Source organism: Micromonospora sp. DT229 (assembly GCF_049844505.1).
Classification (GTDB): domain Bacteria; phylum Actinomycetota; class Actinomycetes; order Mycobacteriales; family Micromonosporaceae; genus Micromonospora.
Map to the genome: position 1 here is coordinate 1 of NZ_JBNCLD010000008.1, position 55,915 is coordinate 55,915.

A 55,915-nucleotide genomic window follows, 5' to 3' on the forward strand; every position below is an offset into this window, starting at 1 on the left:
CTGCGCATTCGTCACCCTCGCCGCCGCCCTGACCTGCCACAAGCGCTACCTCAAACTCACCACCTGAGACACGCTCTAAGAGTGAATAGGGAATTGCGGTGAGTGTAGTTGGTGAGCCTTGCTGCGTCTGTTGGCGCGCCCCGGCCTTCGCCTGAAGGGCGAGGCGATCGCTGATGATTACGCAGGCATGTGCGATCGATACTGTCTGTAGTTTAAGAGTTGTCGGTGACTGGCTGCTCCGTGCAGCCCGGTGCACGGTGCTGTACGAGAAGCCGCACTTGACGGTTGACTGTGACTACGTCGGGTGCCGCAGCGACCTGTGGATCGAGTTCCCCTGGTCGGGCGAGCCAGCGGGTACCGTAGCGCCGCCATACCTCGCGTCTACTCGTCCGCCGTTGGCGGTGGGCGTAGGAACGCCGCCCCGACGATCAGGGAAGCGGCGGCACCGAGGAGGCCCGGCAGGAACCACAGACTCCCGTACGACGCTTCCGTGCGCTGCCCCCCGGCGGACGCAGTGAAGATGGCCAGCGAGATGGCCAGCACCGCGGTCGTCAAGGGGACGGCTGTCCACCGAGCAACGATTTCCCACCTCCGGCCGGGTGCCGCGCCAATGTCGACGAGCGTGCGCCTGGTTAACGTGTGCGCGACGACCAACGCGACGCCGCCCAGTAGCAGGATCAACATGGCCGTGGTCGCGCCCAGGAAACTGGCGGTGTTGGCGACAGAACGCAGCCGGTCGTAGGCCGTCGGGTCGGTTCCGCTGGCCATCTGCGCGCTTGGAGCGAGACGGATAGCCGCCGCTCGGACGAGGAACTGCTCGCGCGGCGACAATCGGGCGAAGTCCGGGAGAAGCACCTCGCTGGTGCCGTTCGCGATGAGCCCGAACCTCTTAGCCACGGCGCTATCCGGGGCGACCACCAGGCCGGGCAAGTTGCCGCCGAGCAGCGGGTCGGCTTCCGCCCGGGTGTCGGCGAGGGAAGTTGCCGTCCCGTCCCCGCTGGCGAACATCAGCAGCCCGACTTTCCCGTTGTCCAGCAAGTGTGGATCGGCTCGTGGTGCCGATCCCGGTTCGCCGAGCATGACCCGGTTGAGCGGCGCCGCCGACTCCCGGGGGAAGCAGTCCGTCACCTCGCTGGGATTGAGAGTGCGTTGGCTGGACATGCACGCAAGGACCTTCGGCGCTGTCACCCGCAGCTGGGCTTTGGACTCGTCGGGGATCGCGTATCGAACGATTTGCCGCCCACCGTGCGATCGGTAGAACGCCTCCAACGCCTGGATCGCGCTGTCAGGCATCTCGCTGACGACGAAGGAACCGGCCGGTTCGAGCGGACTCGACAGGGCTTCGCCGACGTTGGCGTCGTAGGTGTTCTGCGCCGACCAGTATCCGCTGAGCACGATGACGACCGCGCCGGTGGCAGCGACCGGCCGCAGCCCCGCATGCAGGTGCCGCATGAGCGTTCTGGTAGCCGCGGGCAGGCCCCAGCAGAGGATCGGTGCGACGACCGACGGCAGTGCGAACGCGACGACACCGGCCGCCAACGGCACAAGCGCAGCCACGCGGCCTCCGTGCGACCCCAGGGACACCCGCGTCAGGACCACAAGTGTGGCAAGACCAAGACCCACGCCCAGCGCTCCCGCCAGGGTCGCCCAGCGACCCTGCGAGGGCCGCGGGGGACGGCGTTGCGCCCACCGCGTGACGAGGCGCGTCAACGGCACGGCCGACAGCGCCAACAGGATGGTCAGACCCAGAAGGGCCACGGGCTCCTGCCACGGGATCGCGATCCCCACCCATTGCTGCCCGACCCACGCGGACACCGGGTCGCGCGAGAGGAACAGGACCGCGGACGCGGCGCAGCCGCCGAGGACCTCGCCGGCCAGCACCGTCCCGCAGACGACCGACAGCAACCTCCGCCATGCCAGGGCGGGCGGCATCCCCACTGCGATCAGCGCGTCGGCGTCGAGCCGCCACCGACGGGACAGCACCACACCCGCCGCGACGAGCAGGATGCCCATCAGAAGGCCACAGCCGGCCGGGACGAACCGCATGGCGCTGAGGAACTGGGGCCGGTTTCCCGCGGATGCCTCGAGAACGGTGTCAACGGACTGGTAGGTCGCCCTGCGCTGATCGAGGACGGGCCGCAGCGCCGCCACGGTGTAGAAGTCCGTGTCACTCAACCAGATGGTGGGCCGGAACTCCGCCGACTCCGCCACGAGCTGCACCAACGTGCTCGTCGTCCGGTTGGCCGGGTCCACTGACAGACCCACGACCCGCCCCGGCCGCTGGCCATTCCCAGTCCGTACCCGGACGGTGTCGCCGATCGCGATGCCCAGGGCCTGCGCGGTCGACTCCGACAGCAGAAGCTCGCCCGCAACTCGGGGCCGGAGGCCCCGAGTGACGATCCCCAACTCCAACGACGACTTGGTGTAGTCGCGAACCAGTACGGGTGCGGAGAGGTCACCCGCGAGCACGTCACCCATCTGATCCTGCACCGGCATGGCGTCCGGAACGATCGAAATGGCTCTGCTCGCAGCGGGATCACCGGTCTGGAGCGCGTAGCGACTTCCCCCGATGTCGGCGCGAACCGAGTCCTGGATCGCCCGCTCGGCGCTGCTGCGCGCCACGGCCAGGCCGACGACGGTGCCGCCCAGCATGAAGCCCAGCAGCGTGAGCACAACCACCTGCGCCACGCGGTGGCGCATGAAGGCCACGGTCAGCGCCGTGCCACCGACGCGAGAGCTCATGCCAACTGCACCAGCTTGCCCCGGGACAGCTCGAAGCGACGGTCCAGCCGCCGCGCAACGTCCGGGTCGTGGGTAGCGACCACGACCACCAGTCGTTCCCGATGTCCGAGATCGACAAGGATGTCCGTGACCCGCTCGGTATTGTCCACGTCCAACGCCCCGGTCGGCTCATCCGCGAGGATGACCGAGGTCCCCGCCATCAGGGCACGCGCGATCGCCACCCGCTGTTGCTGCCCGCCCGACAACTTCGCCGGCAGGCGGTCTCGCATCGACAAAGGCAGCGCAACACGGCCGAGCATCGAGCCGACGTCCGCCCGCGAACGGCTGACGCCCCTCAGCTCAGCGGCCAGCAACATGTTCTGCTCGACCGTCAGAAAAGGCACCAGACGGTAATCCTGGTGAATGAAGGACACTCGGGCATCGCCCGCCGAACGCCACGACGCCGTGACCACGGCGGTGCCGTCGATGCTGACCACGCCGGATGTGGGCGCTTGTATTCCAGCGATGAGGCGCAACAGGGTGCTCTTGCCGCTGCCGCTCGGACCCATGACCCCAGTCGTACCGGGCGCCAGGGTGAGGTCGAGGCCATCGAGCGGTGTGACTTCCGAATACTTGACGGTCACCTGCTCAAGCGTGATCATGACGCTCCTGGCGGACCCACGTGATGGGCCGAAGGTGCGGGGCCCATCACGTGATCCTGCCATGAGTCAGACGTGCGTGATCTCATACGCCCCGCTGCATCCGGAGTAGCAGGTATACCAGTCGGTGTACCTCCACACATTGAGCGCCGTGAAGTAGTCACCGTAGTAGTCCGGCCCCAGGTCCCGGATGAGCTTGGGCCGAGCCCTCGAATCGGCCTGCAATGACGTGCAGAGTGCGCCGCCCCGGTTGTTCAGCCCGCTCGTCTCCTTCTTCGCGGTGCAGTCGCCGCCAACCGCGAAAGCGGGCGCCGGACCCATGATTGTCATGGTCGATAGGGCACATGTCGTCAGGATACCCGCTGCCATGCTCTTTCGGAATCCATTGATCAATGGATCCACCCCCTGAGCTCTGAAAGTGAATTGCTTACGGAACCCTGCTCGTACCTGCTCATACTGATGGCGTAAGCAGGCTGATGTAAAGCCCTACATTCATGATTGTTTATTGGTTTGACGCCTGTCGGTGGCAGCAGGTCGTGGATCTTTCACGGTGGTGCAGCGCCTGCCGCGACTCGCCAGGCCGGATTCCCGGTGCCGAGGTAGGCCGCGATCGGCGCGGAGGCTCGTTAGAAGGGGCGCGACGTCGGAACAGGTGGGCGCGGAGTTGTCCGCGCCCCTCTGCCGGTTGGAGAGAGCGGATGCCAGTAGAGATCGATGAACGCAACGCGGTAGCGGTGCGGGCCAGCGGGATCAGGATGGTGGCGCGCTGCACGTTCGCAAGCTGCCGCAGCCACAGGTCACGATCCACTCGCAGCTGATACTGCGCCTTCCGGGGGCGGGTTGTTTCTATCGACTTCGATCTCTAGAGTGCCAGGGCTCATCAAGGTGCAGAAGCCGACAGGGTGAAGGGGCGGGACCATGTCGTTGACCGACAGCATCCGTGATGACCTGCAGACGATGGCCGAAGGCGTGGCGACCGCGCAGCAGGGTGCTGCCGCGGTCGACCACGCCGTCGAGCAGATCGCGGCACGGGCCGTCGGGGCGGGCTTCGCGGGCATCGCGGTGGGGCTGACTCGCGTACGCGAGCAGGTGGGGCAGGTCCGCGCACGGCTGAGCACGATCGGCGGGATCCTGGGCGAGGCGTCGCGCTCAGTGTCCGCGGTACCGCAACAGCCGTCGCCCCAAGAAGCCATCACCGCGCTCACGCCGCTGGTCGCCGCCCTCGCCGCTGCCGACGGGGCGGTCGAGACGGCGGCAGCGGGCATCGAGGAAGCACGGCGACTCGTCGCCGCGGCGCTGCAGGGTGGGCAACCCGGACCGACACTGGCCCGCCTGCAGCAGGTCGGACAGGGACTTGCGGCGGTCAGGGCCCGAGGAGGCGAGGCACGCCATCACGTCGATGCGGCACTCGCGCAGGCCCGACAGGTCGGTGACCTGGGAAACTGACCACGGGCGGCGGCGTCAGCCGACCGCCCGGCACGAGCGACACCTCCGCGGGCCCAACCCAGGTGCAGGCCGAAACGGATCGGTTGCCCGGCTGGTTGACGGAGGCCGCCCGCGACCTGCCCGGACGGCGAGCGAAAGACCCCACGTCCGGTGTGGCGCTGATCAACGGCGAACGAGTGCCCATGAAGTCGGGCCGCGATCCCGCCGCCGCCGTGGACCTCAAACCGGCCTACAAGCTCATCGCCACCACGACCGACCACCTGGAGGCCAAGCTCGCCGCCCGGATGCGCCGCGAACAGGCAACGCACGCGGTCGTGCTGACCAACAACCCGCCGTGCGACTACGAGCCCTACGGCTGCGAGAGGATCCTCTCCCGGCTCCTGCCGTCCGGTGCGCAGCTGACTGTGTACGTACGCGACGATGACGGGCAGGTACGTCTGTGGCGTACCTACACCGGCAACGGAAAGGCCATCGCATGAAGGTGACGTGGGCATACGACCGGGGCGACCACCGCGACAACCATGAGGTCGATCTGAGCGACCCCGCCGCCCTGAGCGCTGTACTGCACGAGATCCACCAGGGCGGGGAGCCCGTCGCGGTCACCATCTTCAGCCAAGCGACCGACGACCCGGATGAACTGCCACCCGGCCTGCAGATCGGCCTGGGCCACCCCACCCACAGCTTCGCCGTGCACATCGCCGACGACGGCGCATACCTCAACGACCCGACAGTCGTGACCCCGACCGCCGGACTCAGCTTCGACCTCGGCGGAGTACCCACCGAGTACCCCGCCGAGCATCTACGGATCCGGCCCGACACGGCCATCCAGATCGCGACCGCCTTCCTCGAAACCGGCGGCGAGCCTCCCCGTCTACCCGCCGTCGCCGAGTAGCACTGGTGGTGTCTGCCGGCAGCGAGCATACGCACGGTTTACTCGGGGCCGGTTGAACGCGGAGCAGGAAGTGGCTCACTTGCGTGCGGTCGGCATACGGCTGCCAGGACACGCCGACCGAGGTCCTGAGGCTGCTCGTCGATACCACCGAGGTCGGGTATATGGCCGCCCTGAACGATATCCGCAGCGGCGACCTCGACTGCGGAATCAGGATGTGGTGCCCGGACCTGGCTGAGCAGTATCCTCAGGCGGGCCCCGTCCTGCCGGCGATAGGTGGTCGCGGTGATGGTCGGGATCACGGGCGGTGCAGGACGCAGACGACCTTGCCGAGGATCGTCGCGTGATCGCCGGGCAGTACCGGGTAGCGCGGGTTGCGGGGGACGAGTTCGACGCGGCCGTCGCGGGTTCGGTACTGCTTGACGGTGGCTTCCCCGTCGAGCATGGCGGCGACGAGGTCGCCGTTGTCGGCGACCGCCTGCTGCCGGACCACGATGATGTCGCCGTCGGCGATGTCCGCTTCGATCATGGAGTCGCCTCGTACCCGCAGCGCGAACAGCGTGCCCCGGCCGACCAGCTCGGCGGGCAGGGACAGCATCTCCTCCACCAGTTCCTCGGCGAGGATCGGCGTGCCGGCGGCGATGGCTCCCAACAGAGGCACGGCGGTTCCGCGCGGGGCTTCCGACTTCACCGGCGGGTCGTGGCCGAGCATGGGGCGGGCGTCGACCGCTCGCGGCCCGCCAGGAGCCCGCCGGATCAGGCCGTGGTGAGTGAGGGTCTTCAGGTGATGCGCCACCGACGAAGGAGAACCGAGCCCGACGGCCGCCCCGATCTCCCGCACCGTCGGCGGGTAGCCGTGCCGCTGCACCCAGCCACGGATCACGTCGAGGATCTGCCGCTGCCGGTCAGTCAACGACACCGGATCGGGCGCGTCAGGAACGGTCACCCCAGGACGATACCGCGAACTTAGAACAAATGTACTAACTAGGTGTGGGTGGCGTGGTCTGCGTGTGTTCTCGAGAAGTGGCCGGCGCCTGGCGCATCCCGGACGGATAGGTTGGGCAGGGTGGCCACGGGGGAGCCGCCCTGCCCAACGATGCCGTCACGGTAGACCTAGCCATCGACGTAGGACAACCCCAGGGCAGCCCGACATGCCGGCTCCTGTGCAATCCGGACCAACCCCATCGGGTGCTCCCCGGCACTGGCCGTCCAGCGCCCGGGGCGAAGCCGGCGGCCCGCCGGCACTCCGCGTTGACGAGCGCGCGGCAGAGCGCGTGGTTCGGGTGCGGCGACCGATCTCATAGCAAGGGCACCGATCCGGTGTCGCGAAACCGGTCGGTGGCATCGGTCCTCGCATCGCTTGAGGACCGCGAGTGGTGATGCACCTGGCGTGTTTTACGCAGGCAGAAGGATGCTCAGGCCGACGTCCGACGTCCGAGGTCGCGGCCGGGCCCGGCGGACCTGGTGCAGCGGCGGCGGTGAAGGTTGGGGATCGCCGTCGCTGTACCAGGTCGGGGCAGCCGGTGTCAGGCGATGCCGGCGTAGTGGCGACGTCGCCGGGACCACGAGTTGGCAGGGGCTGCGAGGCGCCTATTCGTCGAAGTTGTCTTCGGTGATGTCGTCGTCGGCCTCTCCGCCGGGGTCGTGGTCTCCGTAGTCGGGGTGGTCGCGGTCGGCGGTGTGGCCGAGGTGGAGCGGTGCCGGGCGGGAGGTCCGACTGTCCCAGACCAGCGCTTGGTCGCAGAGGCGGGCGATGAGGGCTGCCACGGAGCCGGCGGGCAGACCGCCCGGCTCGGGGACGGTGATCTCCACCCGGCTTGTCGCGTGCATGTCCTTGCTCATGCGGCTCGCCGCGATCTCGTCGAAGTCCTCGCGGGACCTCTGGGTGCCGATCCGCATGGGGGACCGGGCGCCCTGGTGCTGGTGGGAGTCCTGGGTGAGAAGCCAGACGGGCTCGCTGTTCTGGTCGTTGAGGAACAGGACCCGCTTGTGGTACGAGGGTTGCATCGTGTCGAGGTTGTCGGCGTCGCGGAAGGCCGTGGCGGGGCGAGGGGCGTGGCTTCCGAGTGCGACACGGGCGATGGTGACGGCGATTCCGTCCTCTGCCAGTTGGCGACCGGGGATGGGGGATGCGACCGACGGGTTGTCTCCGATGACCGGGTAGATGCTCTGCGCTTCCTCCTTGTCCAGGGTGATGATGACGCGGTTCGTGTCCGGAGGTAGGACGATGCGGTTCATCGCCTCCTCGATGTGGTGGCGGACTGCCTGGGCCCCGCCGCTGTCGCGTCCCCAGTGTTCGTTGCCGATCTCGTTGGCGTGGAACGCGGTGAGTCCTTCGGCGTAGCGCAGCCACTCGCCGGCCGCGAACATCTCCATGCGGGGGGCTGAGTCGGGGTCGGCGTCGAGGTGTATCGCGGTGAGGGTTGCGACGAGTTTCGGTGGCTTGACCGACCTGCCGCGGATCTTCTTGTACACGTGGCGTCGGAAGTGGATGCCGACGAGGGTGACCGGTTCGGTGAGGGGTGCTTCCTTGCGGACGTCCGGGGTGGCGCAGACCGCGTACGGGAGGCGGTTGTCGGTGATGCCGCAGGACTTCAGAAGGTCACGCAGCGCGCCGGTGGTGGGGTAGTCGGCCGCTGCTTCGTCGTCCGGGATGTCCTTGACGTCGAGGAACTGGCTGACGATCCGCTGCGTGGCGAGGTCCCTGCGGGTCGGGTTCTTGCCGTCGTTGGCAATCTTCCTGCCACCCCACTCTGTCTCGCAGAGGACGGCGACGAGGTCGTCGGGGCCTGCGGGTTTGAGGCTGGGGATCTGTTGGATGACCGGCAGCCGGTTGTGGGTGCCGTGCATGGTGATCTCGGGGGCCTGGCACATGACGACGCTGATGCCCGGGACGACGTCGATCGCGGCGCCGTCGTAGACGGCGTCGCCGCGGTCGAGGTCGGGTGGGATGGGCACGTCGTAGTCGGCGCGCAGGGAGTTGATGACGCGGCGGGGTGTGCTGTCGTGGGCGTAGAGCACGACGATGCGCAGGCTCTTCCAACCCGACGCGGCGAGGCCTGCGGGGAGTTTCCCGATTGGGATGGGGCCGCTGGTGATGCTGTTGCCGGGGATGTTGTACCGGGTGGCCTCGTAGATGAGGGGCTCTTTATCGAGGACTCGTCGGATGTGTCGGGCCATGCGGAGGGTGAAGTAGGCTCCCGGGCCCTTGCCGATCATGTGCTTGCCCTTGTTGCGGAAGACGGGCCGGACGGTGGTGATGTCCCCGTCGGCCTTGTCGGGGAGGGTGATCGGGGGCAGGTCGCATGCCTCGACGATGTGGGCGGTGTGGCCGCGGAACGTGGTCTTCCAGACGAGGTCGCCGTCGTCGGTCTTGATGTCCTTGCCGTTGGCGTCGCGTTGCGGAAGGGACCTGACGGGGACGCGGAGCAGGGTGGGGAACTGCGGGTGCTTGAGGTGGACCGTCTTGACGTTGTTCCAGTAGGGGGCCACGCGGGTGACATGGCAGTCGACACGGACGATGGGGTCTTTGCTGCCGCGGCGGGTTTCTCCCCGGATGGACACGTATCCCATCGCGTATCCGCGGCGTTCGTTGCTCTTGCCCTTGTGGGTGACGCGGATCCAGGGGTAGTCCCAGGCTACGAGCGTTCCGCCGGTGGTCAGGGTGAGCTTGATCTTCTTCTTGTGAGGTCGGGCCTTGTCGGCGACCTCGTGGGGGGCCAGGCGCTGGGCGACCGACCATCCGACGGCCTTCTTCCACCACCAAGGGCCGGTGATGTATCCGGCCTCGTCGCGTTCCAGCACCTCGCTGAGGGGGCGGACCGAAACGTTGGCGAAGTCGATGTAGGCGCTGAGGCGCTCGCCGCCGGGGCCGAAGTGCCGTTCCTGCCAGGTGTCGAAGCACAGGCGGGTGAGTTTCGGATCCAGCGCGCCGTCGCTGACGATGAGGCTGCGCCCGGACAGGGGGCTGTCCGCGATCTCGTCTGCCCGGACGGTGAACACGATCATGCGTCCGGTGACGGCGCTGAGCGCGACGCTCAACGACCCGTGCGGTGTCTTGAATCCCTGCTTGCGGTCCCACCGGCGGGCCAGGTCCTGCCAGAGCCTGGCGAAGTCCGGGGTGAACGTGTGGATGTGCACGTCCCCCATCTCCTGCGCGGAGATCGGAAAGTCGAGGGTGTAGAGACGCAGCGCGGCCATCAGTGGGTGTGCCCTTCGTCGGCGAATGCAAAGATCGCTCGGAGTGTGTTGCCGTAGATGCTGCTGAGCAGGTCGAGCTGGCCGGCTTCCTGCCACTGCTGGCGCAGGTCCCTGATGAGGCGGGGCAGGTCGCTGCTGGTCGTCGAGTCATGGAAGGCGTAGTCGGCCAGGTACAGCAGCCCCTGGTCGCCGCCGCGGCGGACCCGGCCGCCTAGCTGGATGATGCCGATCAGCATCTCGGCGACGATGGACAGCCGGACCCGGGTGGGCAGGGACTGGAAGTAGTGGTGGGTGCGGAACAGCTCCTCGTACACGCCGGTGGACGTCCAGCCCAGGGACTTGAGCATCCCGGCGGGGTCGTCGGTGGGCTGCGACGTGCTGTACGCCTGGCTGGAGATCAGGGCGAGCAGTTGAGCGGGCTCGTCCATCAGCGGAATCGGGCGGACGGCGAGGACGACCTGGCCGACCAGCGAGCGGCCCTGGTGGTCGACCATGTTCAGGCCTCGCTCGGCGATGGCCAGGGGTGCGATGAGGACCTTGGCGCTCGGGTGTTCGGGGAACCGTTCCAGGGACCCGGAGGGGATCTCGGCCCAGAGGGGCTTGCGGCGGTAGTGCTCGGGCATCGCGGCGTCCTCGGCCCGGACCGCCACCGCGATCATCTCCGGGTCGGCGCCCGCGGACACCATGCCCTCGGCCAGCTGCGCCGCGCCCAGGTACGAGGTGCAGGCGACCAGGATCCGCGCACGGTGCGCGGTGGCGGGGCGGCTCGCTAGCTTCTTCAGGTGCTGCGTGATGTGGCTCCACAGGGCTCGGCCCATCGTCTGGTGCGCCATGTCCCGCCGGATGTCCGAGCTGCCGGAGATGCGGACGGGCTCGTTCTTGTCGTCATAGAGGATCAGCGACCGCAGGCTGAGCGAGCCGGTGATGTCGTCGGGCACGTACCAGGTGGGCGGCACGATGAGGTGGTGCATGGTGCCGCCCGGCATGTGGGCGGTCGCCGACAGGCCGACGACGATGCGTCGGGTGCCGCACAGGGACAGCGCCGTGGTGTCCCCGAGCATGGCTGTGTAGGCGTGCGGGTCGCCGGTGAACGAGGTCAGGGCGAGCTCGGAGCGGTACTTGTCCTCCACGTCGTGGGCGGCGGTGAAACCGAAGACCGGCTCGCCGAGCGGCCCGTACGGAGCGAAGCGCCACTGCTTGTTGTCGTCGAGCATCTCGACGAGTTCGTTGGCGGCGGTGATGCCCGAGGCCTGCAGCGAGGTGCCGGAGCGGGTCATGTACACGACCTGCGCGCGGACCTGCTCCAGGTAGGCGCGCCGGACCATCAGGTCGATCAGCAGCGTCTGGTCCGCCGCGGTCGTGGTCTTCTCGGACAGCAGCGGACTGAGCGCGGCGGCGATTGCCTTGTGCGCGCCGGCGAAGATCGGGTCCTCGCCGTCCTTCAGCACCGTGACGGCCAGCAGGGCCTGCCGCAGGTTCTCCAGCTTCCGCCGGCTGTCGGCCACGTCGGGGATCTCGGGCACGCGTTCCTGCTTGCTGATCGACGCCTCGGCCCGCGGGTTGAACAGCGCCCGGAACGTGTCGACCTGCTCCCGGTCCGGTGTTTCCCCCTCCGGGACGCGCCACAGGTGCCCGGTGCACCACGCGTCCCAACGCCGGGGCAGGATCAGCCGGCGCCGGCTCAACTGCTGCCGGTTGCGGTCCTGCGGCCCGCCCTGGGCGATCCGGCCGTGGGCTGCGTTGCTGACGTAGCTCTCTGACAGGAACCGCGCCTGGGTGATCTTCGGATGGATGTAGCGCTCCAACTCGTACATGAGCTGGCCCTCGCGCAGGCGGAACTGCTCGTCGAGTTCCTGCAGCGCGGTCTGGCGGCGCCCGCCGTAGCGGGCGAGGGCGACGTGGTGGGCGCTTTTGGAGAAACCGGTCGCCTGGAACGCGTCGGTCTCGTCGATCAGCACCAGGTGGCTGAGGTGGAGGATCGCCTCCTCCACCGTCATGGAGTTGCGCACCCGCGAGTCCGCCAGTACCGGAATGTGGATCCGGCCGGACATCAGGTTGATGTGGCTGGTCACGATGATGTTCGCGTCGGCCAGGGCGGTCTGCTGCCGGTGCTTGCCGCAGTGGCCGTGCCACGGGCAGCGGTACCGCCTGGCGGAGCCGGTCTCGGGGTCAGTGCCCTGGAGGCTCGTGCACGGCTCTTCACCGGGCTGCCACAACTCGACGTCCTGCGTGTTCGTGGACTTGGCCTGCAGGGGGCACCCATAGGCGAACTCGCCGAAGACTTCGGCCGCCTCCTTGCCGCGTCCGGCTTCGGTGTGGCTGCTGGCTCCCTTCTCCGCCTCCTTCTGCATGCTGTTCGGCGAGATCAGGGGCACGACGTTCCCGACATAGCCGAGGGTGGCGAGGTCTTTCCGTAGCCGAACGGTGAAGGACATGACGCTGTCGTTGCGGGGCACCACGATGCTGGTGACCCGGCCCCGCTTCACACCCCACAGCGCCAGCAGCGTCGCCAGGACGCTCTTGCCCGAACCCGTACAGGCGCTGAGGACCTGGATCACGCCGGCCGTGAGGACCAGAACCCCGCCGCTCAGCGGCTGGCCGTCCGCGGTGCGCAGGTGCTGCATCAACCGGTCGAGGCTGGTCCGCCGGTAGGTCTGGGTGTAGGCCTTGTCGAGGGTGTCGGCGATCGTTTCGAGCTCTTCGATCGGCACCGGGATCTCATCGAGCTCGGCGGGCTTGCCGAAGTCCGGCAGCGGGGCTCCCGCCGGGGTGTCGACGAGGTCGAGGACGTAGTGGGCCTGGACGACACCGTTGCCGGGCCTCGTCGGATCCGGGATCTGGGTCGCGACGCGGAAGTGTCCCTCCCGCGCCGTCTCCGTGCCCCGCTGGGAGTCGGCTTCCTCGCGTCGCGAGTCCAGAGTCCGGACGATCCGGTCGACCAGTTCGCCGAGCTCCTGCCGTGCCTCCTCCGTGACAAGGAACAGGTCCGGGCCGAGCAGCGCGAAGCCGTCCGGCCTCGTGCGGGCGGTGAGCAGGTCGGTGACCGTGTTGCGGAACGTCGGCAGAATCGCCAGGCGGCCGGGCCTGTGCAACAGCAGACCGCTGATCCTGCGGACATCCTCGGTGCTCAGCTTTGGGTACTGCCGCCACAGGTGCAGATGGCCCGACAGAAGGAAGTGGGCGTCGCGTACCGAGCCGGCGAAGCGGAAGCTCTCCTCCGAGCGGTTGTCGAACAACTGGGCGGCCAGCGCCAACGCGCCCAACGCGACCAGCCTGCGATTGCTCAGACGCGCCAGTGTCTTCGTGTTCACCGTGACTCCCCGAGTGCCTTCTTGACCCATGCCTTGAGCGTGCGGACCGTGCACGGCGTGTAGCGCTCCCTGGGCAGGGTCCGCTTCAGCTGGGCGATCTGCCACGCCCGGTAGTCCGGAACCACGACGTACCGAACGTGCGGGGGCTTCGCCGCGAGCTGCGACGGATAACGGACATCCTTGAGATCGATCTCGAAGACCGTGTCGCCGACTCGCGCGGTGATGTCCCAGCGGTCCTTGTGCGGCCACCGGTCCACCTCGACCCCCCGGTGCTTCGCCAGCCACCGCATCAGCCCGACCTCTGTGGTGCCCGGGATCGTGATGTACCGCCAGACCGCGTGGTGCAGCGACACGACCTCCGCCGCGTCGAGAGCCTCGGCCGGAACGGGACCGGTCACCACCGGCAGTGTGCCCGGGGCGTCGGAGAACGTGACCTCGAACCTGCCCGGATGCTGCGGGTAGCGGCAGGTCAGGAGTGCGCCACGCACGTGCATCGGCCACCGACACTCGGGGCACGGTACATACCACGCCGAGCCGCTGCTGGTGAACTGCTGGTCTGGCGGGAGGGGAACGTACGCCTCCGTTCGCAACGCACCACGCGCGTTGATCTCGTCCCGCACGACGGACCGGGGGGCAGCGGGCACCTCCACGAGCAACTGCCGGGTCGCCACGTACTCCTCTTGGCCTGCGGAGACCAGCACCGTGTACACCGACCGCTCGACCTTCTCGAACGTCTGTGTGGCCCACCGCGGGATCCATCCGGTGTCCACCTCGTGGTTCTCGAACAACGCCTCGGTGTAGTCGGACCCGTACTCCACCGCCTCGCCTGTCAGCTCGTCGTCGCCGCCGAGGATCGGAAACGCACCTAGTTCCTCCGGCAACGAGTCCCAGGGCAACGACACCCAGTCCCGCATCGGTCTCCGGAGGTTCTCGATCATTTGGACCGGGGTTGCGGGGCCTTCGCCCGGTGGTAGGAAGCTCAGGAGCACCCCGTGCATGCGGGAAATCTCGCGCCAGGCATGAGGCTCGCTCTCACGCAGGCTCCACGCCCGCGCCGCCCGCAGAGCCGTAGTGTTGATGGCACGGACGGTCACGAGCGAGCGCGGCTCGTCGCCGTTATCGGTCACTTCACTGCCTTCGAACAGGCTCCACAGGAGCGCCAACAATTTGAGAAGCGACGCGAGCGCAAGCGGTGATCACCGATTTTGCGCAACATCCCGATCAAGCTCGTGCCGCGCAAAAAACTAGACCCAAGATGACGCAATGTCGCTGCGACACGCCGGTAGCGAAGATGGCGGCTAGGGGCATGTCCTCTTTGTTGGCAATTGCGCAGACCGCCGCCAGGGCCGTGGCCGATGACGCCGATCTCGTGCGGGTGACCCGCTGTCGGGGTGTCGGCTGGTTCGCGTTGGGCTGGGCGGAGGTGAGGTAGGCGAGAGTGCCATCCTCGGTGGCCTCCTCCGCGAGGTGAGCCGGACGAGGCTGGTGTCGAGTGCGTTGGCACGGTCGCGTTCGAACAGCATCGACCGGTCAGGCTGCCTGGTCTGCGCGTCGCCCCGCCGGCCCTGGCCAAAGTGGTAGGGCACCGGCTGTTGAGCTCCGGGCGCTGCTGTTACGAGGTTCGCGCCCTTGTCAACCACCACCGACGTCACCAATCAAAGTTCCCGGATCGTCGGTCTCGCCCCGCTCGTGTGCGGCACGGAGCCACCCTGCCAGCCCACCGACAACCCTGCCGAGTTGCTGCCGCAGGGCCTGCGCCACCACCTCGGCGTCGGCGGTCGTCCGCGGGCAGTACAGCCCATCCATTGCCTCGGCGATCACTTGGGCGCCGCAGGAGAAACACGGCCGCCTGGCAACTACTCGTCTTTGTCAACCAGACACGTGTCTGACGGCGCGTCGGCGTTGACTATGAGTAGTGGGGTGTGGCGGGCGGCCACGGGTCGGCGCTGCTCCTGGGTGCTCCATGGGTGCTCGGACGTCGGGGGACTGATGCGGACGTGCCGGGACCCGCCGGGATCTCCTACCTCGATGGACCCCTAGGCATCCATCGCCGTATCTCAATTAATTCCCAGACCTGCGGGGACCCGGCCGGACTGATTGGGACGGGGTGGGGGCGGTGCCGCATTATTCACTCTCCGTAATGGCATCGGACTACGGATCAGAAGGTTAGGGGTTCGAGTCCCTTCGGGCGCGCAAGACGGAAAGGCCGCGACCTGCGAGAGCAGAGGTCGCGGCCTTTTTCTTGTGCCAACCCGGCCCGGCGCGCACTCCGGATCATCCCAACGGTCGCCGTCGGGTGCCGCTGCCCAGCCGTCTTGGCTCAGCCGCTGTTCGAAGAGTCAGCCATCGTGCAACATCTTGGGACCGGGCCGTGTAGTCATAGTGTGAAAGTGTCACCATTCCCGCCGGACGACTCCGGGTTCGATGCGTTCGTACGACAGAGCGCCCCCGGGCTCCTGCGCTTGGGCAACATCCTGACGCTGGACCGGAGCGCTGCGGAAGACCTCGCTCAGGAAACCCTGATCCGCGTCGGGTTGGCCTGGCCGAGGTTGCGCGCGGACGGGAATCCCGTCGGCTATGCCCAGCGCACCATGACCAACCTCTTCCTGAACGAGCGACGACGTCGTAGGCCGACGCCGACCGACAAGATCCCGGAAACCGCGGGTGAGGACACTGCCCTGGCCGCAGTGGATTCGGCAGCTGCCGTCCGGCAGATCCTCGCGGGCCTGCCGCCGAAGCAGCGGGCGGTTATCGCACTGCGATATCTGGCCGACCTGCCAGACGACGAGATCGGTCGCCTACTGGACTGCACTCCAGCGACAGTGCGTTCACAGCTTTCCCGAGGCTTGTCCAGCCTCCGCATGACCATGACAGCAGAAGGGTGACTCTGGTGGCCGAGAACCACGCCGACGAACTGACCATCCTCGACAAGGAGGACTTCGCTCTTCCGGTCACCGAAGGCTTCATCACCGGAGTCCATCGAGGCGTACGCAGGCGACGGGTGCTACGGACCGTAGCGGCGGGCGGCGCAGTGGCTGCGACAGCCGTTGCCGCCACGTTCGTGGTCGCGCTGACCCGGCCCGCCGATGTCGTCGCCCCTGCTGCCGCGCCGCCTGCCCCGATAGCGGCCGGCTCAACGACCGCGCCTGGGGATCCGCTCCACGAGCCACTGGATGGTTACCGCGTCACGTTCGTACCTGACGGGCTCCGGATCGATGTTGCTGGGCACGGGTCCATTAGCTACCCGGTGTCGAAGGACCAGTTGCACAACGACGGCTCGGTGCCGGCGTCCGAACATCCGACCGCCGCGACGACGCTTCGTACCTATGTTCTGCCCAATGGGAGTAATTGGCTGGACGTCTCGGTGTTGCGCCCGGAGCGGACGACAGCCAAAGTTGATCAGGCAAAGATCGCCGAATGGTTGATCGGATGGGCAATTAAGGGCACTGAGGTAGTCGATGAATATGAGGTCCCGGCTGGTCGGGCCAAGCTGACCAAATTCGCGGGATCCGAGATTACCGCCCACCAGGTGGTGATCACGACCCCGGACGGCGTGGTAATCGTCGTAGGCGGGAATGGGAAATTGCCGGTTGTGGACCTGAAGGCAGTGGCCGCAGGGATTCTGCCGCAGTAATCGAAGGTGTCGAGCGGGAACGCGGTCGGCCCCTCCGCCGGGCCAGCCAACGCACCTCGCCGCCCAGAACAGCCCGTTGAGGACTGCCGCCAGCGTGAGCAGCGCGTGGGGTAACCCAGGTGCTGGACCCTGGACGGGGTCGGCCGGTCTGCTCTGGGCGGCGCGGTGCATCGACACCGACGGCCGACCGACGTCGCCGAGCGCCGGCGGGCTGCCCGTCGCTGTGTCGACGGCACGCTGGAGTTGCCTCGACAATTGGGGCGCTAACCGACGCATGGGTATGACGCACTAGATTGTTCGCCATTCGGCAGACAATGCTGTTCGTGGCATCGGAAGCGACCTAACGTGTCCTACTTGGACGCAAGCGTCCAGGGTGCCGACTTCGAGGTTGACATGGGGTTTCGCTGATATAAGATCCACCGTGGAGAGATCAACAGCGATTTCGCGGGGGCTCATTAAATCGGGTCGTTTGGCGCGCGCGCAATAGCGAACGGGCGCAGTCTTTGCGTGTCCATATCCGGCAGATTCCGCCCCTTGCGAAATGCGCGAGCAAGGAGGACTTATGGCATATTCCACAGTCGTCCGTACGATCGACAGCTCTCTTGTCGAGCTTGAGGTCGACGACTCCTTCAAGAATCGGCTGAGCCCGTGGTTGGGGCACATCCGGTACATGCCGAAGTACGGAGGCCGCGAGACGACAGCTGAGATGTGGGCGTTCGAGTTGGCGCCCATCTCCTCCCTGGGGTCCGGCGTGTTCGCGGTGGGCGGACGCGAGCGTGAGCGCTTCAAGCTCAACGGTGGCGAAGTGATCGTCTACGACTCCAGCAAGCTCCCGGACGCGCGATGGGCGGCCTGGATGGGCCCGTGGCACATGGCGCACGCCATGTTCTACGCCCCTGCTTGGCAGTCGTCCGACATCGCCGAGTTCTTCAACCGAGTGAAGTTCACCGACACTCCGGAAGGGCTGACGGCGGACACCGCTGGCCGCTTCGAGCTGCAACTGACGGCCTACACCCAGCACATCGCGGGTGTCGGCAGCATGCAGGTCGAGCCGAAGGCGTCGAGCCCCAATCGCATTCCGTCCTGGCGCGGCCTCCAGGGCCGGACCGGCGAGATCTGGCGGCTCGCCCAGGAGTCTGCGGGTGCTGCCACGCCGCTGCTGATGGCGACGCAGACCGCCGTGGCGACGTTGAACCCGTGGGATGTCCCCCGTGCGTCCCAGCCCGGCATTCCGGTCCGGGCGGCCGGGGTTCGGGCCGAAGAGTCGGCGGCGAGTTTCCTGACCACCATCCACCGCCTGGACTGGAGGGCGTGAGGTGGATCCGCTGACCGCCGGCGTCATCGTGCTTGCACTGGTGGTGGTGCTGCTGTTCGCCGCCTGTGCGGGGCTCTACCGACGGTTGCGTGACCTCGAAATGGCCGTATACAACGGCGTGGGTCTCCGCTTCGGCGGGGAGCAGGCTCAGCAGAGCCTGTCCGGCTTCGACCTGAACGGCACCACGTTCCTCCTGAAGATCAACAGGCAGTGCCCGGTCTGCGACGAACTGGTCCTGGCGGTCGGCAGGCTAGCGCCCACGCTCCCCGCCGGTCACTCCTTCGCACTACTTTCCGACGACCCGCACTTCAACAAGCCGGTCCCGGACGGGGTGAAGGTGATCAAGGATCCGAAGCTCTGGCGCTCGGTCCCGGTGCCGTATGCCCCTGCCCTTCTCGTCGTCGACGAGCAAGGACTCATCGCCTTCACCACGCCCATCGGCTCCGGTGAGGCATTGGACGATTTTGTCGGACGAGCAACAGCGAAAGAAATGGAGATGCAGAAGTGAGCGCACCCAGCGCCCCGAGTGCACCCAGCGAGACGCCCATCTTCGACATGATCCCCAGCGCGGAGGAGGCCCCTCCGGGAGCTCTTCCGTCCCTCGTTGCGGTCCGCGACAGCCAGTGGAGCCGCAGGAAGATCGTCGGCATGGCGTTCGGTGCGGTGACGGCGACAGCCCTGGCCGCCCTGGACCTGTTTCCAGGATCTCGACCGCGGAGCGCGTCGGCGAAGGTGTACCAGACCATCTGGTCGGACTGCAGGGGCTTTGTGAACGCAAGCACTGTCTGTGTACCCAGCAGTGCGTACTACGGATCGGACAACTGCACCAGCACCTGGCACCGGGACGACGGCGCCTCGGGAACCTGCTACTCCATCAACTACACGTCGCTGGCCAGTAGCTGCGACGGCCGGAACGCCTGGCGGTGGACCGGCGGCTCTACCACCTCGACGAGGCGGAAGTGCTCTGACGGCAGGCGGTACGCCGCATCGTGCGGGAGCAGCCCGATCGACCAGTTCTCCATCTGCCGGACAGCCATCTGACAATGATGAAGTCGGCAACCCTGCGTGTGCTGGCACCGGGCTTAGCGCTGATCATCCTGGCCGAGGCGGCCGTGCTGGCGGCGTGGACCTTCGGTGCCGGCCCCAGTGGCTTCGCGTGGATGGTCGCGGCGCTGGTAGCGGGCTTTTCGTTGTCGGGATCCGTTTGAAGCCTGAACAGCGCCTGGGTGCTGTCCTCGTCGGTCCGACGGGGTTCCGATATCACCGGCTTCATTGTCGGATTGTTCTTGGGTGCCGTGGCCACAGCGCTCGGCTTGGTGCTGGCCGGATCACTGATCCGGGCTCCACTCACGCCGCTGGTCGCCTCGGTCATCGTCGCGGTGGCAGCCTTTGTGCTGCTGCTCCGTGAATTCGGTGTCGTCTCGTTCCGGCTCATCCAGAATGCCCGCCTGGTGCCGCAGTTCGTCACGACGATCCCCTTCTGGGGGCCGATGCAGTTCGGTATGGAGATGGGCACGGGTATGCGGACGTACTCGCCTACCGGCCTTCCGCACATCATGGCGGTTGCCATCGTGTTTCTGGCCTCCTGGCCCGAGGCGCTGGCGGCCGGTGCCGGCTTTGCGCTGGCACGGGCGGTGATGATGCTCTCCTTCACCGCCACCCGTGAGAAAGCCGAGGCGGACAGCGCCTTCTACACCGACCTGCCCCGGCTGACACAAGTGTTCGCGGTTCTCTTCGTTCCACTGTTCGTGTTGCTGGTGGTCGCATGATTGTCGTGCGCTACGCCCTCGGCGTGGTTCTTGCCGTAGCTGTTGTCGGGAAGCTCCGCGCGTTCGTGCCGTTCCGTGCGAGCCTTGCCGACTTCGGCCTGGTCGGGCGGGCGGCAGGGATGGCCGCTGTGGCGATCGTCGCCGTGGAGGGTCTGGTCGCCGCCGCGGCACTGGGGCCCGTGTCCGGTGTGGCGGTCGCGGTAGCGGGCGTCCTGCTGGGTCTGGCGTTCACCGCCGCGCAGACCTACCTGCTGGTCATGGGCAGGCCGGCCACATGTCAGTGCTTCGGCAAGCGGGAACAGGTTTCCGTACGGACCTGGGGGCGGGCTGCGGCTGTACTGGTCATGGGACTGGTTCTGCTCCTCGGGTCAGGATGAGACCTGCCGAGGTAGGGGGTCCGGGCTGCGGAAAGCAGCCCGGACCTCTTGCTTTCTCCGCTGTGGACCAGGGTGGGACCAGGCCAGTAGAACGGTGGCGACGACGATGACACCTGGCAGGGCGAGCAGTTGTGGTGCTTGGGCGGTGACGGGGTGCGGATCGAGGAGCCTTGTCTGGGGACGGTCGAGGTCTATTCGACGGCGGATCGGAGGTCGTCGGCCCGGTCGGTGCGTTCCCAGGTCAGGTCCGGTAGGTCCCGGCCGAAGTGACCGTAGGCGGCGGTCTGCCGGTAGATCGGGCGGAGCAGGTCCAGATCGCGGATGATCGCCGCCGGGCGGAGGTCGAAGACCTGGTCGATGGCCTTCTCGATCCGCTCCACGGCGACCTTCTCGGTGCCGAAGGTCTCCACGAACAGGCTGACCGGGTGGGCCCGGCCGATGGCGTACGCGACCTGCACCTCGCACCGCTCGGCCAGCCCGGCGGCCACCACGTTCTTGGCCACCCAACGGGTTGCGTAGGCCGCCGATCGGTCCACCTTGGACGGATCCTTGCCGGAGAAGGCGCCGCCGCCGTGCCGGGCGTACCCGCCGTAGGTGTCGACGATGATTTTCCGCCCGGTCAGGCCGGCGTCACCCATCGGCCCGCCGATCTCGAAGCGGCCGGTCGGGTTCACCAGTAGGCGGTACCCGTCCGTGGCCAGTCCGAGTGCGGCCAGCTCCGGCTCCACCACCTGTGCCTGCACGTCCGGGGTGAGCAGGGACTCCAGCGAGATGTCGCCGGCGTGCTGGCTGGACACCACGACGGTGTCCAGCCGGACCGGGCGCAGTCCGTCGTACTCGACGGTGACCTGGGTCTTGCCGTCCGGGCGCAGGTACGGCACGGCACCGTTCTTGCGTACCTCGGTCAGCCGGCGGGCCAGCCGGTGCGCCAGGGCGATCGGCAGTGGCATCAGCTCCGGGGTCTCCGAGCAGGCGAAGCCGAACATCATGCCCTGGTCACCGGCGCCCTGCGCGTCCAGGGCGCTCTCCGCCGTGCCGCTGCGCTGCTCGATCGCGCTGTCCACTCCCTGGGCGATGTCGGGCGACTGGGCGCCGATGGAGACGCTGACGCCGCAGGAGGCGCCGTCGAAGCCCTTCTTCGAGGAGTCGTACCCGATGTCCAGGACGGTCTGGCGGACGATGGCCGGGATGTCCGCGTACGCCTTGGTGGTGACCTCGCCCGCGACATGCACCTGCCCGGTGGTGATCAGGGTTTCCACCGCCACCCGGCTGCGCGGGTCCTGCGCCAGCAACGCGTCGAGGATCCCGTCGCTGATCTGGTCGGCGATCTTGTCCGGGTGGCCTTCGGTGACCGACTCGGAAGTGAACAAGCGTCGCAAAGTTTCGCCTTTCGCTACGGTGTCGGGTACGGCTAGCGCCAGCTCACCGGGCTGCGGTAGTCACCGGCCGGGCCCAGCCGGCGCCACCGGGTCCGGGTCCGGCGCTGGCGGCGGCCGGGATGGTGCGGGTCCTGCCCGAGGCGCCGGCCGGCGGCGGTACGGGCCATCAGCACCAGGGTCAGGGCGGCTAGTTCCTCCGGCGCGAGTTCACCGGCGACGATCCGGTAGAGGGGGTCCATCGATGCCTCCTCGGTGTTACTGGGGTGGGTTGCCGTGCTTGCGGGCCGGCAGTTCCGCGTGCTTCGTCTGGAGCATCCGCAGGGCCCGGATCAGCACCGTCCGGGTCTCCGCCGGGTCGATCACGTCGTCGATCAGGCCCCGCTCGGCCGCGTAGTAGGGGTGCATCAGTTCCTCTTTGTACTGACTCACCAGCTTGGCGTAGGTGGCGTCCGGGTCCTCAGCGGCGGCGATCTGCCGCCGGAAGATGATGTTCGCCGCCCCCTCGGCCCCCATCACCGCGATCTCGTTCGAGGGCCAGGCGTACGACAGGTCCGCCCCGACGCTGCGCGAGTCCATCACGATGTACGCCCCGCCGTACGCCTTGCGCAGCACCAGCGAGATACGCGGCACGGTCGCGTTGCAGTACGCGTACAGCAGCTTGGCGCCGTGCCGGATGATCCCGCCGTGTTCCTGGTCGACCCCGGGCAGGAAACCGGGCACGTCCAACAGGGTGATCAGCGGGATGTTGAACGCGTCGCAGAACTGCACGAACCGGGCCGCCTTCTCGCTGGCCCGGATGTCCAGCACCCCGGCCAGGGCCTGCGGCTGGTTCGCCACGAACCCGACCACATGCCCGTCCAACCGACCCAGGGCCACCACCACGTTGGTCGCCCAGTTCTCGTGCACCTCCAGGTAGTGCCCGTGGTCGCTGAGTTCCTCGATCACCTTGCGCATGTCGTACGGGCGGGCCCCGTCGACCGGCACCAGCTCCACCAGCCGCTCGCAGCGGCGGTCCGCCGGGTCGTCGGTCGCCTCGGCCGGGGGTGTCTCCCGGTTGTTCAGCGGCAGCAGGGACAGCAGGAAACGCACGTCCTCCAGGCAGGCCCGCTCGTCGTCGTGCACGAAGTGCGCCACCCCGGACACCTCGCCGTGCACGTCCGCGCCACCGAGACCGTTCTGGGTGACCTTCTCGCCGGTCACCGCGGCCACCACGTCCGGACCGGTGATGAACATCTGCGCGGTCTCCCGCACCATGAACACGAAGTCGGTGAGGGCGGGTGAGTACGCCGCGCCTCCGGCGCAGGGGCCGAGCATCACGCTGATCTGGGGGATGACCCCGGAGGCCCGGGTGTTGCGTTGGAAGATGCCGCCGTAGCCGGCCAGGGCGACCACACCCTCCTGGATCCGGGCCCCGGCGCCGTCGTTGAGGGAGACCAGCGGGGTCCCGGCGGCGATCGCCATGTCCATGATCTTGTGGATCTTCTGCGCGTGCGCCTCGCCCAACGCTCCGCCGAAGATGCGGAAGTCGTGGGCGTAGACGAACACCGTCCGGCCGTACACCGTGCCCCAACCGGTGATCACCCCATCGGTGTACGGCCGGCGGTGCTCCAGCCCGAAACCGCTGGCCCGGTGCCGACGCAGCGGCTCCACCTCGGCGAAGGAATCCTTGTCCAGCAGCAGTTCGATCCGCTCCCGGGCGGTCAGTTTGCCCTTGTCGTGCTGCCGTTGGGTCGCCGCCGGATCCGGGCCGGCGTGTACGAGCTGCTTGACCTCCTTCAGCTCGGCTAGACGATCCTGCACGTCGGCGAGACGGTCCACCTCATATCCCCTTCGCAGCGATCAGTTCCTCGGCGAATCCGATGACCCGCAGGTGATAGGAGCGGGCCGTCCAGCCGAGGCTGATGTTGTGGCCCGCGTGCAACTGCCGTTCGGTCCTGACCTGGGGTGCCGCCGTCAGGCGGGACCGCAGGTCGGCGAGGGTGTCCAGGTCATGCCGCCACCACGGCTCGTACTCGGCGAAGGTGAACCGCACCGGCACCCGGACCCCCGGCGCGAGTTGCCGGAACATCTCCGGCCAGCGCCTGACCTCGTGGGCCTCCCGGGCCGGCAACGGCGCCACCAGCTCCCGGCTGGACCGGAAGGTGGTCGGCGGATACAGCCGCAGCGGGCCCCAACTCGTCACCCGGGGCCGGTCCGCACCGACCCCGGACAGGTCCGGGTCGGTCACCGCGTACCGGTGACCGCAGCCGGAGATGTCCAGCCCGAGCAGGTCGGGCACCGAGCCGCCGGCAGCCAGGGAGAGCGCCACCTTCCCGCCGAAGGAGTGGGCCAGCACCACCACACCCGCGCCGGTCGGGTGCCGGGTGGCGAAATCCCGCATCGCCGCCGCCACCGCGCTCGCCTGGTCGGCCAGGTACTGACCCTCCGGCAGCCGGTCGGCCGACAGCCGGTACCCGGGCCGGTCGACCGCCAGCACGGTCATCCCCAGTTGCGCACCGAGGCGCAGCAGGGAGGCGCCCGGGTCGGCCGACCCGTGGAAGTACCCGGCGCTCATCCCCGCTCCGTGCAGGGCCAGGATCGTCCCGCGGGGTGCCTGTTGCGGGATGCCGACCAGGGCGGAGAGGCTGATCCCGTTAGCGTCGAGGGTGATCGGCCGGACCTCGACCCCGGCGGCGACGGCCGTGGTCATCTCACGACTCGACGTCCGCCGGGTTGCCGAACCAACGCCGCAGCGCCACGTCCAGCTCCTTCGGTTCGTTGCCGGCCCAGGCCACGTACCCGTCCGGGCGGATCAGCAGAGGGGAGGCACCCAACGAGGAGGTGTCGCTCTCGACTGCGGTCACCGTGGTCACCCGGTCCGGCCAGCCTGCGGCGACCGCCCGGATGCCGGGGTCGTCGGTCAGGTCCAGCAACACCCCCCGACCGGAGTGCAGCAGCTCGGGGATGCTCGTCGTGCCGCCGTCGGTGGCCAGCTTGCGGGGCGGGACCCGGCGGCCGAGCAGGCTGTGGTCGCCCTCGCCGAGGTCGTACCGGATGTCCAGGCCGCTGACGATGCCGGCCAGGTGACGCTTGGTGTCGTCGTTGGCGATCAGCTCGGTGAACAGTTCCCGCAGCGGGTCCGCCTCCTCGCCACCAAGGAAGATCATGCCCTGGGCCCGGGTGTTCATCAGCAGCCGTGCGCCGGCCGGGTGCCGCTCCCCGTGGTACGTGTCCAGCAGGTCCTCCGGGGCCCAGCCGCGCACGGTGGCGGCCAGCTTCCAGCCCAGGTTCACCGCGTCCAGCACCCCGGTGCTCAGCCCCTGCCCACCGGCGGGCAGGTGGATGTGCGCGGCGTCGCCGGCCAGCAGCACCCGGCCGCGCCGGTACTCGGCGGCCTGCCGGGTGGCGTCGGTGAACGAACTGACCCAGTCGGCGCTGCCGTGATGGATCGACTCACCGGTGATCCGCTGCCAGGCGTCGGCGACCTCGGCGAAGGTGGTCTCCTCGGAGCGGTCCGCGGCCGGGGTGCCGTGCTCGCAGACGATGATCCGGTCCACGCCCGGTCCGAGCGGTGCGGCCATCACCATGCCGTTGGCCAGCTTCTCACCGAGGAAGCGGGGCTTGAGCCCGCAGCCGGTCACATCCGCCAGGTACATGCCCCGGGTGGCCGAGGTGCCGGGGAACTCGATCCCGGTCAGCTTGCGGACCAGGCTCTGGCCGCCGTCGCAGCCGACCAGGTACGCCGCCCGCAGCTCCTGCTCACCCTCCGGGGTGTTGAAGGTGGCCCGGACGCTGTCCCCCTCGTCGACCAGGTCCAGCAGCTCCCAGCTGCGACGCAGCTCGGCCCCCAGGCCGGTGGCCCAGCGTTCCAGCACCTCCTCGGTCTGCGACTGCGGGATGCCCCGGGCGCCGAAGTGCCCGTCCTCCAGCACGCTGTAGTCGAACTGGACTCCGCCGAAGTGGCCCAGCGGGCTGGTCTCCAGGGGACCGAACAGGGGCAGAATGCCCCGCTGGTCGAAGGTCTCCATGGTGCGGGCGGTGAAACCCAGACCACGGGACTGACCGGTGGGCTGCGCCAGCTTCTCGACCACGGTGACCTGGACGCCGCCGAGACGCAGTTCGCCGGCGAGCATCAGGCCGGTGGGTCCGGCGCCGACGATGATGACCTCGGTGTTCATGGGGGCTCCCCTCCTGGGGTTGTCGTTATGCCGAAATCTCGGCGGGCGGGCCGAACCAGCGGTTCAGGGCGGAGCGGGCGTGCTGCGGTGCCGAACCGGCCCAGGCGATGTGGCCGTCGGGGCGGACCAGCACGGCGTCCGCGTCCGTGCAGGGCAGCGGCCCTGGCACGGTGTGGACCCGGTCCCGCCACGGCCGGGCCAGCGCTACGAAGTCGCTGCCGGGTACCGCCAGCAGTAGGCCCCGGCCGTCGCGCTGGTCCAGGTCCGGCACCCGGTCACCGACCGCGGGATGGTCCTGCGGACCGGCCGGGTAGCGCACATCCAGGCCGGAGACCATGCCGGCGAGCAGCGCCCGGTTCGACTCCGCCGCCATCAGCTCGGCCAGCAGGGTCCGGACCGGTTCGACCGTGGGGTCGCCGAGCAGCAACCCCGCCTGGGTACGGATGTTCGCCAGCACCCGTCGGCCGAGGGCGTGCCGCTCCTCGTGGTAGGTGTCCAACAGGCCCTCCGGCGGTGCCGGGCGGACCTGCGCGGCCAGCTTCCAACCCAGGTTGACGGCGTCCTGTAGGCCCAGGTTCAGGGCCTGCCCGCCGATCGGCATCTGCACGTGGGCGGCGTCACCGGCGAACAGCACCCGGCCGTGCCGGTATCGGGTGAGCTGCCGGTTGGTGTCGTCGAAGGCGTTCACCCACAGGGGTACGCCGGTGCTGATGTCCTCCCCGGTGACCCGCTTCCACACGTCGGTGAACTCGGTGAAGTCGGGTTCGGTCCCGGCCCCGGGGTCCCGGCCGTACTCGTGCACCATCACCCGGGTGATCCCCTGCGGGTTGCGCGCGGCCACCGCCATGCCCCGGTCCAGCCGCTGGAACCGGCGGTTCGGTACCTCGATGCCGGCCACGTCGGCACGCAGCAGTCGCCGGGTGGCGGACCAGCCCGGAAACTCCACCCCGAGCAGTTTGCGTACGGTGCTGTCCTGCCCGTCGCAGGCGACCAGGTATGCCGCCCGCAGGGTGCGTACCCCGGTCGGGGTGTCCGCCTCGACGGTGACCTGCCCTTCGTCGGCGGCCACCGCCCGCACCGTCCAGCCTCGACGCACCTGGGCCCCCAGGCAGGCGGCCCACCGGCCGAGCAGTTCCTCGGTCCGGGTCTGGGGCACCTTCCACATCCCGGGGAACCGGCTGGGCAGGGTCAGGTCCATCGGGATGCCGCCGAAGTGACCGCGCGGCTCCTGCGGCAGCGGGCCGAACAGGTCGAGCAGGCCGCGGGACTGGAGGATCTCCATGGTGCGGGCGTGCAGGGTGGAGGCCCGGGACTCGGTGGTCGGCCGCAGCCGCGCTTCCAGTACGACCACCTCGGCGCCGCCGAGGCGCAGCTCACCGGCGAGCATGAGCCCGACGGGTCCGGCCCCGACGACGACGATCTGGGTGTCCACCGTGGGCCTCAGCGGTTCCGCTCGGCGTAGGCGCGGGCGTAGTCCAGGGTGGCCCGGCTGTTGGTGCTCAGGGCGTTGCGGACGTAGTTGCGGGCCTCCTCGACACCGGCGTCCGGGCCGAGGATGCGGGTGATGTTGTCCGGGTTGAGCACCACGGTGTGCTGGGAGGAGGCGGCCACCCCCTCGTCGTTCTCGGCGAAGGTCCAGATCCCGGTGTGCACCGTCATCAACGCCGGCAGGGTGACCTGCTTGTACACGATCCGCTGGTGCGGGAAGGTGACCCGGTAGGACTTGGTGCGGTGGGTCGATCCGTCCCGCGCCCGGGTGTCCATCTCAAGGGTCTGCAGGCCCGGGGTCTCCTCGGTGAGTTCCACCGTGGCCACGTGCGGCAGCCGTTCGGCCCACAGGTGGGCGTCGTTGATGAAGTCGTACACGTCCTTGGCCGAACCGTTGATCTGCACCGTGTCGGTGAACTCGAAGGTCAACTCGGCCGTCCTGGCGGCGGTCTCCACGATCCGCTTGAGGGCCTCCAACTCGGACCGGGAGTTGCGGTCGACGGCCTCGTCGATCCAGGCCAGGTGCTCCGGGTCGTCGTCGACCGCCCGGTAGTCGTGGAACAGCCGCACCTTGGTCTCGGTCTCCGACAGGGCCTCGAACCACCAGGCACCGCCCATCGCCGCTACCGGGTGGGTGGAGACCTCCTGCCGGAAGGTGATGCCCAGGGCCTCGGGGTCCAGTTCGCGGCGGGAGGTCCAGTTCTTCGCCTCGCCCTTGGCGGTGGCCCAGATCCGGATCCGCTCGCTGCGCTCGCCGCGTTCCACATGGTCGACGAAGATGGTCGGCGGGAACACCCGGGGCCACTTCTCCACCTCGGCGATCAGCCGGTACACCTCCTTCGCCGGGGCGGCGACGGTGATCTGGTGCTCGACCTCGCGGGTGGTCGGCTGGGACATGTCAGGCTCCTCTTTCTGCGGGATCAGAAGTTGCCGAGACCGCCGCAGACGTTCAGCGCCTGCGAGGTGATGGATGCGGCCGAGTCGGAGGTCAGGTAGCCGACCAGGCCGGCGACCTCCTCCGGGGTGGAGTACCGGCCGAGCGGGATCTTCGCCTGGAACTTGGTGAGGATGGCGTCCTCGGTGGTGTCGTACGCGGCGGCGTACCCCTGCCGGACCCGCTGCGCCATCGGCGTCTCCACGTACCCGGGGCAGACCGCGTTGACCGTGATCCCGGTCGGGGCCAGCTCGTTGCCGAGGGCCTTGGTGAAGCCGACCACCCCGTGCTTCGAGGCCGAGTACGGTGCCCCCAGGATCACCCCCTGCTTACCGGCGGTGGAGGCGATGTTGATGATCCGGCCGCGCTCCTTGTGCCGCATTCCGCCCGTGTTGAGGACCTCGTGGGTGACCCGGAAGACGCTGTTCAGGTTGGTCTCGACGACATCGAGCCACAGTTCCTCCGCGATGTCCGCGGTCACCCCGCCGCCGCTGCGGCCGGCGTTGTTGACCAGGACGTCGATGGTGCCGAACCGGGCCACGGCCGCGGTGACGAAGGCCTTGACCTCGGCGGTCGACCGCACGTCGACCGGGGCTCCGTCAACCTCCAGGCCGTCCTCCCGCAACTGCTTGACCGTCGAGGCCACCGACTCCGGGGTACGGGCCCCGATGAACACCTGGTGGTTCTGGCCGGCCAACAGCCGCGCCACCGCCAGCCCGATACCGCTGGTGGCGCCGGTGACCAGGGCTACCCGCTTGTCCTGTGCCGTCATGGTGGGTTCCTCTCCTCAGGCCGGGGTCAGGCTGGCGTTGACCACATCGAGCAGGGCCCGGGGGGTGGTCGCGTCGGTCACGGTCGAGTCGTCCAGCCGGACGGCGTACTCGCGTTCGATCCGGCTGCCCGCCTCCAGCAGGGCCAGGGAGTCGTACCCGAGGTCTTCGAAGGTGGTGTCGAGGATGTCGGCCTCCAGGTCGACTCCCTCGTCTGCGCCGGCGACCTCCCGCAGGATCTGCTTGAGGTCGGTCAGGGTCAGCTGTTCGGCCATCTGCGTCTCTCCTTGCCTCTACTGGGTCACTGCTGCACGGGCCGGGTGGCCGTGCCCGGGTCGGAACGCACCACCATGGCCGAGTTGAAGCCGCCGTGGCCCCGGGCCACGACCAGTGCGGTACGCAGCTCGGCCGGTCGGGGTGCGGCCACGACCAGGTCGAGTTCGTAGTCGGGGACCGGGTCGACATTCACCGTCGGCGGGATCAGGCCCTCCTCCATGGCCAGGAAGGCCGCCGCCAGGTCCAGCGGGGCGGCCCCGGAGTAGAGCCGGCCGGTCATCGTCTTCGGCGCGGTGACCGGCACCCCGTGCGGCCCGAAGACCGCGACCAGGGCCTGCGCCTCGATGTGATCCAGGTGCGCCTCACCCGCCGCGTCGGCGAAGACCACATCCACCTCGGAGGCGGACACCCCGGCGTCGGTCAGCGCCAGCTCGATCGCCGCCCGCAGGGCCGGCTCCCGGCCGGAGCCGGGTCGCGGGTCGAAGGTGGCACCGTAGCCGGCGATCTCGCCGTACACCCGGGCCCCCCGGTCGGCTGCCGTCCGGGCCGACTCCAGGATCAGGATGGCGCCACCCTCACCGGGTACGTGTCCCCGCGCGCCCTCGTCGAAGGGCCGGTAGGCGAGGGTGGGCTCCTCGCTGGTGCTGAGCCGGCCACTGGTGTGCAGGGCCACCCAGCCCCAGGGGCAGATGGTGGCGTCGACAGCGCCGGAGACGATCACCGCGGTGCCCTTGCGGATCTGCCGTCGGGCCTGTGCCACCGCGTCCAGGCCGCCCGCCTGATCGGCGACCACCACCCCGCTGGGGCCCTTCATGCCGTTGCGGATCGAGATCTGGCCGCTGTTCACCGCGTAGAACCAGGCGAACGACTGGTACGCGCTGACGTACTGGCTGCCCTTGTCCCACAGGTTCGCCAGCTCGCCCTGGCCGAACTCGAAGCCACCGGAGAAGCTGGCGGTGATCACTCCCATGTCGAAGGCGGGCAGGTCCTGGGGTCGGATGCCCGCGTCCGCCAACGCCCAGTCGGCGGCGGCCAGGGCCAGTTGGGTCATCCGGTCGGTCTGCGGCAGCAGCCGGCTGGGCAGATGGTTCTCGGCGACGAACCCGGGGACCTCGCCGGCCAGTCGGGCCGGGTACTGGTCCGGGTCGAACCGGGTGATCCGGCCGATCCCGCTCTTGCCGGCGCGGGTGGCGGCCCAGTAGGCGCGGGTACCCAGGCCGTTGGGGGCGGCCACCCCCAGGCCGGTCACCACCACGGCGGCGGTCATGCGCTTCTCCTGTCGGTACGGGCGAGCACCATGGCGCTCTGGAAGCCCCCGAACCCGCTTCCTACGGTCAGGACCGCGTCGGTGATGTGGTCGCGGGCATGCAGCGGCACGTAGTCGAGGTCGCATTCCGGATCCGGCGTGTGCAGGTTGGCGGTGGGCGGGACCACGTTGTGCTTCATCGCGAGGATCGACGCGCCGATCTCGATCGAGCCGATCGCACCGAGCGAGTGCCCGACCATGGACTTGATCGAGCTGATCGGGGTCCGGTAGGCGTGGTCGCCGAGGCTGTGCTTGAAGGCGGCGGTCTCGTGCCGGTCGTTCTGTTTGGTGCCGGAGCCGTGCGCGTTGATGTAGTCGATCTCATCGCCGTTCATCCGGGCCTCGTCGAGCGCCACCCGGATGGCCTCGGCCATCTCCAGGCCGTCCGGCCGCAGCCCGGTCATGTGGTAGGCGTTGCTGCGGGTGGCGTACCCGGCGATCTCGGCGTAGATCTGTGCGCCCCGGCGTACCGCCCGGTCGTGTTCCTCCAGGACGAAGACCGCGGCACCCTCGCCCAGCACGAATCCGTTGCGGGTGTTGTCGAACGGCCGGGAGGCCGACTGCGGGTCGTCGTGTCGGGGGGTGGTCGCCTTGATCGCATCGAAGCAGGCCATCGTGATCGGCGAGATCGGCGCGTCGGAGGAGCCGGCGACCATCGCGTCGACCGAGCCCTCCCGGATCAACTCGGCGGCGTAGCCGACCGAGTCGATGCCGGAGGTGCAGCCGGTGGAGACCACCCCGGTCGGACCCTGGGCGCCGATGGTCCAGGCCACCTCGGCCGCGAAGGAGCTCGGGACCAGGTAGTTGTAGAGGTGGGGTACGGCGTACCCGTGGTCGACCAGGTGCAGCCGGCCCCCGTCGCTGACCACCCGGTACTCCTCGTCCAGGCCCATGGTCGCGCCGACTGCACTGCCGATGGTGACGCCTACCCGGTAGGGGTTCAGTTCCTCGATCTCGATTCCGCTGTCCGCGACTGCACCTCGGGCGGCGACCACGGCGAACTGGGCCGCCCGGTCCATCCGGCGGGTCTCCTGCGGACTCAGTCCGTGTTCCTCCGGCACGAAGTCGATCTCCGCGGCGACCCGGGACCGGAACGGAGTCGGATCGAAGAAGCTGATCCGGCGGGTAGCGGTACGCCCGTCGGCCAGCAGCTCCCAGAACGCCTTGGTGCCCGTGCCGCCCGGGGCCAGTACCTCCACCCCGGTGATGACCACCCTGCGCCCGGTCATGCGGACGCTTCCCAGTGGTAGAACCTGGTGGCCATGGCGTCCGCCGGGGACCGCCAGGTCTTCGGGTCGTACGCCTCGATGTACGGCTTCAGGTCCTCGCTGATGGCGACGAACCGGGGGTCGGTCTTCGCCTTCTCGATGAGCTTGCCACCGTTGTCGGAATCGAATTCCTGGAGGTGGAAGTACAACCCCCGATAGGCGAACAACTGACGCCGCCGGGTACCCATGACGTGCGGCATCTCGGTCTCGTCGAATGCGCCGAACAGGGCGGCGACGTCGGCGCCGGCACTCGGTTCCATCCGGGCCACGATCAACGTGCTGTGCATTGCATTGTCCCTTCTCCGGTCGGAGTTACGACAGGGCCTTGATCTCGCAGATAGCGGTTCCGCTGGTCACCACGTGACCAATTTCGGCGGCCATCCCGACGATCGCGCCGGCCTTGTGTGCGTTGATCGTTTGTTCCATCTTCATGGCCTCCAGAACGACCAGCAGGTCGCCTTCCGCCACCGTCTGACCGTCCTGGACCGCGATCTTGACGATGGTTCCCTGCATCGGCGCGGTCACCGCGTCCCCGGACACCGCCGGCGCGGCCTTGCGGGTTGCCGGACGGGTGATCCGGGTGGCCCCCGCGACCGGTCGACTGGTCGGTACGCCCAGGTCCGGGGGGAGCGACACCTCGATCCGCTTGCCGCCGACCTCGACCACCACGGTCTCCCGGGCCCGGTCCTCGGGGGCACCCTCCTGATCGCCGACGAAGGGGGGAAGTTCGTTGACGAACTCGGTCTCGATCCAGCGGGTGTGCACCGCGAAGGGCTCGCCGGTGAAGGCCGGGTCGGTGACCACAACCCGATGGAACGGCAGGGTGGTGGCGATGCCCCCGACGGTCAGTTCGGCCAGGGCACGGGCGGCCCGGCGCAGCGCGTGGGTCCGGTCCGCCCCGGTGACGATCAGCTTGGCCAGCATCGAGTCCCAGGCGGGGCCGATCACCGACCCGACCTCCACCCCGGAGTCCAGTCGCACCCCGGGACCGGAGGGGTTGGTGACGGCGCCGACCGTGCCGGGGGCGGGCAGGAAGTTGCGGCCCGGATCCTCGGCGTTGATCCGGAACTCGATCGAGTGGCCGCGCACCGGAGGGTCGTCGTATCCGAGGGCCTCGCCGTCGGCGATCCGGAACTGCTCCCGGACCAGGTCGATGCCGGTCACCTCCTCGGTCACCGGGTGTTCCACCTGCAACCGGGTGTTGACCTCCAGGAAGGAGATGGTGCCGTCGGTGGCGACCAGGAACTCGCAGGTGCCGGCCCCGACATAGCCCGCCGCGGCGAGGATCGCCTTGGACGCGGTGTAGAGGCGCTCGTTCTGCTCGGCGGTCAGGAAGGGCGCCGGGGCCTCCTCGACCAGCTTCTGATGGCGCCGCTGCAACGAGCAGTCCCGGGTGGACACCACCACGACATGGCCGTACCGGTCGGCCAGGCACTGGGTCTCCACATGCCGGGGCCGGTCCAGGTAGCGCTCGACGAAGCATTCCCCGCGGCCGAACGCGCCCACGGCCTCACGGACCGCCGAGGCGTACAGCTCCGGGATCTCCTCCAGGATGCGGGCTACCTTGAGGCCCCGACCGCCCCCGCCGAAGGCCGCCTTGATGGCGATCGGCAGCCCGTGCTCGCGGGCGAAGGCGACCGCCTCCTCCGGCCCGGCGATCGGGTCCGGGGTGCCGGCGACCAGTGGCGCACCGACCCGCTGGGCGATCTGCCGGGCGGTCACCTTGTCACCCAGCGCCCGGATGGCGTGCGGGGGAGGCCCGATCCACACCAGGCCGGCGTCCAGCACCGCCTGGGCGAAGTCGGCGTTCTCGGACAGGAAGCCGTATCCCGGGTGCACCGCGTCCACGCCGGCGCGGGCGGCCACTTCCAGCAGCTTGGCGATGTCCAGGTAACTGGTGGCGGGGGTGTCGCCGCCGAGGGCGTACGCCTCGTCGGCGACCCGCACGTGTGGGGCGTCCCGGTCCGGATCGGCGTAGACCGCCACACTGGCCAGGCCGGTGTCGGAGCAGGCACGGGCGACGCGGACGGCGATTTCGCCGCGGTTGGCGATGAGCACCTTGCGCACGATGTGGCCTCCTGGTTCTGCATCCCGGCGTGCATCGGAAAGAGGAAACTCGGTCTGCTGTGGCCACGGACCATGCTTCTCGACGTGATTGCGGCGTTCAATACGGGGCGCGGCAGGATTGGGCCAGCTTCTTGCAGTCCCGGCGACATCGGTTGGCAGAAATGTCAGGCCGCAGACCGCGAATGTCAGGAGCGACCGGAGGAATGTCAGGCGAGCGTCAAGAATGTCGCCGGGAATTACATATCTGCTGGCGACGACTTGAATGACCGGGACGGATGGGTGAGCCTTCGGGATGACCCGGCCACCGAAACAGCAGGGAGTCGCGCATGTCCACGGTCGACACGGAACCTCTGACCGGCGCTCAGCCCACGGCGGCGGTCCACCGCAGCGAGGTGGCCGCCCTGCTGGACCGCTACCTGGTGGGGCTCGATTCCGCCGGGCCGGACTCGGCCGGACTGGACGACGCCTGGGCCGGGTCGCTGTTCACCGCCGAGGCCGTGGTCGAGTTCCCGGTCGGCCGACACCAGGGCCTCGACGGGCTGGCCGGTTTCCACCGCACCGCGATGGCGAAATTCGACCGTACCCAGCATCTGAACTCGCCGGCCGTGGTCGACCTGGACGGTGACCGGGCCCGGCTGCGGGCGAACTTGATCTCCACCCAGGTGCTGAGGTCGCAGGAACTGTTCGTCACCGGCACCGCAGCCGAGGGGGAGGCGGTGCTCACCGCCCAGGGATGGCGGTTGCGGTCGCTGTCCTTCCGGCTGATCTGGAAGACCGGTCAGCCTCCTCAGCCGGCCCAACCCCACTGACCGGGCCACGATCCGCCGATGCCGGGCTGTGGTCGGGGGTCGGCACCGGTTCGTGGTCATCCGCTACTCTATGGCCCGTAATCGGAACAATGCGAAGGGGCGCGATGCGTACTACCCCGCTGGGATCCACCGGCCTGACCGTTCCGATCCAGGGGCTGGGCTGCATGCGCCTCGGCGGGTCCCGTGCCCCGGCCGACGAGAGCGCCGGGGTGGCCCTGATCCATCGGGCCCTGGACCTGGGCGCCACCCTTCTGGACACTGCCGACCTGTACGGCGGCGGCCACAACGAGGTGCTGGTCGGGCAGGCGCTGCGGCAGCGCCGCGACGAGGCGATCCTGTGCACCAAGTTCGGTGTCGTACGCACCGCCCAGGGCCTGGGCGCCCGGGGCGACGCCGCGTACGTGCGGTCCGCCTGCGAGGCCAGTCTCAGCCGGCTGGGCACCGATGTGATCGACCTGTTCTACCTGCACGACCGGGACCACAGCGTGCCGATCGAGGAAACTGTGGGTGCGATGGCCGAGCTGGTCAAGGCCGGCAAGGTGCGGCACCTGGGGCTGTCCAACGTCGACGGTGAGGACATCCGGGCGGCGCACGCCGTCCACCCGATCGCCGCCCTCCAGTCGCAGTGGTCCCTGGTCAGTCGGGACATCGAGGAGGTCCTCCCGGTCTGCCGCGAACTCGGCGTCGGCGTGGTGCCCTACTGCCCGCAGGGCGCCGGCGGGCTCAACCTGGAGTCGTCCTCCCGCGCCCGCCCGCCGCACATCGGGGCGGTCTCCACCGACCTGGCCCAGGTGGTCCGCGACATCGCCGATCGGCACCAGGCCCGCCCCGGGCAGGTCGCCCTGGCCTGGGTGCAGCAGCAGGCCGAGGTGTGGCAGGTGCCGGTGGTGCCGATCCCGGGTACCACCCGGATCGCCCACCTGGAGGAGAACGTCGCCGCCACCGAACTGGTCCTCGACGCGGCTGACCTGGACCTGTTGGACCAGGTCAGCCGCGTCGTCTGAGCGGAACAGCGCTAGTGTGACGCGCCGCCGGTGGCCTGAACCTTACGCAGCACCACCGCGGCGATGACGGCGGTGATCCCCAGCATCACCGCGCTGACCACCGCTGCCAGCTGCACCCCGTCGGTGAAGGCGCTCCGGGCGCTCTCCAGCAGGGCCGGACCGACCTGGTCGGCCATCCCGTCGGCGCCGCCTAGGGTGGACCGGGCCGCCTCCGCCGCGTCGGCCGGCACCCCTTCCGGCGGCACCACCTCTCGCATCTGCTGGCGGTAGATGGCGGTGGTGATGCTGCCCAGCACGGCGATGCCCAGAGCGATGCCGAGTTCCTGGGAGGTTTCGGTGATCGCGGAGGCGGCACCGGTGCGCTCCGGCGGCGCCGCGGCCACCACGATGTCCACCCCCAGGGCCAGCACCGGCATGATGCCGCCGAACAGCAGCACCAGCCCGGCCACGACATACCCGATGTCCGAGTCGTCGTTGGCCTGACCGACCACCAGCAGTCCGATGGCGGCCACCGCCAGGCCCAGGGCGGTCTTGGTGCCCGGCCCGATCCGGCGCCCGACCATCGGGGTGACGATCGTGGTGACGATGCCGGTGAGCAGCGGCGGGAGCATCCACAGCCCGGCCTGGATCGGGGACTGGTCGGCGACCAGTTGGAGATACTGCGCGCTCAGGTAGCCCACCCCGCCGACCGCCACCGCGCCGATGGTCAGGGCGAGCACGGAGACGCTGGCGGTACGCAGCCGGAACAGGTCCAGGTCGAGCAGGGGATCGGCGATGGTCCGCTGCCGGTGCAGGAACAACGCGCCGAGGATGAGCCCGACCACGACCGTTACCAGCGGTACGACCCCGAATCCGTGCTCGGCGATCCGCTTGAGCCCGTACACCACGCTGAGGATCGACACCAGCGCGGTCAGGGCCCCGGGTAGATCCATCCGGCCGGGCTGGGGAGCGCGGTACTCCGGCAGCAGCACCGGCCCGAGCACGAGCAGCAGCACCATCACCGGTACACCGATCAGGAAGGTGGCCCCCCACCAGGCCACCTCCAGCAGGGCCCCGCCGATCAGCGGGCCGATCGCGGAGCCTGCCATGAAGCTCATGAACCAGATGGAGATGGCCGTGGTGCGCTGAGCCGGATCGTGGAACATGTTCCGGATCAGGGCCACGGTGGAGGGTGCCAGGGTGGCCCCGGCGATACCCAGCAGGGCCCGGGCGGCGATCAGCATCTCGGCGCTGGGCGAGAAGGCGGCCAGCACCGAGGCCACCCCGAAGGCGGCGGCGCCGATCAGCAGGAGCAGGCGACGGCCGATCCGGTCGCCGAGGGCCCCCATGGTGATGAGGAAACCGGCGATCAGGAAGCCGTAGATGTCGACGATCCACAACAGTTGTGAGGCGCTGGGCCGCAGGTCCGCGCTGATCGCCGGGGCGGCCAGGTGCAGCACCGTGAGGTCCATCGAGACGAGCAGGGCGGGTAGGGCGAGGATGGCCAGACCTAGCCATTCCCTGCGTCCGGCCCGTGCCGGGGTCACTGTGTCAGTTGCGCTCATGGCATCCCTCGGACGTGTGATCAGGCAGAGTTGTCATCGTCCGGCCGGACACGCCGTCCAGGGAGGCCGAGCTGAGCGTATCCCCCGTGGTGCCACCCTCGGCTGGCATACTGGCGGCATGGTGGCCGGCGAACTGGGTGCCTTTCTGCGCAGCCGAAGAGAGGCGGTGACCCCATCCCAGGTCGGGCTTCCGGTCAACTCAGGTAGACGTACCCCGGGACTGCGTCGTGCTGAACTCGCCACCCTCGCCGGGGTGAGTGTCGAGTATCTGGCGCGGCTGGAGCAGGGTCGGGACACCCGTCCCTCGGCCAAGGTCCTGCGGGCGCTGGCCCGGGCCCTGCTGCTCAGCGACGAGGACACCGAATACCTGCACCGGCTCGCCGCAGTCACCTCCGGCATCGAACTCGGTCCCCGTACCCGCGCGATCGTGCGTACCGTACGGCCGGCGGTCCGGGCCATGCTGCGCCAGCTCGAACCGGCCCCGAGCTTCGTGGTCAATCACCTGGGCGACCTGCTGGCCTGGACGGAGGCGTACGAGCGGCTGGTCGGCTCGCTGGGCATCCTCGACGGCGATCCGCCGAACGTGCTGTGGTTCACCTTCGTCGACGAGCGGGCCCGCACGGCGTACCCGGACTGGGAGACGGTGGCCGACGAACACGTAGCCGACCTCTACGAACTGCGCTGGGGCGATCCGGCGGTGGACGCCTTCGCCCAACGGCTGGCGGGTCGGGCCGGCGAGCCGTTCGTCGAGCGCTGGCAGCGGCGGCCCCTCGGCGGCCGACGGACCGGCATCCGTGAGCTGTCCCATCCCGAGGTGGGCACCCTGCGACTGTCCTTCGAGACTCTGCAACTGTCCGATCCGGAGCTGCGGCTGGTGGTCCTCCTGCCGGTGGATGAGGAGACCCGAATCGGCCTGGAGAAGCTCCAGATCGGCCTGGGGTCGTAGCCGACCGGCAGGGCTAGCCACGCAGCGCTGCTACGGTGTCGTCCCAGCCGACGCCGCGCCCGATGGCGCTTCGCAACCGGATCACCGCGCGCCGCTGGTTGAGGCCCAGGGCGCCGATCACCCGGTCGCCACGGCGGTACAGCGCGAGGAAGGACCCGCTGTCCGGACCACCCTGCACGAAGGCGACCTCCTCGCCGTCGGGCAGCCCGACGAACTGCACCCGGTCCGCGTTCCAGTCCGACCAGAAGTACGGCACGGTGGCACAGGGTCGGGGATCGCCCGGGGTCAACGCGTTGTGGGCCGCGACCGCCGCCTGCTCGGCCGCCGTGGTCCAGTTCTCCAGCCGCATGGCCTGCCCGAAGGCCGGGTTGAACCAGCGCACCACATCGCCGGCGGCGTACACCCCCTCGAAACCGGCGCAGAGGGTCTCGTCGCAGACCACCCCGGCGTCCAACTTCAACCCGGAGTCGACAAGCCAGTCGGTGGCCGGTACCGCGCCGATGCCGACCACGACCAGGTCGGCCGGTAGCTCCGTGCCGTCGGCCAGCCGCACCGCCCGGACCCGGTCCCCGCCGACGAGTTCCGCCACCTGCCCGCCGCACCGCAGATCCACGCCGTGCCGGCGGAGCACCTCGCCGAGAACCGGGCCGAGGTCGGCCCCGACCGCCCGGGACAGGGGTGCCGGTGCGGCCTCCACCACGGTCGCCGCGACCGACCGTCGCCGGGCGGCGCAGGCGATCTCGGCGCCGATGAACCCGGCCCCGACCACCACCATCCGGATGCCCGGCACCAACTGCGATCGGATCGCCCGCGCATCATCCAGCCCGCGCAGGGTGTGGACCCCGGCCATCCCGACCGTGCCGGGCAGCGGCCGGGCCTGCGCCCCGGTGGCCAGCACCAGCGCCTCGTACCGGATCGGGGCGCCGGCCACGGTGACCGTCCGTCCCTGCGGGTCCAGGGCCGTCGCCGGTGCGCCCAGCCGCAGGTCGACCCCGAGGTCGGTACGCAGCGACTCCGCGGTCCGGAAGTACGGCGGCTCGGGTTCCTCCGGGCCGTCCAGGAACTCCTTGGACAGCGGCGGCCGGTCGTACGGCAGATGGGGTTCGGCACCGATCAGGGTGACCGGCCCGGTGTAGCCCTTCAGCCGGGCCGCCTCGACGGCCCGCAGGCCGGCGAGGGACGCCCCGACAACGACGAGACCCGGGCTGTCCACTAGTGCTCGGGCAGGGAGAGCAGGCCGAGTTGGATGAGGAGGCTCATGTCGTCCGTGAGCCCCCACCGTTCGACCACCTGGCCGTCGACGAACCGGAAGATCTCCACCCCGCTGACCTTGAAGGCCCGGCCGGAGGGGCCCACCCCGTTGAAGTCGCCCTCGTGGGTACCGGACACGGTGAAGGCCATCGACACGTGGTCGTCGTCAGCGGTCAGGTGCCGCCGCTCAAGGCGCAGGTCCGGAAAGGCGGTACTGAGGGTACGGAAGAAGGCTAGGAACCCGGCACGGCCCGGTCCCTGCCCCGGGGCCGGGTCGTGGTCCACGGCCTCCTCGGCGAACAGCAGGTTCACCCCGGTCTCGACGTCACCGGCGTTGATCGCCTCGATCGCCTTGTCAAGGGTGGCCTCGTTGGTGGCGCGGGTCATCGGTCCTCCTCAGCCGACCTGGGCGGCCGGGGCCGCAGACCGGGAATGCACGGGCCGGTACGTGTTCGCCCGGCGTTCGGTGATGATGGTGTCGGTGAATGCCCGGATGCGCTGCACCTGCTCCGGACGCTGCGACTCGGGCAGGTGGTGGAAGGCGTCGTAGTGCTCCTTGCTCTCCCACTGGGCGTACAAGATGATGAAGGTCCCGTCGATGCCCCGGCAGATCGCGTGCGCGCGGTATCCCGGCACGGTCATCAGCCACTCGTCACGCTGCCCCAGGGCGTCCACCAGGGCCTGCTGGTTCTCCGGCGCACACTCCATCACGATGATCACGGTGTGGTCGTCGCGGTGCGGGCCGATCTCGATGTGGTCCTGGTCCTGGTGATGCTGAACGAAGACCGCCTCGGTCTTGAGCAGTCGTACCGAGGTGGCGATCTGCTGGAACAGCGGCACCACGCCCTGCTGGTACTTGGCCCCGGCGTAGCGTGCCTCCAGATCGGCCAGGCTGCGCCACTGCACGTAGTTCGCGGTACCGGGCGAGTCGACCGCCCCGTGCACGGTCGAGGAGACCCAGCCGGGGTAGTCGGCGCTGTCGACGATCGCCTTCATCTCGTCGACGATCCGCTCCTGCTCCTCGGCGTTGTCGCAGGTGAACATGTTGAAGACGGCCAGGTACCCGTCTCCGGCCCTGATGAACGGCATCTCGACTTTCCTCTCCTGGTGCCCTGAGGGCTCCGTTGCTCCCCGGCCCTCAGGCCCGGGTGGCCTCGACGACGCTGCACAGGCCCCCGCTGACGATTCGCGACAGCTTCAGCCCGACCTTCTGGAACAGCGCGTCGAACTGGGCGCCGCTGCGTTGGTGACCGCCACTGATCACGAGCATGTCCAGGTCCATCAGCTTCACCGTCAGTGAAGGGCTGGTGTCGTCCGGCAGCACCGCCTCGATCAGCAGCACCCGGGCGTCCGGGGCCATCACGTTGCGGATGTTGGTCAGGATCTGGCGGGAGGGCTCGTCGTCCCAGTCGTGGATGATGTTCGACAGCACGTACGCGTCGCCGTCGGCGGGTACCGCCTGGAAGAAGTCGCCGGCGACGAGTTCCGCCCGGTCGCGTACCCCGGCCCCCTCCAGGGGCGCCCCGGCCCCCTCGATGACCTCGGGTTGGTCGAACAACACTCCACGGGCGGTCGGCACGGCAGTGAGGACCTGCGCGAGCAGGGTGCCGTGACCGCCGCCGACATCGACGATCCGGCGAAAACCACTGAAGTCGTACGCGGCCACGGTCGGCGCGATCACCTGACGGGACAGTTCGGACATCGCGTTGTCGAAGATCTCGGCCACCTCCGGGTTGTCCCGGAAGTGCTCCCACACCTCGACCCCGTGCACGTCGACGAACGCCGGCTGGCCGGTACGCACGGTCTTCGCCAGGCCGTCCCAGGTGTGCCGGTCGGCCGGCAGGGCCACCCAGCGGGCGAAGTTGCGCAGCGAGTGCGGTGAGTCGCTGCGCAGCGCGTCGCCGACCTCGGTGAGGGCGAAGGTCCGACCGGGTGACTCCTGGAACAGGCCGGCGTCGGCGCAGGCCCGCAGCAGCCGGTACAGGGTCTGCTCGTGCGCGCCGACCGCCTCGGCGAGTTCCCGCACCGTCCGGGCACCGGAGCCCAGGTGGTCGGCCACCCCCAGCTCGGCGGCGGCGCTCACCGCCGAGGCCATCCAGCTGGCGGTGGCCAGTTTGAGCACCTGCATGGCCGGTGTGATGTCGCTGGTCTCGACCTGCATGACAGGTACGCCCTCCTTGTGTCGAGCTTCGATTGCGGGGTCGGGCCGGGCTCTGCCGTGGTTCGTGGCCCGGTTCCCGCCGGCGGCGCCCGGCGGGTCACCGGGGGGTCAGGAGTGGGTGAGTGAGGCACCCTGAGTGCTGGCGGCCCGCACCTGCGAGGTCGCTCCTCGGCCCTTGAGCAGGCGGCCGAGCAGCGCCGACTTCTGGCCGAGCAGACAGCCCAGGGCATGCCGGTAGATCATCGGTGGGGTCAGGCCCCGGACCCCGACCTCGATCCGGGCCGCCAGATCCTTGAGGTCCAGGGGGTCGGCCGCCACCCGGTGCCGGATCGCCAGCAGCGGCACGTACACGTTGCCGCGCTGGAAGATCAGGTCAGCCAGGGCCAGGGTGAGCAGGGTGTGCGGGACCGAGCCCTGCGGGAAGGACAACCCTCGACCGGCCATGGTCAACCGCATGTGGGCGGCCCGACCGGCGACCGGGCCGAGCACCTTGGACTCCCGGCAGATCGCATCCAGGGCGGTACGCAGTTCGGCGTACGCCTGCTGGTGACCGGCCACCGTCTCCGGGTCCATCGCCTCCAGGGCGTGTACCGAGATGTGCGCGCCGAGATTGTGATGGTGGGCGTACCGCAGCCGGGCCACATGCTCCGGGTCGGTCTCGTTGGCCCGCTGGTACACCTCGGCGTCGACCATCACCGCAGCCGCCGGCATGGTCATGTCGCTGATCGTCTTGCCCAGGCTGACCACGTCGGCCCGTCGCATCACGTCCTGGTGGGCCAGGTAGTGGGTGCCGCTGCGCCACCCGCCGGTGAGTACCTCGTCCACCCCGACCAGGTACCCGCGTTCCTCCCGCAGCCGGTCGATCGCGGCCAGCAGTTCGGTGGGCAGCATCTGGCAGGAGGCACCCTGGATCAACTCGAACCACACCAGGGCCAGGTCGTCCTCGCCGGCCACCCGCTCGAACTGGGCCACCGCGTCCGGCGCGAAGGGGTCCAGATAGACCAGCTTCGCGTAGTACGGCCGGAAGGCGTCCGCCACCGACTCCGTCTTCTGCGGGCCGTACTTGCTGAGGTTGAGCGAGAACAGGGTCTTGCCGCCGTAGTTGCCCCGGAAGGTCAGCACGGTCCGCCGGGACGGCCGGGCCAGGGCGGCCAGGGTCACCGCCAGGTGATTGCCGATGGCCCCGCTGACCGAGGGGAAGCCGTGGGCCAGCCCGGTCAACTCGGCCAGCTTCCGTTCCAGGTCGACGAAGTAGTCGTGGTCCGGGTCGTGCCGCTGGAGCACCTCGGGCACCAGGTCGGGCGGGTTGTGGCCGCGTAGGTTGCTGCCGAATCCGCCGGCACAGTCGATCACGTCTCGGCCCGCGCCGACGGTGAGCCGTCCTCCGGCGGCGCGGCGCACGTCCACATTCAGGTTGAAGGTCTTGGCCATGTCGGCGACGGTCGGGTTGATGTGCCGACCCCAGTACTCCACAGTGATCGCCGGATCGGCCTCGATCTCGGCCATCACCTTCCGGTGCCGATCACTGACCACCCCGGCCTGGTCCAGCACCTCCAGCACCAGTTCGGCGCAGACCACGTTGCCGCCGTAGGTGGAGGTGTGCGCGAAACAGTCGGTGTGGTTGCGCCAGATCTTCTGCGCCTCGTCGGCCATGGTCAGTGCGCCGAAGGGCACCTGCCGGTCGGCCAGGGTCTCGCCGAACACCACCGCGTCCGCCTCGACCGGGTTGGCGAAAGTGTCCGGCCCGGTCAACTCCAGGTCGATGCAGGACAGCACGACCATTCCGCCGCCCTGCCGACAGCCGCGCAGCAGCTCACGCAGCCGGGGGTCGGTCAGGTCGGTGTTCGGCTCCCGGAACACGATCACCCCCGCCCAGGGGGTACCCGGGTACCGGTGATCCGCCTCCTCGGCGCTCGCCGCGCTGACCACGTGTGGGATCAGCGCGGCGTCCGTACCCGTACCGAGGGGGTCCATGAAGTCCTGGTACCGCTGGCTCGGGTCGAGCAGCAGGACCCAGCCGCCGTCGTCCCGCCCGTCCCGGACGGCGGTGTGCCGAACCAGCTTGATCGCCGCGGACAGCGCCTCTAGGCCGGAACTGAGCAGATAGGTGACCCGTGGGCCGCGTGGCCCGACCGGCACCAGGTCGTCCAGCAGGTAGCCGAGCTTGGCCGCCGACGGGTTGACGTAGTTGCTCGCCATCAGGAAGTTGCAGCGCTGCTCCCGGTTGAGCCGGGCGATCAGGTCGAGGGTACGCGCGGACGCAGGACGGAACACCGATTGCGGTGCGCTGGCCGACATGGCGTCAGCCCTCCAGCTTGAGCGCGGCGACCGGACAGGTCAGTACGGCGTTCGTCCCCGGGGCTCGCTGTTCCTCGGGGATCTCCCGATCCTCGAAGTGGAAGACCAGGTCCCCCTCGTCGTCGATGAGGAACAGTTCCGGGGCGGCGCTCTCGCACACGCCGTGCCCCTCGCACCGGTCGCGGTCAACAGTTATGCGCATCAGGACCACCCTCGCCAAGTGGAAGTTCGGGAACTGTCAGGTGTGCAGCGTCGTGGGCAGCGCCGCCAGGCCGCGGATGGTGTTGTGGCGGCGCCAGGTCGCCTCCCCGACCTCGATGTGCTCGACCCGGGCGGCGAGTTCACGCAGCAGCGCGTGCGCCTCCAGCCGGGCCAGCCCCTGGCCGACGCAGCCGTGGATGCCGTGCCCGAAGGCCAGGTGGCTGGCCACGTTGTGTCGGGTGACGTCGAAGACGTCCGGATCGGTGAAGACCCGCTCGTCCCGGTTGGCCGAGGCGTACAGCAGGAACAGTCGGGCACCGGCCGGCAGGGTCGTACCGTCGGGCATCTCGTGGTCCTTGGTGACCAGCCGGCAGAACCCCCGGGCCGGGGTCTCCAGCCGGACCACCTCGTTGAACGCGGCCGTGATGAGCGAGGGGTCCTCACGGACCTTCCGCCACTGCTCCGGGTTGTTCCCGAACAGCCAGATGGCGCTGGCCAGGGCGCTGACCGTGGTGTCCAGCGACGGCACCAGGAAGTCGCCGAGCAGCACCGACAGCTTGTCGGCCTCGATCTCGCCGGAGTCGACCGCGGCCACCAGGTTGGCCCCCCAGCTGTCCGGTCGCAGGTTGCGCGTGGTGGCTAGCTGGTCGAGGAACTCCCACAGGTTCTTCAGCACCGGGAAGCCGGCCATGGTGCGCTCGTTCATCGGCCCCAGGGCGTTGAAGCCGGCGGAGGCCCAGGCGAGCAGGTTGCCGGTCTCGTCCTCGGGCCAGCCGAGCAGGTCCGGGACCATCGAGACGGGGAACTTCTGCGCGAATTCGGGGACCGCGTCGAAGGAGCCGCGCTCGACCAACTCCTCGACCAGCACCTTGGCCTTGTGCTGCACGTGATCCTGGTGCTGGCGCAGGGCCTTGGGGGTGAGTTGCCGCCCGATGACCCGGCGAAGTCGGTCGTGGTCCGGCGGGTCGCTGCCGATGGTGCCGCCGGCCATCACCCGGTTGAGTTCATCGCTCAGTCCGACCCCGGACCCGGAGGAGAAGGTCTCGTAGTCGTGCAGGGCGGCGTAGACATCGGCGTGCCGGCCCATCGCCCACACCTGGTACCTGCTCAACCAGACCGCCGAGCCGAGGTCCCGCAGCGCCTGGTAATTGTCGTACGGATCCAGCACGGATTCGTCGGAGTAAAGGTCGACGTCGGATGTGGGAGTTACGGTCGTGACAGTCACATCGAGCAGCCTTCCGGGTTATCGGACTACGGTGGCGGAACGCGCAATGCGAGACTTGAGAAATGAATAGGGGCGAAACGGTTGGCATACCGGCGGCGACCGATAGAATGTGCCGGTACCAGTTTTCGGGGGAGCCCTCGGGACGGTCAAGGCCGCGATCTTCAAGTCTTGGCGAACTTTCGTCGGGCCGATGTCAATTCCATGCCAGCGGTGCCGGTGGCGGTGTCAAGGTCGCCCTGTCAGTGCCAGTCTCAGCCGGGCCTGGTTCGACCCTGTAACCGGTCCGCAGAATGCGGGGGGCGAGGCGTGTAGGGGCAGGCTGATTGGTGCACGTCGCCAGCAGGGCCATATGAGGGGGACGACCATGTCAGGCAAAACGTTGAAACTAGCGATCATCGTCGGCAGTGTCCGGGAGGCCCGCTTCGGCCCGGTCGTCGCTAGCTGGATCGCCGAGCAGGCTCAGCAGCACGGCAAGTTCAAGGTGAACCTGATCGACCTGGCCGAGGTCGACCTGCCGCTCGTACTGGGGCCGGAGCCGCCGGCCATCGCCACCACGGACAGCCGGCCGGCCGCGATGCGCGAGCTCACCGCAGCGCTCGACGAGGCGGACGCCTTCATCGTCGTGACCCCGGAGTACAACCACAGCTTCCCGGCATCGATCAAAGCTCTGATCGACTGGCACTACACCGAATGGCGGGCCAAGCCGGTCGGGTTCGTCTCCTACGGCGGGATGTCCGGTGGCCTGCGGGCGGTCGAGCAACTCCGACTGATCTTCGCCGAGATGCACGCGGTAACCGTCCGCAACAGCGTCAGCTTCGCCAACTACTGGGAACTGTTCCAGGAGGACGGCACCCTGGTGGAGCCGGAGCCCACCCAGGTGGCCGCCAAGGAGCTGCTCGATCAGCTCGGCTGGTGGGGCGAGGCCCTGCTGGACGCGCGGACCGACAACCCGTACCAGCCGTGACCGGGCAGGTCGATCAGGCGATCGCCGCGCTGCGCACCGGGCAGCAGAGTCTCGTGCGGCTGACCGCGCCGATGGCGGAACCGGAACTCACCGGCCGGTCAGCGGCGAGCGAGTGGACGATCGCCGACGTGCTGAGCCACCTGGGTAGCGGTGCGGAGATCATGCTCGCCTGGTTGGAGGCCGCCCTGGGCGAGGCGGAGAAACCTGAGCCCGACTTCCGGGAGTCGGTCTGGGACCGGTGGAACGCCCGGACCCCCCAGGAGCAGGCGGACGAATTCGTCGCCTCCAACGAAGCCCTGGTGGGCCGGTTCGAAGGGCTCGACCGCTCGCAGCGTGATCACCTGCGGGTGGACCTGGGCTTCCTGCCCGAGCCGGTGGACGTGCTCACCCTGGCATCCCTGCGGCTCAACGAGTTCACCCTGCACGCCTGGGACATCGCGGTGGTGTCCGACCCCGCGGCCACCCTGGCGCCGGAGGCGGTGGACTTCCTCTTCGAGCCGCTGCGGTTGCTCATCGGCTGGATCGGGCGCACCGAGGCGCTCGACGCTGACCGCAGGGCGCTGACCGTCCGGACCACCGACCCGGATCGGCTGTTCGGCCTCGATCTGGGCGAGACGGTGAGCCTGGTGGACCCGCCTGCGGACTCCGCGCCGGTGTTGAGCATTCCGGCGGAGGCCTTTCTGCGGCTGACTGCCGGACGACTCGCACCGGAACACACCCCACCGGGGATCTCGCTCGACACCACCAGTCCGACCCTCGACGACCTGCGCAAGACGTTTCCGGGCTTCTGATACCGCGTACCCGTCCAGTGGTATTCGTCGCGCCGAAGCGATGGATGGTGCCCGAAGTGAAGCCATTACTTGTTGCGTGCCATGAGATCGGAGTGCCATGAGAATCGCCGTTGTGGGAGCGAATGGCCGGACCGGACGTCTGGTGGTCGAGCAGGCACTGGCCCGTGGGTACGGGGTCACCGCCCTGGCCCGCCAGCGGCAGCAACCCTCGTCGCGCGACGAGCGGTTGAGCGCCGTTGAGGTGGACGTGCTGAACCGGGACCGGGTGGTCGAGGCACTGTCCGGGGCGGACGCGGTCATCTCCGCGCTCGGTATCGGTACCTCACGTGCGGCGACGGTGACCTACTCACAGGGGACCGCCAACCTGCTGTACGCGATGGGCCTACAGGACGTCAAGCGCATCGTGGTGATCTCCGCCGCACCGGTCGGTCCCCGTGAGGACCACCCGGCCTTCGATCGGTATGTCGTCATGCCGATCCTGGAACGCTTCTTCGGGGCGACGTACCAGGACATGCGGCGGATGGAGGCGTTGCTGGCCGGCAGCAGCGTGGACTGGACCTCGCTGCGTCCGCCGCGGCTGCTGGAGAAGCCGCCGGTGGGCAGCTACCGAATCAGCTCCGGGCAGCCACTGCCGAAGGCCCGCACCCTGACCTACGCCGACCTGGCCACCTCGCTGATCGACACGGTGGACCGGGACGACCTGCGGCGCCGAACGGCGTACGTCGCCAACTGACCTTGCCTGCCCTCGCCCCGGCAGGGCCGGGTCGTGGCCGGCGGTCAGGCCGTCCGGGTGCCCGGTCGGGTCCGGCGGGGGTGTGCAGGCGATGGCGTGGCGTTGAATGGGGCGACCGTGTTGCGCAAATCCCACGCGAAGGAATGGCGGCTAACGGCAACCCTCAGCATCGGGTCGGACGTGCGCAACAGGGAATTTACATTGCGCTTGTAGTACGTATGTGTCAGTTGTCCTCGCCCGCCCGCGTATCAGCAGTTCAAGCGGAATCATTCGCCGCAGATCATCGATGCTGGGATTGTTGGATCAGGCAATGTCCGTTAATCGACAAACGTAATTGACAAGTTCCCGTTGTCGTCGGTACGGTCGGAGCAACTTCCACGAACCCTAGAATGACTTGGTTGAGGGAGAAATGCAGCACTCGTCGAACGGTCTCGAACTCGAAAAACGATGTGCATGTGGTGGGGAAACGCTGGTCCTGGCGGAGGGGGACCAGCCGGAGGGTCGGCGCGGTCTGGCCAGCCAAATGACTCATCGAAGAGTGCTGGTGGTGGAGAGCAACGTGGCCGAGGCCGAGACGCTGGCGCGCGGACTGCGCCGGCACGGTCATGAGGTGTCGAGTGTGGAGACCGGAGTGGCCGCCCTGCAGGCGTACGACGAGGCGGACATCGTGCTGCTCGACCTGGAGCTGCCGGATCTGGACGGGTTGGAGGTGTGCCGAGGCATCCGATCTGCCTGCGACACACCGATCATCGCCGTCACCGCCCGTGGCGCGGAACTCGACCGGGTGCTCGGGCTCCAGGCGGGCGCGGACGACTACCTGGTAAAGCCGTACGGATTCCGCGAACTGCTGGCCCGGATGGATGCGGTCATGCGCCGTCTCCGGTCCCGGTCCCAGGCCGCCCGCACGATCTGCCACGGGCCACTGGAGATCGACGTCAACGCCCGGCAGGTCCGGCTCGCCGGTCGCCGGGTAGACCTGACCCGCAAGGAGTTCGACCTGCTGCACCTGCTTGCCTCGCACCCGGACACGGTCATTCCGCGCAAGCGCCTGACCCTTGAGATCTGGGGTGACTCGTGGTCGCGGCGGACGGTCGACACGCATGTCGGCACGCTGCGGAGCAAGCTCGGCGCCAGTAGTTGGGTGATCACCGTACGGGGGGTCGGCTTCCGGTTCGGGCACGGATGACACCGGGTCGGCGTCGGCCGGAGCCGGCCGACGGCGCCGGATCGGTACGGGAGTCCCCCGGGGCGCCGGCCGGCACCGGCGCCCACTGGCGAGTCCTCGGCAGGAGGCTCAGACGGTGGCCAGGCCCAGCACGAGCGGAGCGGCGGAGAGCACGGTGAACACCGCCGGCATGGGGGCGTTCTTGGCGTCGTTGGCCCGCAGGTGAGAGATGACCGCACCGAGGAAGAACAGCACCACACCGATGGCTGCGGCGATGCCGAGGGGACGGATGAAGATCCCGATCAGCAGGCCGGCCGCACCGAGTAACTGGAGGGCCGCGAGCACCGGGAACATCCGCTCCGGAACCCCGACCCGCTCCAGGGTCTCGACCACGTCCTTCTGCCGGACCAGCTTGTTGCGCGCGGTGAACACCAGCAAGGCGGACACCAGGATCGCGGTGACAATGTAGGCAATGTTCATGACTCTCCATTATCGAGCGTTTTTGGTCGTTGAACCATATCAATAGTTAGCTTGGTTGGGTAGTACGGACCCTGTTACCGTGCTTGACATGGAAAGATCCGGCCGGGCCGACCCGACGAGCCGACTGAGCCTGCTGTTGGCCAAACGTGGCTCGCTCACCGACGCTCGGCTGCGCGCGGCGCTCGGCGCCAACCGACTGACCCCCCGGCACGCCATCGTGCTGACCTATCTGGAGTCCGAGCCGGCCTGTCAGCAGGTCCTGGTCGATCTGCTGGAGGTCGACCCGAGTGTGCTCGTGACGATCCTCAACGAGCTGGAGCACGCCGAGCTGATCTGCCGGCGTCGCGACCCCTCCGACCGGCGTCGGCACATCGTCGAGATCACCCCCAGCGGCGGTCGTACCCTGAAGACCCTGGACGCCACCTTCGCCGAGGTCGAGGACGAACTCTTCGCCAACCTCTCCCCGGTCGAGCGGGACACCCTGCGCGAACTGCTGCGCCGGGTGGCCGCCGGGTCCGATTGCCCCGGCAAGGGGCTCAAGGCCAAGCTGGGGGTGCTGCGGCGGTGACCCCCCGCACCGATCCGCCCGGACGACCAGGGCCGCGGATCGGTTAACCTGCCTGGCCATGGGGGCAGCCGAGGACCGTCTGGAACTGGTCGTCGACCCTGCCCGGCCCACCGGGCGGACCCTGCTGGCGGGTGGAGTCGAGCAGTCGTACGTGGATCTTGAAGATCCCGGGTACCTGCACTTCGAGTACGTCCGTCGGATGGCCGCAGTGGCCGATCTCGCCGTGCCTGGCGGGCAGCCGCTGGAGGTGCTGCACCTCGGGGGCGGTGCCCTGACCCTGCCCCGCTACCTGGCTGCCACCCGGCCCGGCTCGATCCAGACGGTCATCGAGCGGGATCCGGCGGTGGTCGACCTGGTGGCCCGGGAGTTACCCCCCACCCCGGCCGGGATCGAGGTCCGGGTAGCCGACGCCCGGGAGGCGGTCGTCGCCGCCCCTACCGAGGCGTACGACCTGGTGCTCGCCGACATCTACCGGGCGGCTCGGATGCCGCCGCATGTGACGACGACGGCGTTCGCCGCCGAGGTGGCCCGGGTGCTGCGACCGGACGGCATCTACCTGGTCAACGTGACCGACCTGCCGCCGCTGGTGCTCACCCGGGTGCAGGCGGCCACGCTGCGGGCGGTCTTCGCCGAGGTGTGTGTCGTCGCCGACCGACGGATGCTGCGTGGCCGGCGGTACGGCAACGTGGTGCTCGTGGCGGCGCTGCGCCCTGACCGACTACCCCTGGCGCGCCTGGCGGTACGGGCACTGCGTGATCCGCTGCCCGGCGGTCTGCTGCACGGTCCGGCGCTGGACACCTTCATCGCGGGTGCCCGGCCGCGTACCGACGACCCTGAGCAGTGATCTGTTCAGCTGTCGAGCAGCCCCGCATGGCCCGCCAGTGCTGCGGCTTGGGCCCGGTTGGAGACCCGCAACTTGCGCAGCAGTGCGGCGGACATCCGTTTCACGGTGCGGTCGGAGACGTGCATCTGGTCGGCGATCTCCAAGGTGCTGCAACCGGCGGCGATGGACCGCAGCAGGACGCGTTCCGCCTCGTCGAGGCTGACCGGCGGGAATCGGGCGGGTCGAAGCAACGCGCTCAGCAGGTGGGTGGGCAGCACCGCCCACCCCTGGAGGACGGCCAACAAGGGGGGTAGCAGGGTCTCCGGCTCGGCGCTCTTGGGCACGTACGCCTCCGCCCCGGCCTCCAGCGCCTGGAGCGGGGAACTCGTGTCGTCGGCGTCCGACATCGCCACCACCCGTACCTGGGGGGTGGTTCGCCGGATCGCGGCGATGGCCCGGACCCCACCCGGGGCCGGCAGGTGCAGGTCGACCAGGGCCAGGTCGGGTACGCAGCGGCGGACCAGCGAGGCCGCCGCCGCAGCGTCCGCGGTGGAACCCACCACCTGTGCCCGTCCATCCGTAGCGGCGGGAAGTAGCAGTTCGAGGCCGCGCGCGGAGATCGGCTGGCCGTCGATGACCACCACCCGGATGGGGGAACAGTGTGACATGTTCGCTCCTTCCCGGTTACCAGACCATCATGCGCATTCGCACCGAAGGTGAGGGGCCGTACCGACGGATTCCGGTGGCACCGGATGACCCGAGGGGGTCGCCGAATGGCCCATAAGGGTCAGCCTCCGGGGAAGTGCCCTGGCGTACCTGCTGCGGCCTGAAGCAGAGCATCGCCTGCGGGCCGTCCGCCGCCTGGAGGTGTCCCGTGACCGAAATCGTCCTGCGTCCGCTCGCCGACGCGTTCATGCAGGTGGGTGTCTACGTCGCCGTGATGGTGGCGCTCTTCGGCTGGCTGCGCTGGCGGTACGGGGACCGGGTCACCGACGGGTTGACCCGGCATCGCCGACTAGGACCCCTGGTCGGGGCGCTGCTGGGGGTGAGTCCGGGCTGCGGCGGCGCGATCATCCTGATGCCGCTGTACGCCCGGGGCAAGGTGTCCTTCGGTACGGTGATCGCCGCCCTGGTCGCGACCATGGGGGATTCCTCGTGGGTGGTGATGGCCTGGAATCCGATGTTCGCCCTCAAGATTCACACGCTGCTGTTCGCGGTCGGCCTGGTCACCGGGTACGTGGTGGACGCCCTCGGCATCGATCCGGCGCGGGGGGTACGCCGCAGGCCCGACGCGGTGCCCACCCCGGTCGGTGCTGCCGTGGTGCCCACCCCGGTGGGGTCGGCTCCGGCACCCGCGCCGGTGGGGTCCGCCGGGCCGGGGGGTGTCCTGGCCGCCGCAGCCGTACCCGACCTGGCCGGTTCGCGCCGGATGTTCGGCGGCGTGCTGTCGCAGGTGCCGGCCTCCACGGCCTTCTGGGGACTGACCGCGCCGGCCTTCGTCGTGTCGGTGCCGGTGCTGTTTCAACTGGTCGATCCGGCGGTGTTGACCCGGGCCCTCGGCGGTGTCGACCCGTACCTGGCCCTCGGTGTGCTCGGCACCATGCTGGCGACCCTGATCTTCGCCGCCGGTCGGGGGCGGCTGGCGGACGACAGCCTGGAGACCGCCCATCCCCGGTCGATCGGCGCGACCATGCGGCACAGCGCCCATGAGGCGTCCTTCATCACCGTCTGGGTGGCGGTGGCCTACCTGGCCTGGCAGGTGGTCACCAGCACCACCGGGTTCGACGGTTCGCAGATCGCCCTCGGCGGGCTGCTGGGAGTGCTGGTAGGTGCCGGCATCGGCCTGATCCCGGGCTGCGCGGTGCAGATCGTCTTCACCGGCCTGTACGTCAGCGGCGGGCTGCCGCTGCCGACCCTGGTGGCCAACGCGATCAGCCAGGACGGCGACGCCTTGATCCCGCTCGCCGCCCTGCGGCGGCACTCCGCGCTGATGGCCACCGTCATCACCACCATTCCGGCGGTGGCGGTCGGGTCGGCCCTGCTGCTCCTGCTCTGACCCGGGTCGCTGAGCCCGCGGGTCAGACCTGCGGGCTCAGCCCCAGGTACGGGCCGAGCAGTCGACGTAACCGGGCCAGGGTGTCGCCGGCGACCTCCGTCGCCTGGGTCCGGGGGGTGGAGCCGACCTCCTGGCAGGCGCGCACGATGAGGGAGTCGATGAGCTTGGCCATGATCTCCGGCTCCGGCTCGCCCAGGTCGGTGAGCGCCTGCCGCAGGGGCCCCTGGAGTTGGGCGTGGAACTGCTCGATCGGGCCCTGCAACAGGCGCGGCTCCACCGCCCGGGTCAGGGCCCGGGCCACCGCCTGCTCGGGGCCGGCGAACAGTTCGACATTCGCCACCACGTACGCCCACACCCGTGAGGCCGCGGTCGGCTCCGCCGCCACCCGCGCCAGGACCCGACCGGCCCAGGCCGGGAACACGTCCGCCACGACGGCGGCGAGAAGTTCCTCCGCAGAGGCGAAGTACTGGTAGACACTGGTACGGGCCAGCCCGGCGTGCCGCCCGACCGCCGCCATGGAGGGCGCCTGCCCGGTCTCCGCGAGCAGGGCGCGTGCGGCGTCCAGTAGGGCCCGCCGTTGCCGGGCGTGGTGCTCGGCGACGCTGGCCGCCTGAATCCGCGGCACGCGCTCCTCCTCGTCGGCAGTTGATCGGGTGGGTGAGGGTCAGACCGCGGCGGTGTTCTCGGCGGGCTGTAGCCTGCCGTCGATCATCTCAAGCACCCGGTCGCAGTGGTGCAGCACCTCGTGGTCGTGGGTGACCATGACGGTGGCCACCCCGTGGTCGTGCGCCTCCCGGGCCAGCAGGGCGACGACGTCCTGGCTGCGCTGACGGTCCAGCGCCGCGGTCGGCTCGTCCACCAGGAGCAGCTGCGGGCGGGTGACGAGGGCCCGGGCGATGCCCACCCGCTGCCGCTCACCGCCGGAGAGCTGGTGGGGCCGCCGGTCCGCCTTGTGTGACATGCCGACCTCGGCCAGCAGCTCCCGCGGATCGCGGGGGTTGGCCACCTTGCCGAAGGTCAGCGGCAGCCGTACCTGGTCGAGGCTGGTCAGGGAGGGGATCAGGTTGCCGCTCTGGAACACGAAGCCGATCCGCTCGCGACGGATCGCGGTCAGCCGGCGCGGGGACTGCGTGCTGAGGTCCAGGTCGTCGAGCTTGATCGTGCCCGAGGTGGGGCTGATCAGGGCCCCGCAGACCGCCAGCAGGCTGGACTTGCCCGCGCCGGAGGGGCCGACGATGGCGACCATCTCTCCGGCGGCGACATCCAGGTTGACCTTGTCGAGGGCGGTGACGGTGTCTTCGCCGTCGCCGTGGACCAGGGTGACGTCGGACAGGGACAGGACGGCGGTCATCGGTTGCCTCCGAGCGCGGTGAGCGGGTCGACGCGAGTGATGCGCAGGACGGCCACGGTGGCACCGACGACGCCCAGGACGAGCAGCAGCACGGTGGCCACGGCGATGGGAGCGGCCTCCAGCGCGAACGGCATGGGGGTGGCCGAGATGGCGGCTCCGGCTGCCACGCCGATGCCGACGCCGACCCCGGCGGAGAGGACGAGGAGCACCACCGACTGCATCAGGCTGTCCCGAAGGAGGTAGCGGGTGCTGGCACCGAGGGCCCGGATCACGGCGATCTCCTGCTTGCGTTGCACGGTGAGCACCGTGAAGAACGCGCCCACCACGAGGGCCGAGATGGCGTAGAGGAAGACCTGGATCAACTGGAGGGTGGAGGTCTCGGCGGTGTAGCCCGGCGAGGCACCGAAGGACTGCTCCAGGGTCATCGAGGTGGTGCCGGCGGCCTTGTCCCCGGCCGACAGATCGACGTCGGCGCCGTCAGCGCCGCGGACCGCGACCGCGGTGATCTCGTTGTAGATGCGATCCGGGGCGGCGTCACCTGCCCGGACCCCGGCCTTCACCTCCTGCCAGGTACGCAGCGGAAGGTAGCCGATGTCGACATGGCCGAAGGTGTGCTGGTCGGCGAGGATGCCTACCACCTTCAGGGGGGTGCCGGCGGGGTCCAGGGTGATGGTGTCGCCGACCGAGACGCCCAGTTCGGCGGCGGTTCCGCTGATCACCACCTCGCCTTCACCGGCCAGGCGCTGGCCCTCGGCCACGGCCGGGTCCAGGAAGGAACCGACCTCGACCCCGAAGAGGGCCAGGTCGACCTCGACCCCCTGGTTGGTCCGGCCGTTGGCCAGGGTGTTGCCCAGCGGTGCCGCCTCGGCAACACCCTCCTGGGCCGCCCAGGTGTCCACGGCGCTGGTCTCCACGACGCTGCGTGAGAAGGCCGAGTCCTTGGCGACCTCGTGCTGGAAGGCCAGCGAGGTTACCGGGAGGCGTTTCAGGCCGGAGACTCCGTCGTTGACCAACCCGACCGAGAGTCCGCTCAACAGCACGGTGAGAATCGCGATGAGGGCGACGACGACGCCCATCAGGGCGAATCGTCCACGGGCGAAAGTAAGTTCGCGTATGGCGAGGAACATGGGCTCACCGAATCCGATAGGTAGCCGACAGCATGTCGACAAAGATACCGACACCCCTGTCGGTATCTTTGGGTCAGACCCCGCTTTGTGAAGCAACTCACCGAAATTGGGGCTTGCCCTCGGTGCTCCTGTCTGCTGCTCCTAGGTCAGGGCAGAATCAGCCCTCCTGGCGCCGCAACCCTCGTGGGCGCCGATGTTAGCGTCCTCATCCGCCTGCCACGGGGTGGTCCTTCCCTCGGCCGGACGGGCGGGCCGGTGGCGCCGATGCGGTGACGATCAGCGGCTGGCGGGGTGGTCGGCGCCCGTGTCAGGTGAATCGATGAAACTGGGAAGTTACGACTTGACGAACGGCATGTTATCGCCCACATTCGATGTTCAAGGGTGACGACGCCGGAGGCTGGCCGGGCAGGTCTGTTGCGTCCGATCTTGGTTGCGGCGTGCGCCAGGGCATG

The 55,915-nt window shown here is 69.2% G+C and carries 55 protein-coding genes; 20 read left to right on the forward strand and 35 right to left on the reverse strand.

Annotated elements, in window-relative coordinates:
* Positions 1-381: 381 nt before the first annotated feature.
* The 3 genes from ACLQ2T_RS14615 to ACLQ2T_RS14625 form a co-directional block, all read right to left on the reverse strand.
* Entirely contained in the window at positions 382-2,742 is a 2,361-nt protein-coding gene (locus tag ACLQ2T_RS14615) for a hypothetical protein (RefSeq protein ID WP_425766647.1), read from the reverse strand.
* Positions 2,739-3,383, reverse strand: a complete 645-nt coding sequence (locus ACLQ2T_RS14620; protein WP_425766648.1) for an ABC transporter ATP-binding protein — start codon at positions 3,381-3,383, stop codon at positions 2,739-2,741. Before ACLQ2T_RS14620 ends, ACLQ2T_RS14615 begins: the two co-directional genes overlap by 4 nt.
* Before the next feature lie 66 nt (positions 3,384-3,449).
* Positions 3,450-3,710 (reverse strand): hypothetical protein, encoded by a 261-nt coding sequence (locus ACLQ2T_RS14625; RefSeq protein ID WP_425766649.1) that lies wholly within the window; start codon positions 3,708-3,710, stop codon positions 3,450-3,452.
* 588 nt (positions 3,711-4,298) lie between these two features.
* Here ACLQ2T_RS14625 and ACLQ2T_RS14630 point away from each other — a divergent pair.
* The 3 genes from ACLQ2T_RS14630 to ACLQ2T_RS14640 all read left to right on the forward strand — a co-directional run bounded on the left by ACLQ2T_RS14630 (position 4,299) and on the right by ACLQ2T_RS14640 (position 5,718).
* Positions 4,299-4,826 (forward strand): DUF6244 family protein, encoded by a 528-nt coding sequence (locus ACLQ2T_RS14630; RefSeq protein ID WP_425766650.1) that lies wholly within the window; start codon positions 4,299-4,301, stop codon positions 4,824-4,826.
* Between the two features lie 182 nt (positions 4,827-5,008).
* Positions 5,009-5,305, forward strand: a complete 297-nt coding sequence (locus ACLQ2T_RS14635) for a DddA-like double-stranded DNA deaminase toxin (protein ID WP_425766651.1) — start codon at positions 5,009-5,011, stop codon at positions 5,303-5,305.
* Positions 5,302-5,718, forward strand: coding sequence for an Imm1 family immunity protein (locus ACLQ2T_RS14640; protein WP_425766652.1), 417 nt, complete (start codon positions 5,302-5,304; stop codon positions 5,716-5,718). The genes ACLQ2T_RS14635 and ACLQ2T_RS14640 overlap by 4 nt, the downstream gene beginning before the upstream one ends.
* A 295-nt stretch (positions 5,719-6,013) precedes the next feature.
* Here ACLQ2T_RS14640 and lexA read toward each other — a convergent pair whose 3' ends face one another.
* The 5 genes from lexA to ACLQ2T_RS14665 form a co-directional block, all read right to left on the reverse strand.
* Positions 6,014-6,661, reverse strand: coding sequence for a transcriptional repressor LexA (lexA, locus tag ACLQ2T_RS14645; RefSeq protein ID WP_425766653.1), 648 nt, complete (start codon positions 6,659-6,661; stop codon positions 6,014-6,016).
* Between the two features lie 644 nt (positions 6,662-7,305).
* Entirely contained in the window at positions 7,306-9,915 is a 2,610-nt protein-coding gene (locus tag ACLQ2T_RS14650; RefSeq protein ID WP_425766654.1) for an RNaseH domain-containing protein, read from the reverse strand.
* Positions 9,915-13,226 carry a hypothetical protein gene (locus tag ACLQ2T_RS14655; RefSeq protein WP_425766655.1) on the reverse strand — a complete coding sequence of 1,104 codons (3,312 nt, stop codon included), beginning with the start codon at positions 13,224-13,226 and terminating at the stop codon, positions 9,915-9,917. Before ACLQ2T_RS14655 ends, ACLQ2T_RS14650 begins: the two co-directional genes overlap by 1 nt.
* Positions 13,223-14,389 (reverse strand): hypothetical protein, encoded by a 1,167-nt coding sequence (locus ACLQ2T_RS14660; protein ID WP_425766656.1) that lies wholly within the window; start codon positions 14,387-14,389, stop codon positions 13,223-13,225. The genes ACLQ2T_RS14655 and ACLQ2T_RS14660 overlap by 4 nt, the downstream gene beginning before the upstream one ends.
* A gap of 469 nt (positions 14,390-14,858) precedes the next feature.
* Positions 14,859-15,047 (reverse strand): hypothetical protein, encoded by a 189-nt coding sequence (locus ACLQ2T_RS14665; protein WP_425766657.1) that lies wholly within the window; start codon positions 15,045-15,047, stop codon positions 14,859-14,861.
* Between the two features lie 563 nt (positions 15,048-15,610).
* On the opposite strand from ACLQ2T_RS14665, the gene ACLQ2T_RS14670 reads away from it, so the two are divergent.
* From ACLQ2T_RS14670 to ACLQ2T_RS14685, 4 genes are all read left to right on the forward strand, one after another.
* A complete protein-coding gene (locus ACLQ2T_RS14670; protein WP_425766658.1) occupies positions 15,611-16,111 on the forward strand; it encodes a SigE family RNA polymerase sigma factor in 501 nt (166 codons plus the stop codon).
* Complete coding sequence (locus ACLQ2T_RS14675) at positions 16,108-16,860, forward strand: hypothetical protein (RefSeq protein ID WP_425766659.1); 753 nt, start codon at positions 16,108-16,110, stop codon at positions 16,858-16,860. Before ACLQ2T_RS14670 ends, ACLQ2T_RS14675 begins: the two co-directional genes overlap by 4 nt.
* Positions 16,861-17,401: 541 nt before the next feature.
* Positions 17,402-18,175 (forward strand): hypothetical protein, encoded by a 774-nt coding sequence (locus ACLQ2T_RS14680; protein WP_425766660.1) that lies wholly within the window; start codon positions 17,402-17,404, stop codon positions 18,173-18,175.
* Position 18,176: 1 nt separating this feature from the next.
* Positions 18,177-18,683 carry a hypothetical protein gene (locus ACLQ2T_RS14685; protein ID WP_425766661.1) on the forward strand — a complete coding sequence of 169 codons (507 nt, stop codon included), beginning with the start codon at positions 18,177-18,179 and terminating at the stop codon, positions 18,681-18,683.
* Positions 18,684-19,053: 370 nt separating this feature from the next.
* On the opposite strand, the gene ACLQ2T_RS14690 is transcribed toward ACLQ2T_RS14685, so the two are convergent.
* Entirely contained in the window at positions 19,054-19,212 is a 159-nt protein-coding gene (locus ACLQ2T_RS14690; RefSeq protein WP_425766662.1) for a hypothetical protein, read from the reverse strand.
* A 6-nt stretch (positions 19,213-19,218) separates the two neighbouring features.
* Here ACLQ2T_RS14690 and ACLQ2T_RS14695 point away from each other — a divergent pair, with 6 nt between their 5' ends.
* The 3 genes from ACLQ2T_RS14695 to ACLQ2T_RS14705 are packed head-to-tail and all read left to right on the forward strand — an operon-like array spanning position 19,219 to position 20,321.
* Positions 19,219-19,383, forward strand: a complete 165-nt coding sequence (locus ACLQ2T_RS14695) for a hypothetical protein (protein WP_425766663.1) — start codon at positions 19,219-19,221, stop codon at positions 19,381-19,383.
* Positions 19,384-19,401: 18 nt separating this feature from the next.
* Positions 19,402-19,944: a hypothetical protein gene (locus tag ACLQ2T_RS14700; RefSeq protein ID WP_425766664.1), complete on the forward strand. Its 543-nt coding sequence runs from the start codon at positions 19,402-19,404 to the stop codon at positions 19,942-19,944.
* Complete coding sequence (locus tag ACLQ2T_RS14705) at positions 19,941-20,321, forward strand: MauE/DoxX family redox-associated membrane protein (protein ID WP_425766665.1); 381 nt, start codon at positions 19,941-19,943, stop codon at positions 20,319-20,321. The genes ACLQ2T_RS14700 and ACLQ2T_RS14705 overlap by 4 nt, the downstream gene beginning before the upstream one ends.
* 191 nt (positions 20,322-20,512) lie before the next feature.
* Here ACLQ2T_RS14705 and metK read toward each other — a convergent pair whose 3' ends face one another.
* The 13 genes from metK to ACLQ2T_RS14770 are packed head-to-tail and all read right to left on the reverse strand — an operon-like array spanning position 20,513 to position 33,966.
* A complete protein-coding gene (metK, locus tag ACLQ2T_RS14710; RefSeq protein ID WP_425766667.1) occupies positions 20,513-21,700 on the reverse strand; it encodes a methionine adenosyltransferase in 1,188 nt (395 codons plus the stop codon).
* A 32-nt stretch (positions 21,701-21,732) separates the two neighbouring features.
* A complete protein-coding gene (locus ACLQ2T_RS14715; protein WP_425766668.1) occupies positions 21,733-21,939 on the reverse strand; it encodes an acyl-CoA carboxylase subunit epsilon in 207 nt (68 codons plus the stop codon).
* Positions 21,940-21,955: 16 nt separating this feature from the next.
* Positions 21,956-23,518 (reverse strand): acyl-CoA carboxylase subunit beta, encoded by a 1,563-nt coding sequence (locus tag ACLQ2T_RS14720; RefSeq protein WP_425766669.1) that lies wholly within the window; start codon positions 23,516-23,518, stop codon positions 21,956-21,958.
* Between the two features lies 1 nt (position 23,519).
* Entirely contained in the window at positions 23,520-24,389 is an 870-nt protein-coding gene (locus tag ACLQ2T_RS14725) for an alpha/beta hydrolase (protein WP_425766670.1), read from the reverse strand.
* 1 nt (position 24,390) lies between these two features.
* Complete coding sequence (locus ACLQ2T_RS14730) at positions 24,391-25,857, reverse strand: FAD-dependent monooxygenase (protein ID WP_425766671.1); 1,467 nt, start codon at positions 25,855-25,857, stop codon at positions 24,391-24,393.
* A 25-nt stretch (positions 25,858-25,882) separates the two neighbouring features.
* Positions 25,883-27,289 carry an FAD-dependent monooxygenase gene (locus ACLQ2T_RS14735; RefSeq protein ID WP_425766672.1) on the reverse strand — a complete coding sequence of 469 codons (1,407 nt, stop codon included), beginning with the start codon at positions 27,287-27,289 and terminating at the stop codon, positions 25,883-25,885.
* Positions 27,290-27,297: 8 nt separating this feature from the next.
* Positions 27,298-28,242, reverse strand: a complete 945-nt coding sequence (locus tag ACLQ2T_RS14740; protein ID WP_425766673.1) for an aromatase/cyclase — start codon at positions 28,240-28,242, stop codon at positions 27,298-27,300.
* Between the two features lie 23 nt (positions 28,243-28,265).
* On the reverse strand, positions 28,266-29,051 hold the full coding sequence (gene fabG, locus ACLQ2T_RS14745; protein ID WP_425766674.1) for a 3-oxoacyl-ACP reductase FabG: 786 nt from the start codon (positions 29,049-29,051) through the stop codon (positions 28,266-28,268).
* A 15-nt stretch (positions 29,052-29,066) separates the two neighbouring features.
* Positions 29,067-29,324, reverse strand: a complete 258-nt coding sequence (locus tag ACLQ2T_RS14750; protein ID WP_425766675.1) for an acyl carrier protein — start codon at positions 29,322-29,324, stop codon at positions 29,067-29,069.
* A gap of 26 nt (positions 29,325-29,350) precedes the next feature.
* Complete coding sequence (locus ACLQ2T_RS14755) at positions 29,351-30,592, reverse strand: ketosynthase chain-length factor (protein WP_425766676.1); 1,242 nt, start codon at positions 30,590-30,592, stop codon at positions 29,351-29,353.
* Positions 30,589-31,860, reverse strand: coding sequence for a beta-ketoacyl-[acyl-carrier-protein] synthase family protein (locus tag ACLQ2T_RS14760; RefSeq protein ID WP_425766677.1), 1,272 nt, complete (start codon positions 31,858-31,860; stop codon positions 30,589-30,591). The genes ACLQ2T_RS14755 and ACLQ2T_RS14760 overlap by 4 nt, the downstream gene beginning before the upstream one ends.
* On the reverse strand, positions 31,857-32,186 hold the full coding sequence (locus tag ACLQ2T_RS14765; protein WP_425766679.1) for a TcmI family type II polyketide cyclase: 330 nt from the start codon (positions 32,184-32,186) through the stop codon (positions 31,857-31,859). Before ACLQ2T_RS14765 ends, ACLQ2T_RS14760 begins: the two co-directional genes overlap by 4 nt.
* Before the next feature lie 25 nt (positions 32,187-32,211).
* Entirely contained in the window at positions 32,212-33,966 is a 1,755-nt protein-coding gene (locus ACLQ2T_RS14770; protein ID WP_425766680.1) for a biotin carboxylase N-terminal domain-containing protein, read from the reverse strand.
* A 326-nt stretch (positions 33,967-34,292) separates the two neighbouring features.
* Between ACLQ2T_RS14770 and ACLQ2T_RS14775 the strand changes: the two genes are divergently transcribed.
* Positions 34,293-34,775, forward strand: a complete 483-nt coding sequence (locus ACLQ2T_RS14775) for a nuclear transport factor 2 family protein (protein ID WP_425766681.1) — start codon at positions 34,293-34,295, stop codon at positions 34,773-34,775.
* Positions 34,776-34,879: 104 nt separating this feature from the next.
* Positions 34,880-35,779 (forward strand): aldo/keto reductase, encoded by a 900-nt coding sequence (locus tag ACLQ2T_RS14780; protein WP_425766683.1) that lies wholly within the window; start codon positions 34,880-34,882, stop codon positions 35,777-35,779.
* 11 nt (positions 35,780-35,790) lie between these two features.
* On the opposite strand, the gene ACLQ2T_RS14785 is transcribed toward ACLQ2T_RS14780, so the two are convergent.
* Positions 35,791-37,323: an MFS transporter gene (locus ACLQ2T_RS14785; RefSeq protein WP_425766684.1), complete on the reverse strand. Its 1,533-nt coding sequence runs from the start codon at positions 37,321-37,323 to the stop codon at positions 35,791-35,793.
* A gap of 118 nt (positions 37,324-37,441) precedes the next feature.
* On the opposite strand from ACLQ2T_RS14785, the gene ACLQ2T_RS14790 reads away from it, so the two are divergent.
* A complete protein-coding gene (locus ACLQ2T_RS14790; RefSeq protein WP_425766686.1) occupies positions 37,442-38,269 on the forward strand; it encodes a helix-turn-helix transcriptional regulator in 828 nt (275 codons plus the stop codon).
* A gap of 13 nt (positions 38,270-38,282) precedes the next feature.
* Here ACLQ2T_RS14790 and ACLQ2T_RS14795 read toward each other — a convergent pair whose 3' ends face one another.
* The 7 genes from ACLQ2T_RS14795 to ACLQ2T_RS14825 form a co-directional block, all read right to left on the reverse strand.
* Entirely contained in the window at positions 38,283-39,482 is a 1,200-nt protein-coding gene (locus ACLQ2T_RS14795; protein WP_425766687.1) for an NAD(P)/FAD-dependent oxidoreductase, read from the reverse strand.
* The gene (locus tag ACLQ2T_RS14800; protein ID WP_425766689.1) at positions 39,482-39,907 is read right to left on the reverse strand and encodes an ester cyclase; all 426 of its coding nucleotides are present in this window, start codon (positions 39,905-39,907) and stop codon (positions 39,482-39,484) included. Before ACLQ2T_RS14800 ends, ACLQ2T_RS14795 begins: the two co-directional genes overlap by 1 nt.
* Positions 39,908-39,916: 9 nt before the next feature.
* Positions 39,917-40,609 carry an antibiotic biosynthesis monooxygenase family protein gene (locus ACLQ2T_RS14805; protein ID WP_425766690.1) on the reverse strand — a complete coding sequence of 231 codons (693 nt, stop codon included), beginning with the start codon at positions 40,607-40,609 and terminating at the stop codon, positions 39,917-39,919.
* Between the two features lie 49 nt (positions 40,610-40,658).
* Positions 40,659-41,681, reverse strand: coding sequence for a methyltransferase (locus tag ACLQ2T_RS14810; protein WP_425766691.1), 1,023 nt, complete (start codon positions 41,679-41,681; stop codon positions 40,659-40,661).
* 108 nt (positions 41,682-41,789) lie between these two features.
* Positions 41,790-43,955 (reverse strand): aminotransferase class III-fold pyridoxal phosphate-dependent enzyme, encoded by a 2,166-nt coding sequence (locus tag ACLQ2T_RS14815; RefSeq protein ID WP_425766692.1) that lies wholly within the window; start codon positions 43,953-43,955, stop codon positions 41,790-41,792.
* A 28-nt stretch (positions 43,956-43,983) separates the two neighbouring features.
* Positions 43,984-44,181, reverse strand: coding sequence for a ferredoxin (locus tag ACLQ2T_RS14820; protein ID WP_425766694.1), 198 nt, complete (start codon positions 44,179-44,181; stop codon positions 43,984-43,986).
* A gap of 36 nt (positions 44,182-44,217) precedes the next feature.
* Positions 44,218-45,405 (reverse strand): cytochrome P450, encoded by a 1,188-nt coding sequence (locus tag ACLQ2T_RS14825; RefSeq protein ID WP_425766695.1) that lies wholly within the window; start codon positions 45,403-45,405, stop codon positions 44,218-44,220.
* Positions 45,406-45,784: 379 nt separating this feature from the next.
* Between ACLQ2T_RS14825 and ACLQ2T_RS14830 the strand changes: the two genes are divergently transcribed.
* From ACLQ2T_RS14830 to ACLQ2T_RS14845, 4 genes are all read left to right on the forward strand, one after another.
* Positions 45,785-46,369 (forward strand): NADPH-dependent FMN reductase, encoded by a 585-nt coding sequence (locus ACLQ2T_RS14830; RefSeq protein ID WP_425766696.1) that lies wholly within the window; start codon positions 45,785-45,787, stop codon positions 46,367-46,369.
* Positions 46,366-47,160, forward strand: a complete 795-nt coding sequence (locus ACLQ2T_RS14835; RefSeq protein WP_425766697.1) for a maleylpyruvate isomerase family mycothiol-dependent enzyme — start codon at positions 46,366-46,368, stop codon at positions 47,158-47,160. The genes ACLQ2T_RS14830 and ACLQ2T_RS14835 overlap by 4 nt, the downstream gene beginning before the upstream one ends.
* Positions 47,161-47,257: 97 nt before the next feature.
* Complete coding sequence (locus ACLQ2T_RS14840; RefSeq protein WP_425766698.1) at positions 47,258-47,893, forward strand: NAD(P)-dependent oxidoreductase; 636 nt, start codon at positions 47,258-47,260, stop codon at positions 47,891-47,893.
* Between the two features lie 523 nt (positions 47,894-48,416).
* Positions 48,417-49,079, forward strand: coding sequence for a response regulator transcription factor (locus ACLQ2T_RS14845; protein WP_425766699.1), 663 nt, complete (start codon positions 48,417-48,419; stop codon positions 49,077-49,079).
* A 108-nt stretch (positions 49,080-49,187) separates the two neighbouring features.
* On the opposite strand, the gene ACLQ2T_RS14850 is transcribed toward ACLQ2T_RS14845, so the two are convergent.
* Entirely contained in the window at positions 49,188-49,538 is a 351-nt protein-coding gene (locus ACLQ2T_RS14850; RefSeq protein WP_425766700.1) for a DoxX family protein, read from the reverse strand.
* A gap of 88 nt (positions 49,539-49,626) precedes the next feature.
* Here ACLQ2T_RS14850 and ACLQ2T_RS14855 point away from each other — a divergent pair, with 88 nt between their 5' ends.
* Both ACLQ2T_RS14855 and ACLQ2T_RS14860 read left to right on the forward strand, forming a co-directional pair.
* Positions 49,627-50,106: a MarR family winged helix-turn-helix transcriptional regulator gene (locus ACLQ2T_RS14855; protein WP_425766701.1), complete on the forward strand. Its 480-nt coding sequence runs from the start codon at positions 49,627-49,629 to the stop codon at positions 50,104-50,106.
* Positions 50,107-50,164: 58 nt separating this feature from the next.
* Entirely contained in the window at positions 50,165-50,950 is a 786-nt protein-coding gene (locus ACLQ2T_RS14860) for a spermidine synthase (protein WP_425766702.1), read from the forward strand.
* Between the two features lie 5 nt (positions 50,951-50,955).
* On the opposite strand, the gene ACLQ2T_RS14865 is transcribed toward ACLQ2T_RS14860, so the two are convergent.
* Complete coding sequence (locus tag ACLQ2T_RS14865) at positions 50,956-51,597, reverse strand: response regulator (protein WP_425766703.1); 642 nt, start codon at positions 51,595-51,597, stop codon at positions 50,956-50,958.
* Between the two features lie 206 nt (positions 51,598-51,803).
* Between ACLQ2T_RS14865 and ACLQ2T_RS14870 the strand changes: the two genes are divergently transcribed.
* Positions 51,804-52,985, forward strand: coding sequence for a putative manganese transporter (locus ACLQ2T_RS14870; protein ID WP_425766704.1), 1,182 nt, complete (start codon positions 51,804-51,806; stop codon positions 52,983-52,985).
* A gap of 22 nt (positions 52,986-53,007) precedes the next feature.
* Here the strand turns inward: ACLQ2T_RS14870 and ACLQ2T_RS14875 are convergent, their stop codons facing one another.
* The 3 genes from ACLQ2T_RS14875 to ACLQ2T_RS14885 are packed head-to-tail and all read right to left on the reverse strand — an operon-like array spanning position 53,008 to position 55,412.
* Complete coding sequence (locus ACLQ2T_RS14875; RefSeq protein ID WP_425766705.1) at positions 53,008-53,610, reverse strand: TetR/AcrR family transcriptional regulator; 603 nt, start codon at positions 53,608-53,610, stop codon at positions 53,008-53,010.
* Positions 53,611-53,649: 39 nt separating this feature from the next.
* Positions 53,650-54,336 (reverse strand): ABC transporter ATP-binding protein, encoded by a 687-nt coding sequence (locus ACLQ2T_RS14880; protein ID WP_425766706.1) that lies wholly within the window; start codon positions 54,334-54,336, stop codon positions 53,650-53,652.
* A complete protein-coding gene (locus ACLQ2T_RS14885) occupies positions 54,333-55,412 on the reverse strand; it encodes an ABC transporter permease (RefSeq protein WP_425766707.1) in 1,080 nt (359 codons plus the stop codon). The genes ACLQ2T_RS14880 and ACLQ2T_RS14885 overlap by 4 nt, the downstream gene beginning before the upstream one ends.
* Between the last annotated feature and the right edge of the window lie 503 nt (positions 55,413-55,915).

Coding starts and splice junctions, on each gene's coding strand:
- ACLQ2T_RS14615 (WP_425766647.1), bottom strand. CDS start 2,742: ATGAGCTCTCGCGTCGGTGGCACGGCGCTGACCGTGGCCTTCATGCGC.
- ACLQ2T_RS14620 (WP_425766648.1), bottom strand. CDS start 3,383: ATGATCACGCTTGAGCAGGTGACCGTCAAGTATTCGGAAGTCACACCG.
- ACLQ2T_RS14625 (WP_425766649.1), bottom strand. CDS start 3,710: ATGACAATCATGGGTCCGGCGCCCGCTTTCGCGGTTGGCGGCGACTGC.
- ACLQ2T_RS14630 (WP_425766650.1), top strand. CDS start 4,299: ATGTCGTTGACCGACAGCATCCGTGATGACCTGCAGACGATGGCCGAA.
- ACLQ2T_RS14635 (WP_425766651.1), top strand. CDS start 5,009: ATGAAGTCGGGCCGCGATCCCGCCGCCGCCGTGGACCTCAAACCGGCC.
- ACLQ2T_RS14640 (WP_425766652.1), top strand. CDS start 5,302: ATGAAGGTGACGTGGGCATACGACCGGGGCGACCACCGCGACAACCAT.
- ACLQ2T_RS14650 (WP_425766654.1), bottom strand. CDS start 9,915: ATGGCCGCGCTGCGTCTCTACACCCTCGACTTTCCGATCTCCGCGCAG.
- ACLQ2T_RS14680 (WP_425766660.1), top strand. CDS start 17,402: ATGCGCGAGCAAGGAGGACTTATGGCATATTCCACAGTCGTCCGTACG.
- ACLQ2T_RS14690 (WP_425766662.1), bottom strand. CDS start 19,212: ATGGCTGTCCGGCAGATGGAGAACTGGTCGATCGGGCTGCTCCCGCAC.
- ACLQ2T_RS14695 (WP_425766663.1), top strand. CDS start 19,219: ATGATGAAGTCGGCAACCCTGCGTGTGCTGGCACCGGGCTTAGCGCTG.
- ACLQ2T_RS14705 (WP_425766665.1), top strand. CDS start 19,941: ATGATTGTCGTGCGCTACGCCCTCGGCGTGGTTCTTGCCGTAGCTGTT.
- ACLQ2T_RS14715 (WP_425766668.1), bottom strand. CDS start 21,939: ATGGACCCCCTCTACCGGATCGTCGCCGGTGAACTCGCGCCGGAGGAA.
- ACLQ2T_RS14725 (WP_425766670.1), bottom strand. CDS start 24,389: ATGACCACGGCCGTCGCCGCCGGGGTCGAGGTCCGGCCGATCACCCTC.
- ACLQ2T_RS14730 (WP_425766671.1), bottom strand. CDS start 25,857: ATGAACACCGAGGTCATCATCGTCGGCGCCGGACCCACCGGCCTGATG.
- ACLQ2T_RS14740 (WP_425766673.1), bottom strand. CDS start 28,242: ATGTCCCAGCCGACCACCCGCGAGGTCGAGCACCAGATCACCGTCGCC.
- fabG (WP_425766674.1), bottom strand. CDS start 29,051: ATGACGGCACAGGACAAGCGGGTAGCCCTGGTCACCGGCGCCACCAGC.
- ACLQ2T_RS14750 (WP_425766675.1), bottom strand. CDS start 29,324: ATGGCCGAACAGCTGACCCTGACCGACCTCAAGCAGATCCTGCGGGAG.
- ACLQ2T_RS14755 (WP_425766676.1), bottom strand. CDS start 30,592: ATGACCGCCGCCGTGGTGGTGACCGGCCTGGGGGTGGCCGCCCCCAAC.
- ACLQ2T_RS14760 (WP_425766677.1), bottom strand. CDS start 31,860: ATGACCGGGCGCAGGGTGGTCATCACCGGGGTGGAGGTACTGGCCCCG.
- ACLQ2T_RS14765 (WP_425766679.1), bottom strand. CDS start 32,186: ATGCACAGCACGTTGATCGTGGCCCGGATGGAACCGAGTGCCGGCGCC.
- ACLQ2T_RS14775 (WP_425766681.1), top strand. CDS start 34,293: ATGTCCACGGTCGACACGGAACCTCTGACCGGCGCTCAGCCCACGGCG.
- ACLQ2T_RS14780 (WP_425766683.1), top strand. CDS start 34,880: ATGCGTACTACCCCGCTGGGATCCACCGGCCTGACCGTTCCGATCCAG.
- ACLQ2T_RS14785 (WP_425766684.1), bottom strand. CDS start 37,323: ATGAGCGCAACTGACACAGTGACCCCGGCACGGGCCGGACGCAGGGAA.
- ACLQ2T_RS14790 (WP_425766686.1), top strand. CDS start 37,442: ATGGTGGCCGGCGAACTGGGTGCCTTTCTGCGCAGCCGAAGAGAGGCG.
- ACLQ2T_RS14800 (WP_425766689.1), bottom strand. CDS start 39,907: ATGACCCGCGCCACCAACGAGGCCACCCTTGACAAGGCGATCGAGGCG.
- ACLQ2T_RS14805 (WP_425766690.1), bottom strand. CDS start 40,609: ATGCCGTTCATCAGGGCCGGAGACGGGTACCTGGCCGTCTTCAACATG.
- ACLQ2T_RS14810 (WP_425766691.1), bottom strand. CDS start 41,681: ATGCAGGTCGAGACCAGCGACATCACACCGGCCATGCAGGTGCTCAAA.
- ACLQ2T_RS14820 (WP_425766694.1), bottom strand. CDS start 44,181: ATGCGCATAACTGTTGACCGCGACCGGTGCGAGGGGCACGGCGTGTGC.
- ACLQ2T_RS14840 (WP_425766698.1), top strand. CDS start 47,258: ATGAGAATCGCCGTTGTGGGAGCGAATGGCCGGACCGGACGTCTGGTG.
- ACLQ2T_RS14845 (WP_425766699.1), top strand. CDS start 48,417: ATGACTCATCGAAGAGTGCTGGTGGTGGAGAGCAACGTGGCCGAGGCC.
- ACLQ2T_RS14850 (WP_425766700.1), bottom strand. CDS start 49,538: ATGAACATTGCCTACATTGTCACCGCGATCCTGGTGTCCGCCTTGCTG.
- ACLQ2T_RS14855 (WP_425766701.1), top strand. CDS start 49,627: ATGGAAAGATCCGGCCGGGCCGACCCGACGAGCCGACTGAGCCTGCTG.
- ACLQ2T_RS14860 (WP_425766702.1), top strand. CDS start 50,165: ATGGGGGCAGCCGAGGACCGTCTGGAACTGGTCGTCGACCCTGCCCGG.
- ACLQ2T_RS14865 (WP_425766703.1), bottom strand. CDS start 51,597: ATGTCACACTGTTCCCCCATCCGGGTGGTGGTCATCGACGGCCAGCCG.
- ACLQ2T_RS14880 (WP_425766706.1), bottom strand. CDS start 54,336: ATGACCGCCGTCCTGTCCCTGTCCGACGTCACCCTGGTCCACGGCGAC.
- ACLQ2T_RS14885 (WP_425766707.1), bottom strand. CDS start 55,412: ATGGGCGTCGTCGTCGCCCTCATCGCGATTCTCACCGTGCTGTTGAGC.